Below are 56722 nucleotides of genomic sequence, written 5' to 3' on the forward strand. Positions count from 1 at the left end.
ACCCGGGCTCGGCATCGAGGTTGACCGCGACGCCATCGAAAAGGCTCATGCGCTGTACAAGAGCCACGGGCTCGGCGCACGCGACGACGCCGTCGCAATGCAGTATCTGATCCCCGGCTGGACCTTCGACGACAAGCGTCCCTGTCTCGTGCGATGACGGGGGCGATCGGTTAGATTGTCCGAGCAATCGCGCAAAGTCTGGAGAACAACATGAACGCGATCCTCAAGAATTTCATCGCCGGCGAGTGGGTCGACGGCAGCGGGGTCACCCGCAACATCAACCCCTCGAACACCAACGACGTCGTCGGCGAATATGCCAAGGCCGACAAGGCGCAGACCGAGAAGGCGATCGCCGCCGCCAAGGCCGCCTTCCCGGCCTGGTCGCGCTCGACCCCGCAGGAGCGCTATGACGCGCTGAACAAGATCTCGGCGGAGATCCTGTCGCGCAAGGAAGAGCTCGGCCGCCTGCTGGCGCGCGAGGAAGGCAAGACCCTGCCGGAGGGCATCGGCGAGGTCGCCCGTGCCGGCCAGATCTTTGCGTTCTTTGCCGGCGAGGCGCTGCGCCTGACCGGCGAGAAGGGCGCCTCGGTCCGTCCGGGTCTCGACGTCGAGATCACCCGCGAGGCCGTCGGCGTCGTCGGCATGATCACGCCCTGGAATTTCCCGATCGCGATCCCCGCCTGGAAGATCGCGCCCGCGCTCTGCTACGGCAACACGGTGGTGTTCAAGCCGGCCGAGCTGGTGCCCGGCTCCGCGCATGCGCTGTCCGAGATCATCGCCCGCTCCGGCCTTCCCGCCGGCGTGTTCAATCTCGTCGTCGGCTCCGGCTCGGTGGTCGGCCAGACCTTGCTCGAACACCCGGACGTCGCCGCCATCTCCTTCACCGGCTCGGTCGGGACGGGGCGCAAGATCGCGCAGGCCTGCGTGCTGTCGAACCCGATGAAGAAGTTCCAGCTCGAAATGGGCGGCAAGAATCCGCTCGTCGTGCTCGACGATGCCGACGTCAAGGTCGCGGTCGAAGCCGCCGCCAACGGCGCCTATTTCTCCACCGGTCAGCGCTGCACGGCCTCCTCGCGCCTGATCGTCACCGAAGGCATTCACGACAAGTTCGTTGAAGCGCTGACGGAACGTCTGAAGGGCCTCGTCGTCGACGACGCCGTCAAGCAGGGTACCCATATCGGCCCGGTGGTCGACGGCAATCAGCTCGAGCAGGACCAGCGCTATCTCAAGATCGGCCAGGACGAAGGCGCCAAGCTGACCTGGGGCGGCGAGCTTCTGAACCGCGAGACCCCCGGCTTCTACATGCAGCCGGCGCTGTTCACCGAGGCCACCAACACCATGCGCATTGCCCGCGAGGAGATCTTCGGACCGGTCGCCTGCGTCATCCGCGCCAAGAACTACGACGAGGCGCTGGCGATCTCGAACGACACCGAGTTCGGCCTCGCCGCCGGCGTCTGCACCACCAGCCTGAAATACGCCTCGCACTTCAAGCGCAACAGCGAGGCCGGCATGGTGATGGTCAACCTGCCGACCGCCGGCGTCGACTACCACGTCCCGTTCGGCGGCCGCAAGGGCTCGAGCTACGGCGCCCGCGAGCAGGGCTCCTACGCGCGCGAGTTCTACACCACGGTGAAGACGGCCTACACCTTCCCGGTGTGAGCCCTCATCATTGCGAGCGAATGAGATCGCGGCAGAGGCGGTCTGCTCCCTCTCCCCGTTCTTACGGGGAGAGGGCTGGGGTGAGGGGCAGCCGCACGGACAGTCTCCGCGGCGAGCCCCCCTCACCCGGATCGCTTCTCCGATGCAATCCGACCTCTCCCTGCGGGAGAGGTGAAGAGAGAGCTGTAGGGTAGGCAAAGGCGCGACAGCGCCGTGCCCACCAACAGTCGACCAAGACGAAAGGCGGTGGGCACGCTTCGCTTTGCCCACCCTACGGAGCACAACGGAGCCAGCATGAACCAGCAGGTCGTGAACCAGGAGCCCCGCACCATCAAGCTCAACGCGCGCGACAACGTCGCGATCGTGGTGAACGATTTCGGCCTGCCTGCCGGCACCAAGCTGCCCGACGGCCTGACGCTGAGGAGCTTCGTCCCGCAGGGCCACAAGACCGCCCTGGTCGACATCGCGCAAGGCGCGCCGATCGTCCGCTACGGCGAGATCATCGGCACTGCGAAGTCGCCGATCGGAGCCGGCGAATGGGTCGACGAGGCCCGCATCGACATGCCGGAGGCTCCTGCCCTCGACAAGCTGGAGATTTCGACCGCCGTCCCGGCGCCGCTGCCGCCGCTCGACGGCTACACCTTCGAAGGCTATCGCAATCGCGACGGCTCGGTCGGCACCCGCAACGTGCTCGGCATCTCGACCTCGGTCCAATGCGTCAAGGGTACGCTCGAATTCGCGACCAAGCGCATCAAGAGCGAGCTGCTGCCGAAGTACCCAAATGTCGATGACGTCGTCGCGCTCACCCATGCCTATGGCTGCGGCGTCGCGATCACGGCGCCAGATGCCGTGGTGCCGATCCGCACCTTGCAGAACCTCGCACTGAACCCGAATTTTGGCGGCGAGATCCTGGTCGTCGGCCTCGGCTGCGAGAAGCTCGCGCCGGAGCGGCTGCTGCCGGAGGGCACGGAGGACTCCATCGTCCGCATGCAGGACGAAGCCTTCGACGGCTTCGGCGCCATTGTCGATGCCATCATGACCCAGGCCGACCGTCGCCTCGCCGAGCTCAACAAGCGCACGCGCGAGACCTGTCCGGCGTCCGATCTGGTCATCGGCCTGCAATGCGGCGGCAGCGACGCGTTCTCCGGCGTGACCGCCAATCCCGCCGTCGGCTTTGCAGCGGACCTGCTGGTGCGCGCCGGCGCGACCGTGATGTTCTCGGAAGTCACGGAAGTCCGCGATGCCATCCAGCTGCTCACCCGCCGCGCCATCAACGAGGAGGTCGGCCGCGCGCTGATCCGCGAGATGGACTGGTACGACGCGTATCTGGCGCGCGGCGGCGCCGATCGCAGCGCCAACACGACGCCCGGCAACAAGAAGGGCGGGCTCGCCAACATCGTCGAGAAGTCGCTCGGCTCGATCGTGAAGTCCGGCTCCGGCCCCATCCATGGCGTGCTGGCGCCGGGCGAGAAGGCCAAGCAGAAGGGCATGCTGTTTGCGGCGACGCCGGCAAGCGACTTCATCTGCGGCACCTTGCAGCTCGCCTCCGGCATGACCCTCCAGGTCTTCACCACCGGCCGCGGCACGCCCTACGGCCTTGCCGCCGCCCCAGTCATCAAGGTCGCGACCCGCAGCGAGCTGGCGCGGCGCTGGAAGGACCTGATCGACTTCGATGCCGGCCGCATCGCCACCGGCGAGATGACCATCGAGGAGACCGGCTGGGAGCTGTTCAAGCTGATCCTCGACGTCGCCTCCGGCCGCACCAAGCCATGGTCGGACCGCTGGGGCATCCACAACGATCTGACGCTGTTCAATCCGGCTCCGGTGACCTGAGGGAGCAACATCGCTCATCCTGATATGGCGATGATTTCGCTCAGACCTGTCCCCGTCATTGCGAGCAGAGCGAAGCAATCCAGAGTCCCGCCCACTATTCTGGATTGCTTCGCTTCGCTCGCAATGACGCGTATGTTGAAGCGACGAGTCTGGATCACGCAGGCCGGGAGGGAAAATCAGATGTCGAGCTTCAGCCGCTTTGCCGTCCTTGCGGTCACCGCCCTCCTTCTCTCCGCCACCCCCTCCCGCGCCGACGACTCCATCCCCGGCGTTCCCCGCGAGCTGCTCGAGGACATCGCGACCGGCAGCCGCATCCTCGCCGATCTCGGCGTCGTCGACGCCTTCGGCCATGTCAGCGCGCGGCATCCCACCAATCCGCACCACTTCCTGATGGCACGCTCGATCGCGCCGGCGCAGGTCACAGCCAACGACATCATGGAGTTCGACGAGAACGGCGAACCGGTCGATGCGAAGAACCGTGCGGTGTTCCTCGAACGCTTCATCCATGCCGAGATCTACAAGGCCCGTCCGGACGTCAACGCCGTCGTGCACACCCATTCGCCGGGCGTCGTGCCGTTCAGCGTCAGCCATACACCCTTGAAGCCGCTGTATCACAACGCCGCCTTCCTCGGCGACGGCGCGCCGGTGTGGGACATCGGCAAGGAGTTCGGCGCCACCGACATGCTGGTGCGCAATAATGCGATCGGCAAATCGCTCGCATCCGCGCTCGGCGACAAGTCCGTGGTGCTGATGCGCGGCCATGGCGACGTCACCGTCGGTCCTGCGGTCAAGGCCGCCGTGTTCCGCGCCTATTACACCGACGTGAATGCGAAGCTGCAGGCGCAGGCACTCGGGCTCGGCTCCGAGGTGACGTATCTCAGCGCCGAGGAGGCTGCCAAGGCCGATGGCGTCAACATGGTGATCATGGATCGTGCCTGGGCGCTTTGGAAGCAGAAGGTGCAGTCGGCGAAGTAGTCCTGGAGGTTGAAGATCATTTCACCGCAGCGGTGCCCCGGAATCCTGTGACGCGTTGGGCCACGACGTGACAATGTCATCGGTTTCTCCCTGTCGTTGTCGTGTTGGGCCGTTGTTCCGGCCGTATCGATCCCATGGGGCTTGCGTCCCGGAACTTTCCATTGCTTTTGCGGTATCGAACGACCACCGGCGCGGTTCAGCGTCGGGCTCTGCACGGGTGCGATCGGAGGTGCACAGCGCTGCTTCCGACCTCTTTTTGCCGCAAAGCTGACACATCGCTTGACCTCTCGCGCCGTCCCGATTCCTCCAGGCTCTCCCCGCGGATGCCCCTGCATTTTCCTCGCCTCGCCGTCCTTGCGCTCGCGCTCTCCCTGGGGACGCCATGTCTGGCTCAGCAGCCGATGCCGGTGGCGAGCGCGCCGGAGGACCGGCCCGACATCGATCTCTATGCGCTGATGTCCGGCACCTGCCGCACCGCGAAGGTCGATGGCCGCGAATATTCGTGCAAGACGGTGGCGTTCTTTCACAGCGAGAAGGGACGCGCTCATTTCACCGTCGCGCTCGACGATCCCGCTGACGAGAATCACATCATCGCGTTCTCCGGCGTCAATGGCCGCAGGTCGATTCAGAACGTCTACGAATTGCCGATCGACCGCATGCTGCTGAACTCCAAGCATCGTCCGAAGGTCGATGGCATTCCGGTGCCGGCCACGAAGAGCTCGGCCGGCGTGTGCCGTCAGGTCGGCAATTTCGCGATGCTCAAGGTCACCAGCGTGACCTGCTCCGCCAAGGACGACAGCGGCCGCGCCTATGAGCTGGTGTTCGTCTCCGACGGCACGCCCATCACCTTGCGCCGGGTGCGCCAGACGATGACGAACGCCGAGCACAATCCCTATGAATAAGCGCGTAGCGATTGCGGCGACCGCGCGCATCCGCGTCGCCTGACGCGCATCTGCTCCAATCCGCATCTCGAACAGCCATGAACATGAGGGCGCGTTAACATGAGGGCGCGTTCTCGCGGCAGATGATGCCCGAGGCTTACGATCCATCTCGCCCCTTCGAAGTGCAAAGGGCGCAGGGAATGCCGGGTGAAGGCCCCACCCATGGCCCGCCTGCGAAAAAAATGCAGGCGGCAGGTACCACAGGCAAAGCCGTACACTCCGGCATTCCCTGCGCGATGGTCTTCACGCTTATACGCAGTCTCCCTGGTGCGCCGGGCTTGTTGGCCACCATGGCGCAATGCGCTTGCGCGCATTGCGCTGGACACCAGCGTCGGGGTGTCAGGACCCTGCGACTTCACGTCCGCAGCCTCGCCGTTCGTCCATGCATCCAAAGACACGTTGCGGCTTGATCGCGGCCATCGCATCCCCGCCTCGCGTGTCGTGACGATCGCGCGCAACGCCCCTCTGCGGTGAGGCGGGATGCGCAACCAAAGCATGATTTTCGAAAAAACGAAAGCGGAAAATGCGAGCGCGCGACCAGGCATCGAGAGGCCGTTGAACGGATTGAACAAAATTACGACGGCTTGTTGCGCGCAACCGCTGGCGGCGGCCTCTGCACAGGCGCGCAGACGTTCAGAGCGGGGCTGATTTGCCCGACGTGCCGGCTCGGCCACACCCGTAACATCGACAAGCGACGCTCAGCGCGGGCGCGCAGCCGCGCCCAGGAGATCCTGTGCAGCGCGCCCGAGCCGCCTGGCGGCGTCGGCGAGATCCTTCGCCGCAAAGCCCGAATAGCCCAGGATGAAACCGTCAGGCCCGCGCTGCACGATCCGCGCATCCGACAACAGCCGGCACTCGATGCCGGCGCGGTCGCGGATCAGTTTCGCCGTGCCCTTCGGTGTTGCGGGCGGCAAGGTCGCCAGCAGATGCAATCCTTGCGAGGGCGCGGCCAGTTGCAGGCTGCCTTTGCCGTGCCTGGCCAGCGCTTCGGCGACGACATCGCGCGCCTGGCGGTAGCGCGGGCGCATCCGCCGCATGTGGGCCGCGAGCACGCCGTCGGCCATCAGGTCGGCCAGCGCGTCCTGCATGAAGGCCGGGGGAAACCGGTCCTGCGCCGCGCGCGCCGCGACCACCCGCGCGACCAGCGCCGGCGGCACCACGAGATAGCCGAGCCGCAGTCCCGCGAACAGCGTCTTGCCGAAGGTGCCGAGATAGATCACGCGCTCGCCGCCGATGCCGGCCAACGCCGTCAGCGGCGGGCCGGCAAAGCGGTACTCGCTGTCGTAGTCGTCCTCGAAGATGTAGGCGTCCGCCCTGCGCGCCCAGTCGAGCAGCGCGATGCGCCGCGCCATGCTCATCGCAACGCCGGTCGGAAACTGATGTGATGGCGTCACGTAGGCGGCCTTGGCCGCGCCGTACGCCGTCTCGCCCGCGCTCACCATGAGGCCTTCGTCATCGACGGGCACCGGGACCAGCTTCGCACCGGCCGTGCTCAACGTGTGGCGCGAGGCGACGTAGCCGGGGTCCTCGAACCAGACGGGATCGCCCGGTGCCAGCAGCGCGTCGATGCACAGCCGCAGGCCGTGCTGGGTGCCGCTCACGATCAGGATGCAGCTCGGGTCGCAGCGGACGCCGCGATTGGCCGCAAGATAGTGCGCAACCTCGGTGCGCAGATGCAGGCTGCCGCGCGGATCGCCATAGCCGAGCTCATCCGGCGCGGCGTGGGCGATGCGGCGCCGGCTGGCCGCGGCGAGCCGCCGCAACAGCACGGGATCGACCAGCGTGCAGCCGAGCGCGAACGGCCGGCGCGGCGGAATGCGGATGTCCAGCTCGGCCACCGGCGCGGCGACCTGCGGCGCCGGCAGCCGTGCCGCGACATAGGTGCCGGCGCCGTGGCGCGCCTCGACCAGGCCATCTGACAGCAGCGCTTCATAGGCTGCGACGATCGCGTTGCGGCGGACGCCGAGCTGCTCGGCGAGCCCGCGCGTCGAGGGCAGACGAAGACCCGGGGCGAGCAGGCCATCGACGATGCCGGTGCGCAGCGCGCCATGCACCTGCTGCGACTGGCTGCGGATGCTGCGGTCGAGCCGGATCGGCAGCGCCAGCACGTCGTCGCGGCGCCGCGAAGTGGTTGATTGCTTTCGCATCGAAGTGGAACTCCCGGCAACCACTTTGCCATGGCATGACGTCGGCGGAAACAGGAGACTGACGATGTCCGAGCAACAGATGCCGAGCTATGCCGTCGACGACACCAACCGGGTCAAGCGGCGGCATCAGCGCGCCCACTACGATCATGCGACGGTCCATGCCGTGCTCGACTCCGCAACGCTGTGCCACGTGTCCTATGTCATCGACGGCCAGCCCTATTGCACGCCGACGCTGTTCTGGCGCGAGGGAACGACGCTGTATTGGCACGGCTCGAGCGCGAGCCGCATGCTGCGCAACCAGTCGGAAGGACAGCCGGCCTGTCTCACCGTCACCCATCTCGACGCGCTGGTGCTGGCGCGCAGCGCCTTCCACCATTCCGCCGACTACCGCTCGGTGATGGCGTTCGGCCATGCCCGGCTGATCGAGGATCAGGCGGAGAAGGAGCGCGCGCTGGTGATGATGGTCGACCGCCTGTTTCCCGGCCGCACGGCGAGCCTGCGCCAGACCACTGAGCAGGAGCTCAAGGCGACATCGGTTATCACCATGGAAATCGAGAAGGCATCGGCGAAGATCCGCGCCGCCGGCGTCATCGATGACGAGGAAGATTATGCGCTGCCGATCTATGCCGAGCGCATTCCGGTCCACACCCTGATCGGCTCGCCGGAGCCCGATGGCCGATTGCTAGAGGGCGTCACCCGTCCCGCAACGCTGTCAGGTTTCAGCTCTGGGCGGCGGCTGGATGAGGCGCTGACGGAGGCGTATGCAGCGAGCTATCCGGCGGGTAGTTAAGATAACGGAAGTGTAGGGTGGGCAAAGGCGCGTCCCAGCGCCGCGCTTGTTGCTGGCTAGCGATCGCGCCGTGCCCACCCTACGGCCCGATCAGACCAGTCAGGGCTACGCTGCCCAATGAAGTGCCCTCTCCCCTTGTGGGAGAGGGCATCGGCGGCCTATCCGCATGCGCGTTTGGGTGAGGGGTTCTCTCAACGAACGATGCTCGTGGACAAATACCCCTCACCCAACCGTGATTGGAGCACCGTCCAAGATGCCCTCTCCCACAAGGGGAGAGGGCACATTCACGAGCACCGCGTGCCAAGCGTTACGACTACGCTTCAACGCGGCTTACCGCTCGATCATCCTGTTCCATCGCGTATTCCATTCGGGGCGCTTGGCGTTGATGACGTCCCAGTCGAGCGTGATCGCGCTCTTCATGTAGGTATGAAACGTCGCGAGCTTCTGCTCGGCTGCCGGGGTGGTCGCCTTCGCGGTCGTGTTGGACGGCACGATGTTGCCGGCCGCCAGCGCCTTGGATTGTGCCTCCGGTGACAACAAATAAGCCGCCAGCTTCTGTGCCAGCTCGGCTTCGGAGTTGTTGGCGATGACGCATTCGGCGACCATCAGCACGACCGAGCCCTCCTTCGGCTGCGCATACTCGACCGCGATGCCCTTCTCCTTCAAGGTCGATACCGCGGTCGGCGTCAGCGGGAAGATCGCCGCTTCGCCGGTCTGCGCCATCTCGGAGATCTTGGCCGAGTTCGGGATGTATTCGAGCACGTTCTTGCCGATCGAATCGGCGAACGCCTTGAAGCCCGGCTCGACATTGGCCTCGCTGCCGCCGTTGATGCGGTTGAACATCAGGAAGGCGTGCAGGCCGAAGGTCGAGACCGAGGCCGACTGGAACACGACCTTGTCCTTGAATTTCGGATCGGCGAGATCGAGCCACGAGCTCGGCGCCGCCCAGCCTTGCTCGTCGAACAGCTTCTTGTTGTAGGCTAAGCCTGTCATGCCGATGTCGATGCCGGCGGCGATGTCGTCCTTGAGCCGTGCGAACGGCTCGAGCTGCGCCAGGCCGTCGCTCGGCTTCAGCTTTTCGCACAGGCCGAGGCCGGCGGCGCGGATCATCACGCCGTCGTCGAGAAACATCACATGCATCTGCGGCTTGTCCTTGGCCGCAATCGCCTTGGCGAGAATCTCCGAGGAGGTGCCGGGCACCACGACGATCTTGACGTCGTTCGCCTTCTCGAAGTCCGGAAACACGGCCTGCGTATAGGTGCGCTCGAAATTGCCGCCGTTCATGCCGACATAGAGCGTCTTGGTTTCAGCATGCGCGGCTGATGTGGCGAGCATCAGCGCGAGGGCTGGGCCGAGCGCGGCGCGAGCATCGATCATGGCGAGGTCTCCTTCGATCCTGTCGTCATTGCTGCTTGAGATGCATCGCCCGGCTGCGATGCGGGTGGGAAACGTGTGATCGCGAAGGCGCCGATCGGCGTCGAGGTCTCGCCGTCGCGCACCAGCTCGGCCAGGACCTCGCCGACACCCGGCGCGATCTGGAAACCGGCGCCGGAGAAGCCGAAGGCGTGGATCAGGCCCGGCGTCGTCGCGCTCGGCCCGATCACCGGATTGCGGTCGGGCATCGTTGCCTCGGTGCCGCTCCAGAACCGGATCGCCTGGGCGTGGCGCAGTGGACCGAACAGCCCGCTCGCCCGCTGCATGATGGCGAGCACGCCGTCGCTGCGGGGACGCGAAAAATCGGAGTCGGCGAGCGGCGCAGCGCGCTCGCCGCCGACGACGACGTTGCCGCGGGCAACCTGCCGCGCGTAGATGCCGCCGCCCTCGATGCCGATGTTGACGCCGAGAAACGGATCGAGCGGCTCGGTCACGATCATCGAGGGATAGGTGCGCTCCAGCGGCACCGGCTCGCCGAATGCGGCGGCAAAGCCGTCGGCCCATGCGCCGGCGCTGTTGACGACGGTGCGCGCCTTGATGGCGACGTCGCCGGCTTCCAGCGCAAACCCCTCGAACGTCCTGGTGGCGCCCGTGACCTCCGTGGTCTCCAGCACCTCGGCACCGGCGCGACGCGCCGCTGCGGCGAAGGCGGTGGCGACCAGCCGCGGATTGGCGTGGCCGTCGCCGGGACAGAACGAGCCGCCGACGACGTCGCCGCTGATGCCGAAGCGCTCGCGTAGCTGGTTATGACCAACCAGCTCGAGACCGAGTCCGAACGGGGCGACATCGGCGGCGTAGCGTTCCAGGCTCGCCATGTCCTCAGCGCAGCGCGCGAGCTTGAGATGGCCGGAGCGCACGAACTCGCCGTCGATGCCGATCAGCGCCTCGAGCCGCGGCCAGATCGCGTGGGATCGCTGCGACAGCGGCAGTTGCTCGAACGGGCGTCCCTGCCGGCGCACGCCGCCGTAGTTCACGCCGCTCGCCTGCGCGCCACAAAAACCCTTGTCGAGCAGCGTGACGGAGAGGCCCATGCCGCGCAAGGCGAGCGCGGCGGAGCTGCCGACCAGCCCGCCGCCGATGATCGCGACATCGCTGTCAATGCGCCGGGTCATGCTGCCTCTCGTCGACCGACAGGCCGGCCGCCAGCGGGATCGGCTTGATCGGCGCCTGCGCGCGCAGCCGGCCGACAGCGTCGATGTCGCGGCGCGTCTGCCCAGCCAACAGCTCCGCGGCGGCCGCGCCGCACATCCGGCCCTGGCAGCGGCCCATGCCGATGCGCGTCACCGCCTTCAGGCGATTGATCTCGGTCAGCGAGAAATCGCTGATCGCGCGCCGCGCCTCGCCGGCATCGATCTCCTCGCAGCGGCACAGCAGCGTGTCATCGGCGATGTCGCCTACCCAATGCGACGGATAGGGAAACGCGGCCTCCAGCCCGTCGCGCAGGCGATCGATCGTCGCAAGCCTGCGCTCGAGCGCGGCAACCCGCCCGGCATCATGCGGCAGGCCGCGATCCTCCAGCAATGCGAGCGCAACGCGCTCGCCGGCGGCTTCGGCGGCATCAGCCCCGGCGATGCGGGCGCCGTCGCCGGCAAGGTACACGCCCGCGACGCTGCTGCGGCCACTGGCGTCGCGCACCGGCAGATGCGCCCGGTCGCGCGCATCAAAGCGGAAGGCGCAGCCGGCGAGATCGGCCGCCTGGGTTTCCGAGCGCAGATTGAGGCCGTAGCCGACGCCGTCGCAGGCGATCGCGTGCTCCCGCCCGCCGGCGTGAAAGGCGATGCAGGCCACCCTGCCCTCGCCCTCGATCCGCACCCGGGACACGCCGAACCGCACGCGCGTGCCGCGCAGCGTCAATTCCGCGGCCATGCGCACCCCACGCAGCACGATGCCGGGGGCCAGCGGCAGCGCGCGCAGCAGATTGAGCTTCGCCGACAACGGCGCCACGTCGAGCACGGCGGCGACGTCGACACCGGCCTTCATGTACTGCCACGCCACCAGATAGAGCAGCGGGCCGGAGCCGGCGAACACCACGCGCCGGCCGATCGCGCAGCCCTGCGCCTTCAGCGCGACCTGCGCGCCGCCGAGCGTGAACACGCCGGGCAAGGTCCAGCCGGGGATCGGCAGCACGCGATCGGCGGCGCCGGTCGCGAGGATCAGTCCATCATAACTGATGCGATGGCTGATGCCGTCGCGGAGAATGTCGGCCGCGCCGTCGCGCAGATTCCATAGCAGCGCATTCGGCCGGTAGTCGATCGCAGGGCCGAGCGCCGCGAAATCGCGATGCAGTCGCACGGCCTTCGCCGCCTCCGAGCCGTAGCGCGCGGTGGCATCCCGACCATCAGGACAGAGCGGCTGGCGATAGATCTGGCCGCCGCAGGCGTGGCCTTCGTCGATCACGACCGGCCGCAGGCCGGCGGCGACCAATGTCGTCGCGGCGCGGATGCCGGCCGGGCCGGCGCCGACGATCAGGGGCGGCGCGCGCTCAGCCATGGCTGCGTCCCCGCTGCGTGACGATGTGCATGCCCGCGGCGAGTTCCGTCGTGCAGGCGCGCAGCCGCTCGCCGCTCGCGAGCTGCACCCAGCAATCCTGGCAGGCGCCCATCTGGCAGAAGCCGGCCCGCGGCGCGGCGGAAAACTCGCTGTGGCGCAGCCGTTCGACATGACAGAGTACCGCCGTCAGCACGGTGTCGCCGGCGCGGCCGTCGCAGGGCACGCCATCGATCGTGAAGGAGATGACGGCGCTGTCGTTGCGGACGAGGCGATGCAGCAGCGGCATGGTGTCAGCCCTGTCCGACGAGGATCTTGTCGAGACCGAAGATGCGGTCGAGCAGCAGCATCGCCGCCGCCGTCACCGCGATCATCAGCGCCGACACCGCGGCCATCATCGGATCGATCGATTCGGTCGCGTACATGTACATGCGCACCGGCAGGGTGACGGTGGCGGGCGAGGTGATGAAGATCGACATCGTGAGCTCGTCGAAGGAGTTGATGAAGGCAAGCAGCCAGCCGCCGGTGATGCCAGGCAGGATCATCGGCACGGTGATCCTGCGGAACACGATCCAGCCGGAGGCGCCGAGCGTGACCGCCGCCTGCTCGGCGCTGCGGTCGAGGCCCGACAGTGCCGCCAGCACCAGCCGGAGCACATAGGGCGTGACCACGACGATGTGGCCGGCCGTCAGCCAGACCAGGCTGCCGGTGGCGCCGATCAGCGCGAACAGCCGGAGCAGCGCGACGCCAAGCACGAGATGCGGGATCATCAAAGGCGACAGGAACAACGCGTTGAGCGCCGCGCGGCCGCGGAAATCGTAGCGATCGAGCGCGAGGCCGGCGGCGACCGCGAGCACGACCGCGATCGTCGCGGCTGTCGCCGCCACCCACAGGCTGTTCAAAAAGGAGGCGACGAAATCCGGATGCGCGAACACGGCCGCGAACCAGCGCAGCGAGACCTGCGTCGTCGGCAAGGTCAGGGTGTTGGCCGGCGTGAACGCGACGAGGCCGATCACGATCAGCGGCGCCAGCACGAAGCCGACGACGAGCGCATGAAAGACCAGGGCGATCGGACCGTTGTGGCGCATGCCGCTCACCCCAACATCCGTTTCGCGCGCGCTTCGACGGCGCGCTGATAGGCCAGCATGATGACGAGGTTGATGACCAGCACCAGGATCGCGATGGCCGCGCCGAGCGGCCAGTTCAGCTCGTGCATGTATTCGTCGTACACCAGCGTGGCCGCCATCTTCAGCCGGCGTCCGCCGAGCAGCGCGGGAATCGCGAAAGCCGACGCGGACAGGCCGAACACGACCAGGCTGCCCGACAGCAGCCCCATCGTCACCTGCGGCAGCACCACGCGGCGCAGCGCCGTGAAGCGCGAGGCACCGAGCGTCCAGGCCGCGGCCTCGACCATCGGATCGAGCTTCTGCAGCGAGGTCCAGACCGGGATGACCATGAACGGCAGCATCACATGCACCAGCGCGATGACGATCGCGGTCTCGGTGTAGAGGATCCTCACGGTGCCGAGACCGAGCGCGCGGAACGCCTCGTTCACCAGCCCGGTGGGACCGAGCAGCATGCTCCAGCCGAAGGCGCGCACCACGACCGAGACCAGCAGCGGGCCGATGATCGCGAGCAGGAACACCGAGCGCCAGGGCTCGCGCATGCGCGCCAGGATGTAGGCCTCGGGCGCGCCGATCATTGCGCAGATCAAGGTCGTGAGCGCGGCGAGCCGCAGCGTGCGCCAGAAGATATTGAGGAAGTAGCTGTCGGACAGGATCGCCGCGTAGTGCGCCAGCGTGGTCTCGTCCTTGACGCCGGTCGCGGCGTCATAGACGTGGAACGACAGCGCCAGTGTCAGCACGAGCGGCACGACCACCAACGCGGTGAACAGCAGCGCGCCCGGCGCCGCCAGCAGCCATGGTGTCGTCGCGCGGGTGCTCATGCCGGTGGCGCTCCGTCAGGCTTCGACGCGCGCGCAGCGGCGCTGCTCCAGGCGAGGCCGACCTGATCGCCCTCACGCGCCGGCTCCTCGCCGGCATTGGGCAGGGAGACGCCGATCAATCCGGCCGGCGTCTCCACGGTGAAGAACCAGGTGCTGCCGAGGAAGAACCGCGCCTGGATGCGACCGTCGAGCACGCCGGCGCCAGGCGAGGTGAGACTGATCTTCTCCGGCCGGATCGCCAGCATGGCGGCTGCGCCGTCGGCGAGACCCGCAGCCTCGCACGGCAGCACGCGCCCGCCGATCTCGACGCCACCATCGCGCCAGATGCCGGACAGCCGGTTCATCTTGCCGACGAACGAGGAGATGAAGGGTGTCGCGGGACGTTCGTACAATCGATAGGGCGCATCGACTTGCATGATGCGGCCCTGCTCCATCACCACGACGCGGTCGCTCATCGACAGCGCCTCGCCCTGGTCATGGGTCACCATGATCGTGGTGGTGCCGACGCGCTGCTGGATGCCGCGCAGCTCGAACTGCATCTCCTCGCGCAGCTTGGCGTCGAGGTTCGACAAGGGCTCGTCGAGCAGCAGCACCGGCGGATCGATGACGAGCGCGCGCGCCACCGCGACGCGCTGACGCTGGCCGCCGGAGAGCTGGCGCGGATAGCGGTCGGCGAGCGATGCGAGCTGCACCAGCGCCAGCACCTGGCTCACGCGCACGTCGCGCTCGGCCCTGGCGACCTTGCGCATCTCCAATCCGAAAGAGACGTTCTGCGCCACCGTCATGTGCGGAAACAGCGCGTAGCTCTGGAACACGATGCCGAGGCCGCGGCGGTCCGGCTTCTCATTGGTGATGTCGCGACCGTCGAGCGTGATCCGGCCCGAGGTCGGCTCGACCAGGCCGGCGATCATCTGGAGCGTCGTGGTCTTGCCGCAGCCGGAGGGGCCGAGCAGCGAGATGAACTCGCCCTTGGCGACGCTGAGGCTGACATCGCTGACCGCAGCGATATCGCCGTAGCGCCTGGTGAGACCGTCCAGCGTCAGGAAACCCATGCGTCCTCGCGCGGGAAGCTCCCTTCGCCATCAGCAGGGATTGCCGCCCTGGGGCTCTTTCATGCCGGCGGGCCATGCAGACGGTCAATCATGAATTCCGATATCCTGAATTTATCTATCTGGAATTCTAATATATGAAATCTATACGACAGATTTGCCTCCAACATTCATCACTTCAGATGACGACAGCCGACAGCGATTCGTCCTCCAGCCTTCGCCGGGCCCTGAAGCTGCTGCGCATCCTCGCCGAGGGCGACCCCGACGGGTTGCGGCTGAAGGACATCGCGGAGGCCGCGGGCTGCAGCCAGCCGACCGCGCATCGCATGCTGCAGGATCTCGCCGCCGAAGGTTTCGCCGAACAGGCGGCCGGCAAGCGCTATCGCCTGGCGCTCGACTTCTACGTGCTCGCCGCACGCGCGGGCCAGGCCAGCGGCCTACGCGAGGCGGCGCGGCCGGCGCTGCTGCGGCTGTCGGCAACCTTGAGCGACACGATCTTCCTGCTGGTGCGCAACGGCTTTGACGCGGTCTGCCTCGACCGCGTCGAAGGACCGTTTCCGATCCGCTCCTTCACCGGCGACATCGGCGGCAAGGTGCCGCTCGGGCTGGGCCAGGGCAGCCTCGCGATTCTCGCCAACCTGCCCGAGGACGAGCAGGAGGCGGTGATCCGCTTCAACATCCCGCGCCTGCTCGATCGCGGTTTCCTGGACGAGGCCTCGCTGCGCAGCGCGCTGGCACAGGCCCGCGCCCAAGGATGGGTCAACACCAGCACCGGTCTCATTCCCGGCATGGCCGGCGTCGGCGTGCCCGTGCTCGACGCGCAGGGCCGCGCCGTCGCGGCGCTCAGTGTCGGCACGCTGGCGGAGCGGCTGAACGCCGACCGGCTGCCGCATGTCGTGAAGATCCTGCAAGGCGAGGCGAAGGCGCTGGCCGGCAAGCTCAACCCGTTCGATGTCGCCTTGCGCTATCCGTCGCGCAGTTTGAGCACGATCGGGGGAAGCTGAGCACGCGACGGTCGAGGCCTCATGGTTCGAGAAGCGCCGCGCGCGGCGCTCCTCACCATGAGAGTCAATATCTCGCCGCGCGTGTTCGAACCGTTATGTCACCCACTCGGCGCGAATGCCACGCGGCGCGTCCCTGCTCTCGGGCTCGCGCCAAGAGAAGCTGAACATGCCTATTGGCTCGACCTGTTCGAGCTCAACTCGGACGATGTCGCGCGCGATCACGACGATGAACGGCGCCGGCGGTTTCTCGGCCGTCAATTGCCGCGGCGGCGAGAACACCGTCCCGACGCTTTCCACCAGCAGCGGCCGCGGCGCCTCGTGAACCTTCACGAGGCCCTTGATGCGCAGCAGCCGCTCGCCGAGCCGGCCCGCGACATTGTCGAGCCAGCCGGCGAGGTCGGCATAGGCAATCTCAGCCGGCGGGCGGACGAGGCAGAGCGCGAGACGCGGATGCGCGGCGGACAGATCGGGCGCGACCTCGCGCAGCGGCAGCGATGTTGCCAGCGGCGCGAATGCGGCCGTCACGATGGCCACGCGATTTGCGCTGGCAATCGCCTCGGCCACGGGATTGAGCTGCGCGATCGCAACCTGCGCTCCGGCAAGCGCGTCAAGCGCGAGATCGGCCTTGGTCGCGACGATGCGATGCGCCGCCGCCCATTGCGCGGCAGCTTCCTCGAATGTCGCGACGCCGAGCCCGCGTGTGAGATCGTAGGTCACGACGACGGCGACGCGCATACGGTGCTCGGCGAGCGTCGCGAGCTGGCGCAGCACCGGGCCGGGCATTGACAGGCCCGAGGTCTCCAGGATGATCCGCCGCAACGGCGGCAGCCCATCCGGCCGCGGCGCCATGATCAGGCGATCGATGGTGAAGGCGAGATCGCTGCCGACCTGACAGCACACGCAGCCGTTCGACAGCATCGCCATCGGCACGTCGTCGCCGCTCTCGCGCAGCAGCACGCCGTCGAGCCCGACCTCGCCGGCCTCGTTGACGATCACGGCCGTATCCGACGCCGTCTCCGCGGTGAGCACGTCGCGCAGCAGCGACGTCTTGCCGGAGCCGAGGAAGCCGGTCAGGACGAAGAAGTCGATGCTAGAGGCGCTCATGGCGCCGCGGCGTCCTTGGTGGCGTACTTCTCCGGCACGTCGCTTTCCCAGCTCGCCTTCACCAGATCGCGGACGTCGGCGAGCAACTCTTCGGTGTCGTAGATAATGCCGTCCTTGATCGTGAATTTGAGGCCGCGATGCCACTCGACCGCGTTGGTCGCATCGTTGAAGCGCATCGCGCCGGTGCCGTAGAGCAGCTTGAAGTCGGTCAGCGGATTGTGGTCGTGCACCAGCAGGTCGGCGCGCATGCCGACGTCGACCGTGCCGATCTCATTCTCCAGGCCGCACAGCGCAGCACCCTGCGACGTCGCCGAGCGGATCACCTCCAGCGGATGGAAGCCGGCCTCCTGCAGCAGCTCGAGCTCGCGGACATAGCCGAAGCCGAAGATCTGGTAGATGAAGCCGGAATCCGAGCCGGTGCAGACGCGGCCGCCGCGGTTCTTGTATTCGTTGATGAACGCCATCCAGAGCCGGTAGTTCTCCTTCCACTCGATCTCGTTCTGGGTCGACCAGCGATACCAGTACGAGCCGTGGCCGCCGCGCTGCGGAGTGAAGTAGTCCCACATCGACTTCCAGGTATACTCCTTGTGCCAATACGCCTGGCGCGCCCGCATCAGGTCGCGGTTGGCGTCGTAGATCGTGAACGTCGGCACGAAGGTGAAGCCGATCTCCAGGAACTGCTCCAGCACCTCGTTCCACTTGGCCGAGCCGGGCTCGGCGCCCTGCCGGAACATCTGTCCGGACACCGAGAAGCGGAAATATTCGTCGGTGTAGTTGTAATCGAGCGGGAAGTTCTGGATGACGCGATCCTCGAACAGCGCCTCCGGCAGGCCGTAGTAATGCTCGGCGCTGGTGAGGCCCCATTTGGCCGTGGTCAGCGCGTTCATGCGCGACACCGCCATCTGGGCGTGGTGGCAGCCGGTGCGCAGGCCGATCTTTTTGCACTCGTCGAGCGCGGCTTCCATGATCGCAGGCGGCGCGCCGAAGAACTTGATGCCGTCGGCGCCGCGCTCCTTGACGGCACGCAGCCAGCTCCGCCCCTGCTCCGGCGTATAGATCGTCTTGACCATGTCGTTGACGGCCGGAAAGTACGCATAGGCCAGCAGCCGCGGCGAGGCGATGCCGTTGTTCTCCGCGCGCTGCTTCTGGTCGAGCATCCAGGACAGGCCGTTCATCGAGCCCATCTCGCGCACCGTGGTGACGCCGTGCGCCAGCCAGAGCTTGTAGACGTAGTCGACCGGCGGCACCCAGCCGTTGGCGGAATGATAGGCGACGCCGGCATGGGCGTGGCAGTCGACGAAGCCCGGCGTCACCCATTTGCCGCGGCAGTCGATCTCGTGATCGGCCGGCTCGCCGGCGTTGCCGGCATAGCCGTAGCCCACGACCTTCTTGATGCTGACGATCCGGCCGTTCTCGACGATGATGTCGACCGGCCCGATCGGCGGCGCGCCGGTGCCGTCGATCACGGTGGCGCTGCGCAGCGCCAGCCGCTTGAACGGCCCGATGCCGCGATCGCGGCTCGTTGCCTTCGGCACGATCGGCGCGGCGCCCTTGTTCCTGATGAAGGCGAGCTCATCGCCGGGCAGTGTCGTGGCTTGGTCGGTCATAGCGACAATTCCTTTGATCCAATTAGTAAACCAAGCGCACAGTGCGTTCCCTCTCCCCGTTCTTACGGGGAGAGGGTTGGGGTGAGGGGCAGACGCACGGGTGGTGTTTGTGGTGAGACCTGTACCCCCTCACCCGGATGGCATCTGACGATGCCATCCGACCTCTCCCCGCAAGCGGGGCGAGGTTACACCGCGCGCGCGATGAAGTTCTCGCGCCACACATTCCACGCCTATCCCGTCCTGTACCGCCGCGCGAATGCCACGCTGCCGAACACCGTGAACGCCATGGTCACCGCCAGCAGCATGAAGGCGAGTGCGGCGCCCATCGGCCAGTTGTTGCCGCGCACGAACTGGTCATACACCGCAGGCGCCATCATCTTGAATCGCGGGCCGCCGAGAAGCACCGCCGTTGCATAGGTGTTCATGCACAAAACGAACACCAGAATCGAGCCGGCGGCGACGCCGGGGCCGGACAGCGGCAGGATGACCCGCCAGAACACCCGCGCGCCGGAGGCGCCGAGATTGGCGGCGGCATATTCGAGATCGCGCGGAATGCTCTCGATCACCGCCGACAGCGTCAGGATCATGTAGGGCAGCACCACCGCGATGATGCCGATGATCACCGCCTTGGTCGTGTACATGATCTCCAGCGGCGTCGAGATCAGGCCGAGCTTCAGCAGGCTGGTGTTGACGAGGCCGTCGCGTGCGAACAGCGCCATCCAGCCCGCCGAGCGCACGACGTTGCCGACCAGCAGCGGGAACAGGGTCGCGATCACGACCAGGCTCTTCCAGCGGCTCTCCATGCGGCCGAGCCAATAGGCCGCCGGGAAGGCGAGAATCAGCGTGAGCAGAGTGCACAGCAGTGCGATGCCGAGCGTCGCGAGGATGATCTGCTGATAATATGGATCGGTCGCGGCCTTGATGTAGTTGTCCGGCGACAGCGCCTGCATCATCAACTGGGTCGGGCTGAACTGGTTGAGCGATATCCGGAACATCAGGATCATCGGCCCTACCAGCAGCGCCAGGACCAGGAGACAGGCAGGGACGACCAGCAGCGCCATCGCGCGAGCTCCGATTGCGAAGGTGTCGGCTGTTCAGCCGCGGCCCCTGCGGCGAGGCCGCAGGGAGCGCATCATCCAAGGCCTACGCCTTGAACTCCTTGTTCCAGAAGTCGAGCGTGCGCTGCGAGCGCCCGGCGGCATAGGCGTAGTCCGGCTTCAGCAGCCGCGCGCGCTCGGCCTCGGTGAGGCTGACCTGCTTCGCGAGATCCTCCGGCAAAGGCGCGTCGGTGACGGTCGGGACGTAGCCCATCTTGTCCGCGAAGCCACCCTGCGCCTTGGCATCCAGCATCGCGTCGAGATAGGCGAAGCCGCCGGCCTTGTTCTTGGCGTTCTTCGGCACCGAGGCCTGGAACACGATGGCCGGCGTGCCCTCCTTCGGCACGACATGGGCGAGCGGAATGCCGGACTTCTTCCACATGAAGCCACGGGCGAGCCACATCGTGGTCAGCCATACCTCCTCCGACTTCAGCGCTGCCGCCAGCGCCTCGTTCGACGGATAGATCTTTACGTCGAGCGAGCGCCATTCCATCAGCTTCTTCTCGGCCGGATCGAGATTGCTGACTCCGCCGCCGCCGGCCAGCGCCGCCGCCAGCGTGTTGTTGGGATAGAGGATGTCGGCGAGACCGATCTTGCCGCGCCATTTCGGATCCCAGAGATCGGCGAAGGATTGCGGCGGCGTCTTCACCTGGTTGGTGTTGTAGAGGATCACCTGCGCCGAATAGATATGCGGAATCGCGATCTCGCTTCGAAGCTCCGGGAACACCTTGTCGAGCCGCTTCACCTGGGCGGCATCGACCTTCTCGAACACGTCGGACTGCGACACGATGTAGGCGTCGTTGTCGGACAGGCAGGCGACGTCCATCGAGCCGCGCCGGCTCTGCCGCTCGGCCAGCAGCTTGGTCTTGCGCGGATCGGCGTTGGCGACGTCCTGCACGATCTCGAAGCCCTTCGGCGTCATGATCGGCTTGTCGATGATGTCAGAGAGCAACTGGCCGTAGTCGCCGCCCCAGGTGCCGACCACGACCTGTCCGCCTTCGGCGCGGGCGGTCGGCATACCGGAGGCCAGCGCGGCCATGCCGGCGCTGGCGGAGAGAAAATGACGTCGCGAAATCATGGCAGAACCTCTCGCTGTGGATGGGATGCGTTACGAAGATGTCTGAGGCACGAGACGCGGGACCTTGCGGTCCCATTGCAGCGACACCGGATCATCGGGCCTGAGCGCCGCCAGCGGCTCGCCGGCGTCGGGCGTCGGGCTGATCGCGACCAGCGTCTCATCACCGAGTGCCACCACATATTCGGTCTGCGCGCCCATATAGGTGATCGCCTGCAGGCGGCCGCGCACCTCGCCGGACTCGCCGGGCGCGATGACAATCCGTTCCGGACGCAGCGCGAAGGCGTCGGCATTGTCGCGCTCGCCGCTGCTGACATCGACCGGCAGCAGCAGGCCGCCGCTGGTGCGGAACTGGCGCTCATTCGCACGCCGGCCCGCCACGATGTTGCAGCGGCCGACGAAGTCCGCCACGAACGCATCCTTCGGCGAGTCGTAGAGCTCCTGCGGCGTGCCGATCTGGCGCACGCGGCCGCCCTCCATCACCACGAGGCGGTCGGCCATGGTCAGCGCCTCCTCGCGGTCATGCGTCACCATCAGGGTCGTCAGGCCGAGCCGCTGCTGCAGCGCGCGGATCTCGAGCCGCACCTCGGCGCGCAGCTTGGCATCGAGATTCGACAGGGGCTCGTCGAGCAGGAAGATGCGCGGATTGATCACCAGCGCGCGCGCCAGCGCCACGCGCTGCTGCTGTCCGCCGGACAATTGCCGCGGCAGCCGGTCGGCGAGATGCGACAGCCGCACCAGCTTCAGCGCCTCCGCAATTTTCGTCTTGCGTTCGGCCGTACCGAGGCCGCGCATCTCCAGGCCGAAGCCGACATTGTCGGCCGCGCTCATGTGCGGAAACAGCGCATAGGACTGGAACACCATGCCGGTGGCGCGCTTGTAGGCCGGCAGATGCGTGACGTCCTCGCGGTCGAACAGCACGCGGCCACTGGTCGGCGGCAGGAAGCCGGCGACCATGCGCAAGGTCGTGGTCTTGCCGCAGCCGGACGGGCCGAGCAGCGCGACCAGTTCGCCCTCATTGACGGCAAGATCGAGCCCTTCCACGCCGATCGACGTGCCAAAGCGCTTGGTCAGCTTCTCCAATGTGAGCTGCGCCATCACACCACCCGCGACAGTTTGACGAAGCGGTCGGTGATCACCATCAGCAGCCCGACCAGCGCGATCTGCACGGTGGCGACGGCAGCGAGCGTCGGATCGATGCGGAATTCGAGATAGTTCAGCATGGCAACGGGAAGTGTGATCCGTCCGGGCCCGACCAGCAGCATCGACAGATCGAGATTCTCGAAACTCTGGATGAAGGAGAACATCGCAGCCGCCACGATGCCGGAGCGCATCATCGGCAGGGTGATGCGGCGGAACACCTTGAACGGGCTGGCGCCGAGATTGGCGGCGGCCTCCTCGGCGGCACGGTCGAGTCCCTGCAGGCTGGCCACGACGAGCCGCACGGTCCAGGGAATCGCGAGCAGGGTATGCGCGGCGACGAGGCCTTCGGTGGTCGCCTTGATGTCGCGGTCGAGCAGATCCTCCGCCAGCACGTAGAGCATGTAGAGGCCGGAGCCGGCGACCACGCCGGGCACGGCGAGCGGCGCCAGCAGGAACGAGCTCAGCGCCTGGCGGCCGCGGAACTCGCCGCGCACGATGGCGAGCGCCGCCGCAGTGCCCAAGGGCACGCCGATCGCGGTCGCGAGCAGCGCGACCTGGAAGCTGGTGATAAGGCCGCGCAGGAATTCCGGCTTGCTCAGCGCGTTCGCATACCATTTCAGCGATAGCGCCGGTGGCGGAAAGCTCACGATCTCCTGCGCGAAGAAGCTGGTCACCACGATCATGATCACGGGCGCGAAGATGGTGGCGTAGGCGACGACGATCAGTGTCCGCACTGCGAATTGGCCGAGTGATGGTTGTCCCGTAAAACGGAACAGCATTGCAGACACCTCAACAAACAAAGGAGCACGTTGTGCGGCGGCATCGTAGTTGGCGGCTCCGCCGCCGCCAAGCCCGTGACGCGGGTTATCGCAATGCACATACGCATGGGCGAGACGATGCCGATCCTGACGGGTGACGTGGCGGCAGCGCCATCTTGGCGCTAGCGTCCCGCGTCTCTGCCGCGTCGCCGACACGGCGGACTTTTGACTTTCGGAATTTTCGAGGACAGAGCTGGCTCACTCGCCGCGCGCGCGACGGTCCGTCGCAGCGGCGCGGTTTTGGGCAATGCGTGCTCAATTCTTGCACCGGCACGATCCAATATTTTGTGCGTCCACGGACAAGTCAGCCGCGCGGGCGCGCACCTAAGCTTCGCCCCGAGCTTGGACCGGGGCGACGGCACCAATGCACCGCCGGACCAGCGCGACATCATCGTTCGAAGGAGCTGGCAACATGCAGACGAGGCTATTCACTGGGGCGCGGCGCGCGTGGCTTGCCGCGCTCGGCGCCATCATCGCGGCGGGACTTCTCGCGCCGATCGACGCTCAAGCGGCGACGCCCACGGGCTGCGCGGCGCTGAAGGAGAAATATCCGGACTGGAAGGGCAAGACGCTGGTCAATGCCATCAACCCGCACACGCCGGGCTACGAGTCGATCGACCCGAAGGATCCGAGCAAATATGTCGGCTTCGACATCGATCTGGGCGAGGCCATCGGCGACTGCCTCGGCTTCAAGCTGACCTACAAGCCGGTGACCTTCGCAGCGCTTCTGACGACGCTGGCGAGCGGCCAGGCCGACATCGTGATCTCCGACATCTACGCCACCAAGGAGCGCGCCAAGGCCGCCGACTTCATCACCTACTCCAAGGTGTTCGACGGCGTGCTGGTCGCCAAGGGCAATCCGAAGGGCATCAACGGCATCAACATGTCGATGTGCGGCGCGGCCGCGGCCGAGAACACCGGCTATGTCGAGGTGCCGCTGATCCAGGATCTCGCGCCGAAATGCAAGGAAGCCGGCAAGCCCGAGCCGACGATCCAGCTCTATGACAACAACGCCAACTGCATCCAGGCCATCCTCGCCGGCCGCGCCGATACCTATGTCAACGACGTCAACACGGTCGACCAGGCGGTGAAGGCCTATCCGGACAAGCTCGAGAAGGCGATCGCCGTCACCATCCCCTATTCGGTCGGCATCGCCGTGCCCAAGGACAAGCCGAAATTCCGCGATGCCGTGCTCGCCGCCCTGATCGAGGTGCAGAAGGAAGGCATCCACCAGGAGCTCCTGAAGAAGTGGCAGCTCGACCCGGCCAATTTCAAGGAGCCGGACATCCTGACGGCGGACTAACAGGCGCGGCTTCGAAAGCGAAGCTGCTGCCGCGGAGACGGTGCGCTCCCCTCCCCCTTGCGGGGAGGGGTCGGGGGTGGGGGTCGACACGGGCACGGGACAGTCTTTCCTGGGTACCCCCCTCCCCAACCCTCCCCCACAAGGGGGGAGGGAGCGCAGCACCGCAGCTGTGACACCTTGCCTCACAGCGACAGCTTCAAGCAGCAAGCGGCTGCTGAATTTCGATCAAACGCTGAGCTTCGCGACTGCTGACCATCTGAGTTCCGATACCGCGCAACAACGCACGCAGACTTCGTAGGGTGGGCAAAGCGCAGCGTGCCCACCTTCTTTCTTCCTTTCTTCCTTCTCTCGAACCACCGCGGTGGGCACGGTGCTTTGCGCCTTTGCCCACCCTACGTAGCCAGGCCGCCCCCTCATGTCCCTCTTCCTGCATTATCTCAGCATGCCGTATCTGCTGCAGGGCATCGAGCTGACCCTGCAGGTCACCGCGCTCGGCCTGATCGGCGGTCTCATTCTCGGCCTCGTGCTCGCGGCGATGCAGCTCAGCCGGTTCTGGCTGCTGGCCGCGATCGCGCGCGGCTACACCGTGATCTTCCGCGGCACGCCGCTGATCCTGCAGATGGTGTTCGCCTACGACGCGCTGCCGCATATCGGCATCAAGTTGCCGGCGGTGCTGGCGGCGGGCCTCGCGCTCGCCTGCAACGAGGCGCCGTTCATCGCCGAGATGCTGCGCTCCGGCGTGCTCGGCGTCGATCGCGGCCAGCTCCTGGCCGGCCAGGCGCTGGGCATGACACCCGGCGTCCTGATGCGCCGGATCATCGCGCCGCAGGCGATCCGCACCATGATTCCCGCGTTCGGCAACGAGGCGGTGAGCGCGCTGAAGAACTCCTCGCTCGCCTCCGTCATCGCCGTGCAGGAGCTGACCCTGCGCTCGACGCAGCTCGCGTCCTCCACCTTCGACTTCTTCTCGATCTTCTTCGCCTCGGGTCTCATCTATCTCGTGCTGACCGGCGCGATCAGCGTCATCCAGCTTGCGCTCGAATGGCTGCTCGATCTCGACCGCACGGCGAAGCAGCGCAAGCTGGCGGACTACCTTGCGCTATTGTTACCTCGGCGCCGCGCCGACTTCGCGACGAAGCTGGAGCTCGCGGAGAAGACAGCCCCGGCCATCGAGGCCGCGCCGCCCGAGCCCGCCGAGCTGAAGGAGACGCCGCCGCTCGCCTTGTCGATCGAAGACCGGGCCCGGCGTGCCGCAACGATCGCCCGCAACAACGTCGCCGTCGAGGTCACGGATCTGCGCAAGGCCTATGACGGCAACAAGGTGCTGGACGGCCTCGATCTCACCGTACGCATCGGCGAGGTGATCGCGCTGCTCGGGCCGTCCGGCTCCGGCAAGAGCACCCTGCTCCGCTGCATCAATCATCTGGAGAACTGGGACGCCGGCAACATCCGCGTCGGCGGCCGCAAGCTCGGTTTCGACGACCGGGGACGCAAGCTGACGCCGCGCGCCATCGCCAACGAGCGCGCCAATGTCGGCGTCGGCATGGTGTTCCAGCAGTTCAATCTGTTCGCGCATCTCACGGCCAAGGAGAATATCGCCGGTCCCTTGCGCTGGGTGCATGGGCTCGGCCGCTTCGAAGCGGAGCGTCGCGCCCTTGAGCTGCTCGACCGTGTCGGCCTGTCGCATCGCGCCGATGCGCTGCCGCGGCATCTCTCCGGCGGCCAGCAGCAGCGCGTCGCGATCGCCCGCGCGCTGGCGCCGAATCCGAGCGTGCTGCTGCTGGACGAGCCGACCTCCGCGCTCGATCCGGAGCTGGTCAACGAGGTGCTGGAGGTGATCCGCCGTCTCGCCATCGACGACGGCCTCACGATGATCATCTCGACGCACCAGATCCGCTTCGCCGACGAGGTCGCCGACCGCGTCGCCTTCCTCAATGGCGGCGTCATCCTCGAGGAAGGCCCCGCACACGAGGTGCTGACCAACCCACGCCATCCGCTGACCGCGCGCTTCCTCTCGGTGATGGAGGCCGAGCGGCCGAAGGACGCGGTGGCATGAGTTCATCCTTCACGTTAGGAGCGAGCGCTTGCGTGCGGCCATCCTTCGAGACGCCCGCCTGCAGCGGCCTCCTCAGGATGAGGTCCGTGGGTGAGGTGGCCTCGCTTCCGACCCTCATGGTGAGGAGGCGCGCAGCGCCGTCTCCGGACGATGCCTCCGGCATCGCCTTGAGAACCATGAGGCCCGCCCTCGAATTCACCGCACGACAATCTCGATCTCTGAGCAAAGAGGCCCTCGCATGAAACACCATCTGCTGCCGGTGTCCAACAAGACCGTCCATTGGGGCTATTTCTCCAAGGTGGTGACGCCCGCGCTCACCCTGCGCTCCGGCGAGCGCGCCACGATCGAGACGCTGACGCATCACGCCAATGACGACTATGAGCGCATGATCAAGGACGATCCCGGCGCGGAAAGCGTGTTCAAGTGGACGAAAGAGCACAAGGCCGTGGCGCGGCGCGGCTCCGGTCCGACCGAGGGCCCGTTCATCCGCGGCTCCGGTGAAGGCATCGGCGTGCATCTGCTGACCGGACCGGTGGCGGTCGAAGGCGCCGAGCCCGGCGACGTGCTCGAGGTGCGCATCCTCGACATAAGGCCGCGGCCGAGCCGATGCGGCTGCCATGCCGGCAAGTGCTTCGGCTCCAACGCCGCCGCCAATTGGGGCTTCCACTATCACGACCTGATCGAGGAGCCGAAACCGCGAGAGGTCATCACCATCTTCGAGCTGGACACCGCGGGCGAGCCGTTCGCCAAGGCGGTCTACAACTACGTCTGGACGCCGCAGACCGATCCCGACGGCATCGTGCACCCGACCATCGACTATCCCGGCGTGCCGGTCGACCACGCCACGATCAAGAAGCGCGAGAACATCCTGCCCAATGTGAAGGTGCCGGCACGGCTGCATTTCGGCACGATGGGGCTCGCGCCATCGGAGGCCGACTATGTCTCCTCGATCCCCCCGAGCTACACCGGCGGCAACATCGACGACTGGCGTATCGGCAAGGGCGCGCGGATGTACTATCCGGTCGCCGTACCCGGCGCCTATTTCTCGGTCGGCGATCCCCATGCCGCGCAGGGCGACAGCGAACTCGGCGGCACCGCGATCGAGACCTCGCTCACCGGCGATTTCGAGTTCATCCTGCACAAGAAGAGCGACCTCGGCGGCACGCAGCTCGAGGGCCTGACGCATCCGCTGCTGGAGACCGACCAGGCGTGGTCGGTCTACGGCTTCACCTATCCGAACTATCTCGCCGAGCTCGGCGCCAATGCGCAGACCGAGATCGCCAACCACTCCAGTCTCGACCGCGCCATGCGCGACGCCTTCCGCAAGCTTCGCCGCTTCCTGATGACGGTGCACCACCTCAGCGAGGACGAGGCGATCTCGCTGATGTCGGTCGGCGCCGACTTCGGCGTCACCCAGGTGGTCGACGCCAATTGGGGCGTGCATGGCACGATCCGGAAGAACGTGTTCCGGTGTGAGTGATTTTGCGAAACGTATAGCCAGCTCCCGCCCCGCGGATGGTGCGCTCCCTCCCCCCTTGTGGGGGAGGGTTGGGGAGAGGGGTGCCCCGGGGCGAGACCGCCGTTGTGGGCCCCCCTCCCCTAACCCCTCCCCACAAGGGGGAGGGGAACCGATCGCGCCTGTGGCACGAGCACCGATCCAAATGAGTGGAGGAATAGCGAACTGAACAACACCGATACACGGCAGGTCATGAAGCTCATCTGGCACGGGGGTTGCTTAGAATTCCCCGACCCGGGGCGTGCCATGAGTTTTCGTCCGTTCACCAGCGAATCCTATGCCGAGGGCGAGCGTCCGGAGGCGTGGCGCGACGTGCTGAATGCGGTCGGGCTACAGCCCGCAGCGAAGACACCATTTTATGATGGTCATGCCACCGCCTCGCATCGCCAAGCGCCGGGCATCGCTCTTTCGCGGCTGTCGGCGGGCGCGCAGGCGATCACTGCGGTTCCGCAGGCCCATGCGGATCTGCCGATCGCCCTGCTCGCGATCGAGGACGGCGCCCTGCTCCGCTGCAGCGACGGCCATCGCATCGTCCCCGCGGGACATCTGATGCTGTTGCCGCGCGCCGGCGACTGGAGCATCGCGTTCCAGCGCGGTCTGCGCGCCATCGTGCTGTCGGTGACGGCGGACGCTCTGCATGGCCGCATCAGCGGCAGGCTGAAATTGGCCCAAGCCCAGGTGATCGCGCCGAGCGGCCTAGCCGACGTGGTCTGCCGCACCATCGAGGCCACCGCACGCGCGCTCGACACCCTGAGCGATGCCGAATGGAGCACGGTTGCGCAGAGCATGGTCGATCTGCTGCTCACACTCGCCCATCAACAAGCCGCGCCGGCGGCGGAGGCCGGCAGCAGCGCGACGCAGGCCGCGATCCTGCACCGGCTCTGCCAGACCATCGAGCGGCGGCTCGACGATGCCGAGCTGACGCCGGCGCGGGTGGCCCAGGCCGAAGGCATTTCCGAGCGCTATCTGCAAAAGCTGTTCGAGAGCGCCGGCGACAATTTCAGCCACTACGTCAAAGAACGGCGGCTGCAACGGGCCTGGACCGACCTGTCCAATCCGGCCGAAGCCAACCATTCGATCTCGGAGATCGCCTATCGCTACGGCTTCGCCGATTCAGCGCATTTCAGCCGCAGCTTCCGCGCCCGCTTCGGCCTGTCGCCGCGCGAATTCCGGCAGCAGAAGGCCGAGCAGGCGGTGACGGCGGCGGCCCCGCGCGGCCAGCGCGGATGGCCGCAGGACGCGCTGGCGCAGCAGCGCGCCTGCGAGAGGCCGGCGTCGGCCAGGAGCGATGTCGCCCTGCCCGCGCCGGCCAACGACCAGGACGCGCAGCGGCATCACCATCATCTGGCGGTGTCGGCCGAGCGCGTGCATTGGGGCTATTTCAGCCGCTCGCTGCCGCCGCAGATCGAAATCGCGTCCGGCGACACGATCACGGTGGAGACGCTGACCCAGCATGCCTCGGATGATCCGGAGCTGATGATCGCAGGCGACGCGGCTGCGCTCAGCGTGTTCGGCTGGACCAAGGCGAAGAAGAACGTCGACCGCCGCGGCGCCGGCCCGATGGACGCCAGTGTGTTCGGCCGCGGCGCCGGCGAAGGCTTCGGCGTGCACATCTGCACTGGTCCGGTGGCGATCAAGGACGCACAGCCCGGCGACGTGCTCGAGGTGCGCATCCTCGACATCGTGCCGCGGCCAAGCCGCAACCCGAAACATGCAGGCCGCGTGTTCGGCTCCAGCGTCGCGGCGTGGTGGGGCTATCACTACAACGAGCTGATCGCCGCGCCGGCGCCGCGCGAGGCGGTGACGATCTACGAGATCTTCGCCGATGCGCCCGAGCCGCATGCCCGCGCGCTGTATTCCTACCGCTGGGAGCCGCAGACCGATCCCAACGGGATCGTGCACACAACCTACGACTATCCCGGCGTGCCGGTCGCCCCCGACAGCATCAAGCGCCGCCACGGCGTGCTCGACAACATCCGCATTCCCTTGCGGCCGCATTTCGGCGTCATCGCGGTGGCGCCGCGCGAGGCCGATTTCGTCGATTCGATTCCGCCCTCCTATTTCGGCGGCAATCTCGACAATTGGCGGCTCGGCAGGGGATCGACGGTGTATCTGCCGGTCGCGGTGCCCGGCGCGCTGCTGTCCGTCGGCGATCCCCACGCCACCCAGGGCGACGGGGAGCTCGGCGGCACCGCGATCGAATGCTCGATGACCGGCACGTTCCAGGTGATCCTGCACAAGAAGGCGCAGCTCGCGGGGCAGCCGTTCGCCGATCTCTCCTACCCGCTGATCGAAACCGCGACCGACTGGGTGCTGACCGGCTTCAGCCATCCGAACTATCTCGCCGAGTTCGGTGCGCAGGGCCAGAGCGAGGTCTACGCGACCTCCTCGCTCGACCTCGCGATGAAGGACGCGTTCCGCAAGATGCGCCGCTTCCTGATGCACATCAAAGGCCTCAGCGAGGACGAGGCGGTCGCGCTAATGTCCGCCGCGGTGGATTTCGGCGTGACGCAGGTGGTCGACGGCAATTGGGGCGTGCACGCGATCCTGAGCAAGCGGCTGTTCGAGGATGAACGCTGACGTTCATTGCGCCCCAACGCCATCCCAGATCTTCGTCATTGCGAGCGAGCGAAGCAATCCAGGGCGTCACGTGCTGCCCTGGATTGCTTCGTCGCTTCGCTCCTCGCAATGACGACCATTGCTGTCGCTACCACGAAGCCCAACAACAAAGGACCATCCCTATGCAGTTCCACATGATCTCCGGCGCGACCAGGCCGGTGGCCCCCTTCAGCCACGCCGTCGAGACCGACGGCTTCGTGTTTGTCACCGGCCAGATGCCGGACTCGCCGGAGGCGCCGGGCGTGCTGCCGGAGGGGATCGTGGATCAGACGAAGGCGGTGATGCAGAACTTGAAGTACATCCTCCAAGGTCTCAACCTCGGCCTCGAACATATTGTGATGTCTCGGATTTACCTGACCGAGTTCAAGCGGGATTACGCGGCGATGAATGAAACCTACCGTTCATTCTTCCCGCCGGACCGGCTGCCGGCCCGCACCTGCGTCGGCGTCACCGGCTTGGCCTATGACGCGCTGATCGAGATCGATCTGGTCTGCCGAAGACCATAGTACCCATTGGTAAACATCTCCTCAACGCGAGGCCCCGTCATTCGATCCGGGCTGGGGAGCGTCCCGCTGTCGCCGATTGCGCGCCGACGCCGGCCGGTGTCAATTCGCCGGGCCATCAGGCGGGATCGTGGGGAGTGCCATGCCGTATCAGTTTTCCAATCGTCAGCAGATCCGCAAGCCGGCGGTGAGCAGCAAGGGCGGCATCGTCGCGGCACAGTCGCGGCGCGCCGCCGAGATCGGGGCCGAGGTGCTGGCCGCGGGCGGCGACTGCGTCGATGCCGTGGTCGCGACCGGCTTTGCGCTCGGCGTGCTCGAGCCGTGGATGAGCGGCCTCGGCGGCGGCGGCGCGATGGTGCTGTACCGCGCCAGGGACAACCATGTCGAAGTGATCGACTACGGCATGCGCGCGCCCGACAGCCTCGATGTCGCCGACTATCCGCTGGCCAATGACGGCAGCGTCGCGGCCGACATCTTCCCATGGCCCCGCGTCAAGGACGACCGCAATCTGCACGGCCCCGGCGCGATCGCGGTGCCCGGCGTCGTGGCCGGCATGGAGGCGGCGCATCGCCGTTACGCGCGGCTGCCATGGGCGGATCTGGTCACGCCGAGCGTGAAGCTCGCCGCCGAGGGCCTGCTGGTGGACTGGTGGACCACCGTGATGATCTCGAGCTGCGCCGCCGACCTGCGCCGCTATCCCGGCAGCGCCGCGGCCTATCTGAAGGATGGCCTGCCGCCGAATCCGCAATGGGGCGCCAAGGCGGTGACGCGGCTGCCGCAGGAGCAGTTGAAGGCGACGCTGGCCCATCTTGCCAGCGCCGGCGCGCGCGACTTCTACCGCGGCGACATCGCCCGCTCGCTGACCCGCGACATCCAGGCCGCCGGTGGCGCGCTTTCGGTGGATGACCTCGCCGCGTTCGAGGCGCATGTCCGAGAGCCGCTGCGCATTCCCTATCGCGGCGGCGCGGTGTTCGCGACGCCGGAGCTCACCGCCGGCCCGACGCTGGCTCACGCGCTGCGGCTGATGCAGGCGAGCGTAACGGCTTCGGGCAAGGCGCCGGATGCCGGCGCCTTCATCGCCTATGCCGAGGCGGTGCAGGCCGCCTATCGCGAGCGGCTCAACGACATGGGCGACGCGGCGGGCAAGCGCGCGATCGGCGCCGAATATCTGGCACCGGCCTGCACCACGCACTATTCGGTGGTCGATCGCGACGGCAACATGGCGGCGGTGACGCAGACCCTGCTGTCCGGGTTCGGCTCGAAATTCCAGGCACCGCAGAGCGGCATCATGATGAACAACGGCATCATGTGGTTCGACCCGACGCCGGGCACGACGAATTCGCTGGCGCCCGGCAAGCGCTGTCTCACCAACTACACGCCGGTGGTGGCGCAGGCCGCCGACGGCCGCCGCCTCGCATTGGGCGCCTCCGGCGGCCGCCGCATCCTGCCCGCGGTGGCGCAGATGCTGTCCTTCGTGATGGACTACGGCATGGACCTCGATGCCGCGATCCACCAGCCGCGCATCGATGCCAGCGAAGGCGACGTGGTCGGCGCCGACACCCGGCTGCCGGCGGAGGTGATGGACGCGCTGACGGCGAAGTTCGAGACCGTGCCGGCGCCGGTGCAGACCATGCCGATGAAGTTCGCCTGCCCCAGCGTCGTGCTGCGCCAGGGCGACGCGAACAGCGGCGCGACGGAAATCTTCCATACCTGGGGCGATGCGGTCGCGGAGAGCTGATCGAATGCGAGACACCGGCTGAACGGCAGTCCGCTCTCTCCGTTCTGCCGAGGCCGCGACGAATACCGCGACCCTACACAGGAGCGGTCTCCGACATCCCATGACGGGGCACAGAATTCACGGCCCATCCATCTAGCAACTCTTGAAATTGACCGCTGTGGTGTTGGCGCCGCAGACCAGAACCGCGACGCGCTCGGACGGACCCGCACGGTAGGCACCGGATAGCAGCGCGGCGAAGGCCGCGGCGCCGCCCGGCTCAGTTACGACGCGCAACGTCATCCACAACGCGCGCTGCGCCGCCCTTATGTCGTCGTCGCTGACGATGATCACCTCCGCCGCCGCGAACCGCTGCACGATCGGAAACACGCGCGCGCCGATCTGGCGCGGCGCAAGACTGTCGGCAGCGACGCCACCGGCGGGCGCGTCGACGGGGTGTCCGGCCGCCAGCGCGTCGCGCAGGGTCGGCGCGCCGTCCGACTCCACCGGCACGACCTTGACGCGTCCCTCGTACCACGCGGCGATGCCGCCGATCAGCCCGCCGCCGCCGACCGCCACCAGCAGCGTGTCGATATCATCTGCGTCGCGCTCCACCTCCAGCCCCACCGAGCCCTGCCCCAGCATGGTCTCGGGCTGATCAAACGCATGAATCGGCAAGGCGTCGCTCTCGGCGACATGTCGCTCGCTCGCCGCCAGCGCGTCGGCATAGCGTTCCCCGCCGATGTGGATCTCCGCGCCGAGGCGCTTGATGAGGTCGATCTTCGACGGCGAGGCGATGCTCGGCACGAAGATCGCTGCTCTCAGGCCAAGACGTTGCGCCGCCAGCGCCACCGCAACACCATGGTTGCCGCCGGACGCCGCGACCACCCGGCACATCGCGGGTCAGGAGATTGGCGAACGCCCCGCGCGCCTTGAACGAGCCGCCATGCTGCATGAATTCGAGCTTCAGTCGCAATGGGGAAGACGGCAGGCCGAAATCGCCACCATCGACCGTTATCATCGGCGTGCGCCGGACGTAAGGCCGGATCAGCTCATAGGTGGCCGCGATCTGCTGCCGGGTTACCGCTGTCGATATGTCTGACATGCCGCACCTCGTTCCGATCGGCATGCCTTGACATAAATTAGCTAATTGGCAAAGTACCAAAATGGCGCCCGACCGCGTGTTCCGTGCACTGGCCAACGACAAGCGGCTGCAGATCCTGGAGTGGCTGCGCGATCCGACGCGGCATTTTCCGCCACAGAACGATGGCGACCTCGTCAAGGACGGGGTCTGCGGGCTATTCATTGCCGAAAAGCTCGGCGTCTCCGCGCCGACACTGAGCGAGCACATGCGCGTGCTGGTGGCCGCCGGCCTCGTCAAGGCCAAGCGCGCCAAGGGCTGGACGTTCTACAAGCGCGACGAGCAGGGATTGAAGGCGGCGCGACGGCTGCTCAGCGACGCGCTATAGGAATTATGCGAACCTTGGCGGGCAACGGGAATTGCGGCGAAGCGCGCCGAAGCATCATCCTGTCCACGACGACGGCGCAGCGATTTCTGCGAGGAAAGCTCGCCATGCGCGAAAGGGAGGCGGCGACGGCGTCCTCCTTGATCTTGTCGCTGTCGCTGCGATCGACCCGCTGCACCTCGACTCAGCACCAATCCGGTCGAGGCGTCGATTGGCCCTAGAAGTGCTTCGCGCGCCCTGGCCCTATGCGGCGCAGCCGTCGGGTCGCAAGCGAAGCCCGTTCGGCACAGATCCGAGCTATGGCTGCACGCCCGCTCCCGTCAGCCTCTCGGCGAGAAACGTGGTCAGCTCCCCCACCGTGCGGGAGTTGCTGCGGCCGCGCGCATAGGCGAGCTCGACGGTCGGCAAGCGCGGCAGACCGAGATCCTGCCGGATGATGCGCAACGGCGGCTGCACCAGGGCGCGCGCAAGGACGGTGATTCCCAGCCCCTCGAGCGTCGCCGCCTTGAGGCACTCGAAGCTCGGACTGACGAAGCTGAGATGCCAACGCCGGTCGTTCTGCTTCAGCGACGACATGGCGAAACGCCGATACGTGCAGCCGTCCGGGAAGAGGACGAGAGGGATCGACGCATCGTCGGGCGTGTAGTTCGGCCCGCAGACCCAGACCAATTGCTCTGTCAGCACCGAGGTGCCGGTTCGAGCCCCGGCCTCCTGCTTGAAGAAGGCGAGGTCGAATTCGCCGCGGGCGCTCCGCTTCATCAGGCTTTCCGACTGATTGGCTTCGACCTCGATGCCCACCATCGGATTCCTGGTCTTGAACCGCGCGAGCCACGTGGTGAAGTCGCGGCCAAAAAAGTCGAGCGGAACCCCCAGACGAACGAAACCGAGGAGGACATCCTCGCACATCGAGGCATAGGCCTCGTCATTGAGCTGGAGAATACGCCGCGCGTATTGGACGAAGCGGTCACCCTCGGGGGTCAGCTCCAGAACGCGGCCCTTGCGCCGCGTCAACAATGGCTTGCCCACCTGCAATTCCAGCTTGGACATCTGTTGGCTGATCGTCGACTGCGATCGCCCGACGGACTCTGCGGCCCGCGAGAAGCTCATCGTGTCCGCGATCACGAGAAACGATCTGAGGCAGTCGATATCGAAGTTCACGACAGTCCCCGCTATCGAAAAAGACGATACCAACATCGTCATAATTCACTTTGTCGGTCGGAACACACTTCGTAAAGACCAGAGTTGCGGCATGGGATGCCGGAACTCGCGTCAAGTCCCTGACGCGACGCAACGGGACTGCATTGCGGTCCCTTGCCGCACTTCGCGTACAAAACCGCTCCGACACAAGGACCATCCCCGTGGCGATCAGCACCGTCGTCTTCGACGCCTACGGCACCCTCTACGACATTCAATCGGTGGCGTCGGTCACCGAGCAGGCTTTCCCGGGTCGTGGCGACATGATCACGCAGATCTGGCGGATGAAGCAGCTCGAATACACCTGGCTGCGCTCGCTGATGCGGCGCTACGAGGATTTCGAGGCGGTGACGCGCCAATCCCTGGTCTATACGCTCCGGGTCCTCGGCCTTGGCTACGAAGAAGCGCTGCTCGAGGTGATCATGGACAAATACGTCCACCTCGATCCCTACCCGGACACGCTGTCCACCCTGGAGCGTCTCCACGGCCGCAAGCTGGCGATTCTTTCGAATGGTGCGCCAGCAATGCTGAACGCGCTCGTGCGCAACACCGGACTCGATCGTTTTCTCGACAAGACCATCAGCGTCGACAGCAGAGCGATGTTCAAGCCGAGTCCCGAGGCCTATTCCCTGATCGAGTCCGAGCTCGGAGCCGCGCCCGCCGAAGTCCTGTTCGTGTCCTCGAATCCGTGGGACGCGATCGGTGCCAAGGCTGCCGGGCTGACCGTGGCATGGATCGAGAGGGTCACGCCCGAAGCGATGGCCGCAGCCTGTGAAAGCTGCGCGCTCGTTGCGCCGCTGACGATGTTCAAGGCGATGCGGATGCAGATGGACGAGCTCGGGCTCGCGCCCGATCACCGGGTCCGGGGACTGTTCGATCTGCCTGGGCTGCTGCCACCCACTGCCAGGCCGTAGATCCCCTCAGATCCCGCGCCGCATCCGACGAGCACCTGCTGTCAGGACGACGTCATCCTTCACTGGTAGCACGCCTCCAGTGCGGAAGCCGCCCGGTACAACGTCGACTCGTCGAGGTGGCGCGCGACCAGCATCGCGCCGATCGGACGGCCGTCCGCCGTCTTCCCAACCGGAACGGAGATCGCGGGATGCCCGGTGAGGCAGGTCGGCGCGGTGTTGCCGACCATCTCGAAGGCGCGGCCGATGATCTCCTCCCGCGACGCCCCGGCGGACGGCAGCCGGGTCGCCGCCATCGGCGTGGTCGGCATCAGAAGCAGATCGGCCTGTTCGAGCGCGCGATCATAATCTCCCGTGAGCAGGCGGTTGAGGTTCTGTGCCTTGCCGTAGTAGCGGCCGCGATTGCGCGACGACATATAGTGGCCGGTCAGGATGCCGAGCTTCAGCGTCTCGGACAATTCTCCGGCCCGATCGCGCCAGCGCGCGTGGGCATCGAGCAGGCTCTCCAGAAACACGCCCTTCATGTTGGTGCCATAGGCGTTGCTGCGCATCATCAGATCGGTGGCGCCTTCGAGAAAGATCGGCGTCCAGATTGCAGCCCCGGCGGCATGCAGCGGCACTGCGACCTCACGGACGTCGGCCCCCTTGGCGGCGAGACGACCGGCCGCCTCGCGCACGCGGTCGTCCACCTCGGTCTCGGCGCCGGCCGTGCCGAACCCTTCGGGCACCACGCCGATGCGCAAGCCGGCCACGCCTTGCCGCAGCGCCTGCGTATAGGGCTGTGACGAGGCACCGCGCTGCCGCGGATCGAGCCCGTCCGGCCCTGCCATCACCTCGAGCATCAATGCGTTGTCGGCCACGGTGCGGGTGATCGGGCCGGCGTGATCGACCGTCAATTCGACCGCGAAGATGCCCGTATAGGGCACGAGGCCGTGCGTCGGCTTCAGGCCGACGGCACCACAATAGGACGCGGGGATGCGGATCGAGCCCCCCTGGTCGCCGCCGGTGGCCATGTCGACGATGTTGGCCATGACCAGGGCGGTGGATCCTGAAGACGATCCACCGGCATTGTAGCCGGGCACGACCGGATTCTCGACGACCCCATTGGCTGAGGTGTGACTGCCGCCGGAGGCGCAGTAGTATTCGCAGACGGCCTTGCCCAGAATATCCGCGCCGGCGTCCAAGAGGCGCGTGACGATGGTCGCATCGATCTCCGGGACGTAGCCCTCGAGGATGGTCGCACCATTCATCATGGGAAGGCCGGCGACGCAGACATTGTCCTTGATGGCGACGCGCTTGCCCTTGAGCTTGCCGTCCGCGGCGCCCTGGATGTGCGCGGTGACGGCCCAGGCGCCGAACGGATTGTCCTCCGGCAGCGGGCGTGTTCCTGAGGGCCTCGGATATTTGACCTCGGGCAGCGGCGCCGCCATCTCGTCGACGAGATCGTACGCGTCGAGCTGCCCCTGCATCAGCGCAAGGAACGACAGCGCATTGGCATCATCGAGATCGAGGCCGATCTCGCGCGCGGCCTGTTGCAGCTCGGTAGCAGTCGGACGTCGGACTGGCATCAAGGCCTCTCGATCGCGGTGCGACCACGTCCACGCGCAACGGAGCAAGGTGGACGAGGTCGACGTTCAACACGCGAAAGAGTAGCCAGCCGCCGAGGTGTTCCAAAATGAGTTATGTCGATAGCCGTAATTTGCTTTGACGATTAAGCGTGGCCGCGACCTCGAACCCACGCGGGAGCTGCCTACATCTCCAGCAGCGCCTTCACCAGCCCGCTCTCCGCATCAGCCAGATCGTCGATCACGTCGAAATGGTGCCGGTCCGGCGCCTCGACATAGGCGGTCGTAGCACCCAAGCCGATCCAGATGTTTGCGAGCAATTGCGCCTGACGGCGGAATTCGTTGCGCTCGGCGCCGCCGACCCAGGCGGTGACCTTGACGCCGTCGATCGGCGCGAGCAGCGCCGGGCTCTCGCGCAGCGCCGTGGCGTCGTCGATATGTAGCGTGTCGTTCATCACGGTCCGCTGCAGCGGGCGCAGATCGTGCAGGCCGGAGAGCGAGACCACGCTGGTGATGCGCGCCTGTCGCTCCGGCGACAGCGGGGCGCCGCGGCAGATCATGCGGGTGACGAGATGGCCGCCGGCGGAATGGCCGGTCAGCGCCACGGGACCGGCAACCTCGTCCATCGCCTTCGCGACCGCCTGCGCGACATCGCCCGAAATGTCGGCGATGCCGACCTCGGGACACAGCCGGTAGGACGGCATCGCCACGGCAAAGCCGCGCGCGATTGGACCTTGCGCGAGATGCGACCAGAAGCTCTTGTCGAGGCGCATCCAGTAGCCGCCATGCACGAACACGACGAGCCCCTTTGGCGTGCCCTCAGGCAGGAACAGGTCGAGGCGCTGGCGCTCATGTGCGCCAAAGGCAATGTCGAGCCTGGCGCGGCCCTGCCCGGCCAACGCCGTTCGATACGCCTCGGCCGGCGCGACCCACAGGCCGGGCCAGCGCTCGCCGCCGGCGATGTTCGGGCCGTTGGCGTAGGCGTTGTCCCAGTCCTTGACGGCATACAGCATGATAATCTCCTGATCGAATGAGCGCGCGATGGCTCAGAGGCCGGTGCGCAGCTTCCAGAGTTCGGGGAACAGCACGATCTCCAGCATCTTGCGCAGATAGTTGACGCCTGACGTGCCGCCGGTGCCGGTCTTGAAGCCGATGATGCGCTCCACCGTGGTGACGTGATTGAAGCGCCACCGGCGGAAATAGTCCTCGAAGTCGACCAGCTTCTCGGCGAGCTCATACAGCTCCCAATGCCGCTGCGGATCGCGATAGACGCTGGTCCAGGCGGCCGCGACCTCCGGGCTCTCGGCGCGGGTGCCGCGCCAGTCGGTGCGCTGCCCGTCGACGCCGATGAAGAAGCCGCGCCGTGCCAAGAGCCGCAGTGCTTCGTCATACAGGCTGGGCTTCGCCAGGATCGCCTCCAGCTCGGCGGTCAGCTCCGGATGATGCGCATGCGGGCGCAGCATCGCCAGATTGCGGTTGCCGAGCAGGAATTCGATCGAGCGATACTGGAACGACTGGAAGCCGGAGGACTCGCCGAGCTTGTCGCGGAACAGCGTGTACTCGCTCGGCGTCATCGTGCGCAGCACGTCCCAGGCGCCGTTGAGCTGCTCGAAGATGCGCGACACTCTTGTCAGCATCTTGAACGCCGGCTGCACGTCGTCCCGGGCGATCGCCGCCATGGCGGCCTTGATCTCGTGGATCGCGAGCTTCATCCACAATTCCGAGGTCTGGTGCTGGATGATGAACAGGAGCTCGTCGTGCGCCGACGACAGCGGCGCCTGCGCATCGAGCAGGCGATCCAGCATCAGATAGTCGCCATAGGACATCCGTCCCTTGAAGTTCATCCGCGCCCCCTCGGTGGCGGGATCGTAGGGCGCGCTGCTCACGTCACGAGCTCCTTCTGGCGATACTCGGGCTTGTCCCACAGCTTGTCGGCAAGCACCTCTTCGAGAATGTCGACGGCGCCGCGCACCTCGCTCTCGCCGATGTAGAGCGGCGTGAAGCCGAAGCGCAGCGCGTCGGGCGCGCGGAAATCGCCGATCACGCCGCGCGCGATCAGCGCCCGCATGATCGCATAGCCGTCCGGATGGCGGAACGACACCTGGCTGCCGCGGCGCGACGCATCGCGCGGCGAGGCCAGTGTCAGCGACGGACAGCGCCTCTCGACCTCGGCGATGAACAATTCCGACAGCGCGATGGAGGCTTTGCGCACGTCCTGCATCGACACGCCGTCCCAGGCGTCGAGCGCGGCATCCAGCGCGGCCAATGCGATGATCGGCGGCGTGCCGATGCGCATCCGCTCGATGCCACCGCCGGGGCGATAATCGAGATCGAAGGCGAACGGCGCCTCGTGGCCCATCCAGCCGGACAGCGCCGGCGGCGCGATGTCTGCGTAACGCGGCGCGACATAGATGAAGGCCGGCGCGCCGGGACCGCCATTGAGATATTTGTAGGTGCAGCCGACCGCAAAGTCGGCCTCCGCGCCGGCGAGATCGACCGGCACCGCGCCGGCGGAATGCGCGAGGTCCCATACCGTGAGCGCGCCGGCCGCGTGCGCCTTTGCCGTCAGCACCTTCATGTCGTGCATGCGGCCGGTGCGGTAGTCGACCTCTGTCAGCATCAGCACCGCGACGCTGTCGTCGATCGCAGCCTCGACCTGCTCCGGCTCGACCACCTTCAAGGTGGCGCGGTCGCCGAGCATGCGGACCAGGCCCTGCGCCATGTAGAGATCGGACGGAAAATTGCCGCTGTCGGACAGGATCACGCGACGGCCCGGATTGAGCGACAGCGCCGCGGCCAGCGCCTGATACACCTTGATCGAGAGCGTATCGCCCATCACGACCGTGCCGGGCGCGGCCCCGATCAGCCGCGCGATACGGTCGCCGACGCGGCGCGGCTGCACCATCCATCCCGCGCTATTCCAGCCGCGGATCAGCTCCCGTCCCCACTCAGCCTCGATCATCCGGGCAACGCGGGCGGGCACGGCGGACGGCAGCGCGCCGAGCGAATTGCCGTCGAGATAGATGACCCCGTCAGGGATCGTGAAGAGCGATCGAGTCGTGGAAAAATCGGTCATGCGGCTCCTGCTTCGTTCACGGCCTGAATGCATGATTCGCGCCGGATCAGGCCAGATCAAGCCGATCCCATCGCGACCGGCACCGCGCGGGCCGCATGGCTCGCGAAGACGTGACGATGGCGACACAATCCAGCCGGTCGATCGCCGCCGGCCCGCGACATTGACGCGCGACGGCAGGCTTGTCACGCGCGGTCCATGGCGCATGATGGATCGACCCGACCTGCCGATGGAGGACATGACATGCGCATTCTGATGCCGCTCGTCCTGCTGCTGTCACTGTTGGCCCACCCCGCCGCCGCGGCGGACGCCAGCGCGGCGCAGAGCGTCATTCGCGCCCAGGAACAGGCCCTGGCGCGCGACGACGGCGCGACCGCCTATGCCCAGGCCGCGCCGGAAATCCAGGCGCTGTTTCCGAGCGCCGAGATCTTCATGAGCATGGTCAAGAGCGGCTACCCGCCGGTCTATCGCCATCGCAGCTTCGAATTCGGCGCCGCGCAGGTCGAGGACGGCAGCGTCGCGCAGCGCGTCCACATCGTCGATGCCGAAGGCGAGGCGTGGGAGGCGCTCTACACGCTGCAGACCCAGCCCGACGGCAGCCTCAGGATCACCGGCTGCTCGCTGTTGAAGACGGGCCAGTCGGTCTAGCGCGAAGCGGTTCAGGTCACGCCGAACCGCTTCTTGAACTGCGCGACATTGATGAGGCCGCGGCCGTGGCGGCCGTCGCCGATCTTGACGTCGCCATGATACGCCTCGACCGAAAAGCGGATGACGCGGCGCTCGACCTCGATCACCTCGGCGACGGTGCGGATGGTCGCGCCAACCGGCGAGGCCGCGAGATGGCGGACATTGACCTCGGTCCCGACCGTGACCCAGCCCTGTGGCAGCACCGGGTTGATGGCGTCCCCCGACGTCATCTCCATCTCCAGGATCATCATCGGCGTCGCATAGACCATGGGCATATGCGGAACAAAGTGCCCCACGGTGCGCTCCGGCGGCACCACGAGCAGGCGCTCGGCGCGCATGCCCGGCTTGATGATCTCACGTGCGTCCATGGTGGCTCCAAGGTCAGATGTCGTCCCGGACAAGCTGCGACGCGCGTCAGTGCGGCGTAGTGCCGATCCGGGACCCATACGCCGCGGCGGTCGTGATGAGCAAAAGGCCAACGACCAGCATGCCTCAAACCGCTTCCTGGGGCTGTGGTCCCTGGGCCGCGCGCAATTGCGCGCCGAGCAGGGACGACAGCAGCGCCTACTTCTTCTGCTCGGCCAGGCGTTCGACGAAGGTCTTGCCGCCCTTCATCTTGTGCGTCAACGGCGCCTCGTTGATCTGGATCACCACCGCTTCCGGATCGACGCCGAGATGCGTCACCAGGGCCTTGGTGATGTCACGCATCATGTTGGCCTTCTGCTCGTCGGTGCGGCCGGCGGCCATGCTCACTGTGATCTCGGGCATTCGTTGCTCCCTGTTAGTTAGTCCTGTCCCAAGCCTGTCATTGCCGGGCTTGCCCCGGCAATCCATCATTCTGAAATGAAAGGCCGTCGTGAAGCGATGGATGCGCGGGTCAAGCCCGCGCATGTCGGGTCTTGTTACCCCCAGCTCACGTCGTGGCGCGCGAGCACCTCGCGGACACCGGCGACGAGTTCGTCCTCCTTAGCTGAGAACTGCGCCGGGCGGCTCTCGCGCCATTCCTGGTTGGAGGCGATCGCGGCCGCCGCCTTGGCGCCCTCGATCAGGTCCTTGATCTGCACCTCGCCGCGCGCCTTCTCGTCCGAGCCCTGGATGATCACGCAGGGTGCGTTGCGGCGGTCGGCATATTTGAGCTGGTTGCCCATGTTCTTGGGATTGCCGAGATAGAGCTCGGCGCGGATGCCGTGATTGCGCAAGGTCGACACCATCTTCTGATAGTCGGCGACGCGGTCGCGGTCGAAGACCGTGACGACGACGGGGCCGAAAGCCGGCCGCGTGTCGAGCTTGCCGAGCAGGGTCAGCGCCGCCTGCAGCCGCGACACGCCGATCGAAAACCCGGTCGCCGGCACCGGCTCGCCGCGGAAGCGCGAGACCAGGCCGTCGTAACGACCACCGCCGCCGACCGAGCCGAAGCGCACGGGGCGGCCCTTCTCGTCCTTGGTCTCGAGCAGGAGTTCGACTTCGTAGACAGGGCCGGTGTAGTATTCGAGACCGCGGACGACGGAGGGTTCGACGCGGACGCGGCTGTAACCGTAACCGGCCGCGCTGCACAGCCTGGCGATCTCGGTCAGCTCGTTGACGCCTTCCACATAGGCCGGCGAGGACATGAACAGCTTCTGCTGCGCAACGCTCGCCAGGACCTCGGCGTTGAACTGCAGATCCTGCTCCTCACCTTGAATTTGCGGCTCCGCGATCTTCATCTCGAAGAAGGCCAGCAGGGAGTCGATCTGACTTTCAGTCAGGCCCGCGCCCTTGGTGAAATCACCCTTGCCGACTTCGCCGCCGTCCCAGCGGCCCTCGCCGAGCAGCTTCTTGATCTCTGAAATCGGAAACTTGTCGGCCTTGTCGATTGCCCTGAGCACCGTCAGCCGACGGCCCGCGTGCTCATCACCGCCGATGCCGATCGCCTCCATCACGCCGTCGAGCACCTTGCGGTTGTTGACTTTCACGACATACGAGCCGCGCGGAATCCCCAGCCCCTCCATCGTTTCCGCCGCCATCATGCACATCTCGGCGTCGGCCGCCGGCGAGCCGGAGCCGACGGTGTCGGCGTCGAACTGCATGAACTGGCGGAAGCGGCCGGGGCCGGGCTTCTCGTTGCGGAAGACGTAGCCGGCGCGATAGCTGCGATACGGCTTGGGCAGCGCATCGAAATTCTCGGCGACGTAGCGCGCCAGCGGCGCGGTGAGGTCGTAGCGCAGCGAGATCCACTGCTCATCGTCGTCCTGGAACGAGAACACGCCCTCGTTCGGACGATCCTGGTCGGGCAGGAACTTGCCGAGCGCGTCGGTGTATTCGAATGCCGGCGTCTCCACCGGCTCAAAGCCGTAGCGCTCGTAGACGGCGCGGATCTTCTCGACCATCTCGCGCGTCGCGGCGATCGCCGCGGGGCCGCGATCCTCGAGCCCGCGCGGCAGCCGCGCCTTCAGCTTCTGGGGTTTCTTGGGTTTGTCGGACATCTGGGACCGGAACGTAGGGTGGGCAAAGCGCAGCGTGCCCACCATGGCTGACATCGCAGACAGTGGGCCCGGCCCGCTTGCGCGGTCCTTTGCCCACCCTACGGGATGGAATGCGTTGCCGGGTTGGTAGCAGCCGCGACCGCGTGCGGCAACCCGCAGGGGCGTCGTGCACCTGCGCCTATGACAGTGAGAGCTGAGCTCCCTCAGCCCATGCGGTGCGCCCCCTCCCCGCAAGGGGGAGGGGAGCAGACCGTCATCGTGGCTGGGCTGTGCGCAAAATCTGGCAGCCCAAGCGCGCCCTGCCCTACTTCACGTCCCTGATCCAGTTGTGCGGATCCGGGCTGCGGCCGTACTGGATGTCGACGAGCTGCTTGCGCAGGCCCATGGCGACCGGGCCGGCGTCGCCGCCGTTGATCAGGACGTCGCCGCTCGCCGAGCAGACCTTGCCGATCGGCGAGATCACCGCGGCGGTGCCGCAGGCGAACGCCTCCTTCAGCCTGCCGCTCTTGGCATCCGCGCGCCACTGGTCGATCGCATACGCCTCCTCGCGCACCTCGCGGCCGGCATCGCGCGCCAGCGCGATCAGGGAGTCGCGGGTGATGCCCGGCAGGATGGTGCCGAGCGGCGGCGTCGACAGCGAGCCGTCGTCGAACACGAAGAACACGTTCATGCCGCCGAGCTCCTCGACATAGCGGCGCTCGATCGCATCCAGGAACACCACCTGGTCGCAGCCATGCTGGATCGCCTCGGCCTGCGCCTTGAGGCTCGCCGCGTAATTGCCGCCGCACTTCACGCCGCCGGTGCCGCCGACGGCGGCGCGGGTGTAGTTCTCCGAGACCCAGATCGAGACCGGCGCCGGGCCGCCCTTGAAATAGGAGCCGACCGGCGAGGCGATGACGGCGAAGATGTACTCCGCCGACGGCTTCACGCCGAGGAACACCTCGCTGGCGATCATGAACGGGCGCAGATAGAGGCTGCCCTCGCCGCCCGGGATCCAGGCGCGATCGATTTGAACCAGCCGCTCGACCGCCTCGATGAAGACCTCCGGCGGCAGCTGCGCCATCGCCATGCGCTCGGCCGAATTCCAGAACCGCTTGGCATTGGCGTCGGGGCGGAACAGGTTCACGCCGCCGTCGTCGCGCTTGTAGGCCTTGAGCCCCTCGAAGATCTCCTGCGCATAGTGCAGGACGGCCGCCGCCGGATCGAGCGGGAAGTTGGCGCGGGATTCGATCCGCGCGCTGTGCCAGCCCTTGTCCTGGCTGTACTGGACCACGGCCATGTGATCGGTGAACACCCGGCCGAAGCCCGGGTTGGCGAGCCTGGCAGCACGCTCCTGGTCGGAGGTCGGGTTCGTCGTCGGCTTGATGTCGAATGTCAAAGTCATGTCCTTGCTTCCCCCGCTCTGATCGCCATTCGCGAGTTCTGGCGCCGACCCGTCCGATCGGGCCAGTCGGCGTCTTGAATTTCGGACCTGCCGCGACCGGCCTGTCGGCCGGTCCCCGGGCAAGCATGCCACCACAGGACATGCTTTTGCGCCCGGCGGAAGTCCAGTATGGTTTGCCGAAATGCCGCTCGACATCACACGGTTGTTCGATACGTCGCCCAAGGATGCCCGTCGGGGTTGCCTACGGCCCGTTCAGACACGCCTGGAGACCATCGCCCGCCGATGAAACGATCAAAAATTTCGTAGCGGGCGATTGTTTTGTAACATTGAACCGCAGAAACGTCAATATGGCTGACATAAATTTCTCGTCTCCGACGTTGAGCCCCGAGCTGCGCGCGGCCGAGCCGTCCGCAGGCGCCGGCGAGCCGCTGCGCTGGGACATCATCGAGCTCCTGTTCTTCGCGTATCGCGACTTCGTCGGCGATGCCGACCACGAGCTCGAAGCGTTCGGCTTCGGCCGCGCGCATCACCGCGTGATGCATTTCGTCACACGCTATCCCGGCCTCAAGGTCGCCGACCTGCTCGACGTTCTCCGCATTACGAAGCAGTCGCTCGGCCGCGTGCTCAAGCAGCTGCTCGACGAAGGCTACATCGTGCAGAAGACCGGCAACAACGACCGCCGCCAGCGCCTTCTTTTCGCCACGCCGAAGGGCGAGGCGCTGGTCGCCAGACTCGCCGGGCTGCAGACGCGGCGCATCGATCGCGCGCTGGAGCAGATCGGGCCTGCTGGCGCCGAGAAGGTCCGGCAGTTCCTGCGCGCGATGATCGATCGCGACGATCCGGACAAGGTGCTGGAAGCCATCTTCAAGACGCCTGTCGCCGCCGCCAAGGAGTGACCGTGACGATCGCTGCCATCGCCCCGCACCATCAGCAGACGCCGGCCGACGACGCACCGCATCTCCTGCTCGTCGACGACGACCGCCGCATCCGCGATCTCCTCTCGCGCTTCTTGCGCGGCGAGGGCTATCGCGTCACCACGGCGGCGAGCGCAAGCGATGCCCGCGCCAAGCTCACCGGGCTGCATTTCGATCTGCTGATCCTCGACGTGATGATGCCCGGCGAAAGCGGCTTCGACCTCGCCCGCTTCATCCGCACGCAATCCTCGGTGCCGATCGTGATGCTGACCGCGCGGACCGAGCCGGAGAGCCGCATCGAGGGACTGCAGCTCGGCGCCGACGACTACGTCGCAAAGCCGTTCGAACCAAGAGAGCTCGCGCTGCGCATCGGCAACATCCTCAAGCGGGCTGCGCCGCCGCCGGCGGAAGAGGTCGTCGAGCAGATCGGATTCGGCCCGTTCGTCTATCATCTGGCGCGCGGCGAGCTGAAGCAGGGCGAAGAAATCGTCCACCTCACCGACCGCGAGCGCGAGATGCTGCGCATCCTTGCCAATGCCCGCGGCGAGACAGTCCCGCGCGGCGCGCTGACCGGCAACGGCACCGTCAACGAGCGCGCCGTCGACGTCCAGATCAACCGCCTGCGCCGCAAGCTGGAGAGCGATCCGGCCAACCCGCTGTTCCTGCAGGCCGTGCGCGGCATCGGCTATCGGCTGATGGTGACGGGGTGAGATGAGAGTTCCGGACAATCGCTCCGAGACGTGTGCGTTTGCTCTCTCAGCGTCCTTGCGAGCGAAACGAAGCAATCCAGAGTCCCGCGATGACGCTGGATTGCTTCGCTTCGCTCGCAATGACGGCAGCGCCACCCGTGAGAGCAGATCCGCATGACCACGCTCGACACCGGCCTCACCCTCATCCGTACCGCCTCCCGCCGCGTGTCGCGCGCCAACAGCATCGTCGGCAACGCCTTCAAGGGCTGGATGCCGACCGGCCTGTATGCGCGCGCGCTGCTGATCATGATCGTGCCGATGGTGATCCTGCAGACGGTGGTCGCCGGCGTGTTCATGGAGCGGCACTGGAACACGGTGACGCGACGCCTCTCCGCCGCCGTGGTGCAGGACGTCGCTGCACTGATCGACATCTACAAGGGCTATCCGCAGGACAAGGACCGCACCATGCTGCGCCGGATCGCGCAGCAGCGGCTCAACCTCGTGGTCGACTTCCTGCCGGCCGGCGACATGCCGCCGCCCGGACCGAAGCCGTTCTTCAACCTGCTCGACCAGTCGCTGTCGAGCCAGATCGGCCGCCAGATCAGCCGTCCGTTCTGGATCGACACCGTCGGCCGCTCCAACCTGGTCGAGATCCGCATCGCGCTCGATGACGCCGTGATGCGCGTGTTCGCGCAGCGCGGCGCGGCCTATGCGTCGAACACCGACATCTTCCTGTTCTGGATGGTCGGGACGTCGTCGATCCTGCTGATCGTCTCGGTGCTGTTCCTGCGCAACCAGATCAAGCCGATCCTGCGCCTTGCCGATGCGGCCGAGAGTTTCGGCAAGGGCCGCGAGGTGCCGAACTTCCGGCCGCGCGGCGCGCGGGAGGTGCGACGCGCGGCGCATGCCTTCCTGGAGATGAAGGCGCGCATCGAGCGCACCCTCGAGCAGCGCACCGCGATGCTCGCCGGCGTCAGCCACGACCTGCGCACCATCCTGACGCGCTTCAAGCTGGAGCTGGCGCTGCTCGGCGACAGCCCCGAGATCGACGCCATGCGCAAGGATGTCGACGAGATGTCGCACATGCTGGAGGATTATCTGGCGTTCGCGCGCGGCGACAATGGCGAGATCGCGCAGCCGACCGACATCTCCAACGCGCTCGAGGAGCTGCGCAGCGACGCCGAGCGCAACGGCCATTCCGCCACGGTATCGTTCCACGGGCTGCCGGTGGTGACCGTGAAGCCGCAGGCGCTGAAGCGCTGCCTCGGCAATCTCGTCTCCAACGCCGCCCGCCATGCCGACGCGATCGCCATCACCGGCCATCGCGACCACCGCTATCTCACCATCACCGTCGACGACGACGGCCCCGGCATTCCCGCCGACATGCGCGAGGAGGTGTTCAAGCCGTTCCTGCGCCTGGACGACGCGCGCAACCAGGACGAAGGCGGCACCGGCCTAGGCCTTGCCATCGCGCGCGACATCGCGCGCTCGCACGGCGGCGACATCACGCTGGGTGACAGCCCGATGGGCGGCCTGCGCGCGAGCGTGCGGATCCCGGTGTAGATCGACGGTTCAGCTCATTCCTGCGCGATCACCGCGTCGAGCCACGCGCAGTTCAGCGGCGGAACGCGCGGGTCCGGCACGCGAACGCCGCGTGCAGCCGCGGAGAGGCGCATATCGCGCATGCGCTTGCGCGGCTCATCCGGCAAATACAAGCGCTCGTGTCCCCACAATGACGGACCATCGAAGGTCTCGTGCGGCCGCCAGGTCGCGGGATCGATCACCCGGCCGCCCCAGCCATATTCGATGAAGAAGCCGGAGGGCGTGTTGACGTAGAACGAGGTCATGTGGTCGTTGGTGTGACGTCCCAGCGTGTAGGCCACGCGCCCGTCCTCGAGCTGCGCCAGATCGTAGCCCTGGCCGACGTCGTCGAGACTGCCGAGCTCCACCATGAAATGATGCAATGTGCGGCGGCCGGAGCCGACCATCGCGAAGCTGTGGTGGCGGCCATTGACGTGGAAGAAATACAGCTTGTACGGCGTCAGGCCGAAATCGGACACCTGGAAGCCGAGCAGGTCGCGATAGAACGCCAGCAGCGGCTCGACCTCCTCGACGTTGAGCACGACATGTCCCATGCCGAGCGGCCCGGTGCGAAAGCCGGAGATCGGACGTCCCGGCCGGAACGGATCGGCGGCGACGGCCGCCCCCCAGAACACCTCGATCGTGTTGCCGGCGGGATCCTGAAAGCAGATCAGCTCGGTGACATGACGCTCGTCGGCCAGCGCCTGCGAACCACGGGCGACCTTCACGCCATTGTTCTCGACACGGCCGACGAGGCGCGCGAGCGCGGCGGCGTCGCCGACCTCCCAGCCCATGACGGCAAGCCCGTCATCACCGCTGCCATCGACGATCAGCCGCTGCTTGCGGTCGTCCATCCGATAGGCCTGCATCCCGGCGGCGCGATCGATGCGCTGCATTCCCAGGAGCTCGGTTGCCATCCGTCCCCACTGCTCCGCCTGGGACGACTTGATGCCGATGTAGCCGAGCGCCGTGATCTCCATCCTGTTTTCTCCCGAAAGGCGCGGGCCGAATTTCGTATCAGCTCCGCGCGGTCCTGCAGTAGACTGCCGCCCCTGCATCCGGCTCGCGTTCTCAAGACGCTATCGGCGGACGGAAACGAAGACCAGGGAGGATTTTCCAAGTGTCCAAGCAACGGACGCGATCTCCGCAAGCCCGTCCTGCGGAGGGTGTCCGCGCCTTCAAGCGGGGCCTCGACGTGCTGCGTGCGGTCAATCGGTCCGGCGGCATTCGCGCCGGCGACGTCGCCCGCCAGCTCGACCTGCCGCGGCCCACGGTCTATCGCCTGCTCGAAACACTCGAGGAACTCGGCTATGTCGCGCGCAGCGCCAGCGACGACCGCTTCCGGGTGACGCGCCACGCGCTGAGCCTCGGCGACGGCTATGATCCCGGCATCGTCATCTGCCAGGCCGCCGCGCCCTATCTCGCCGAACTCAGCCGCACCCTGGTCTGGCCGGTCGACCTGTCGACCTACGAGAACGGCGCGATGGTCATCCAGGAGACCACGCATGCGCGCAGCCCGCTCTCGATCGACCGCAGCATGATCGGCAGGCGCCTGCCGATGCTGCAGACCTCGGCCGGCCGCGCTTATCTGGCGGCCTGCCCGCCTGCGGAGCGCGACCTCATCATCCGCCACCTGCGGCGCATCGAGAATGCCGAGGACGTTCCTTTCCTGTCGCCCGAGCGGCTGCAGCGCATGATGAATGAAACGGCCCAGCGCGGTTACGCGATCCGCGACGAGGGCGAATTCAATCCGAAGACGTCGTCGATCGCGGTGCCGATCGTGCGGGACGACATCGTGTTCGGCTGCATCTCGATCATCTGGATCCGCTCCGCCATGACCCTGGAGGAGGCGGTCGCGCAGTACGCGGCGCCGCTGCGCGACACCGCAGCCGCCATTCCCGTCCAGCCTTGAGCGTCCGCTGGGCGGACAGTTCGTGACCGCGCCTTGAAGGTGCGAGGCGGTTGCGGAACAGATGCGACCATGAGCAACATGGCCGCACACTCCGGAAGCTTCGAGGTCGTCATCGTCGGCCGCGGGCCCGTCGGCTCGACGCTCGCCAACCTGCTCGGCCTGTGCGGCATCCGCACCCTGGTCCTGGAGCGCGAAGCCAAGGCTTATCACTTGCCGCGCGCAGTGCATTTCGATGACGAATGCATGCGCGTGTTCCAGACCATCGGTCTCGCCGACGCCATCCTGCCCCACATCACTTTAAGTCCCGGGATGCGCTTCGTCGATGCGGAGGGACGGTTGCTGCTGGACTGGCCGCGCCCCAGCGCGCCGACAGCGATGGGCTGGAATCTGAGCTACCGCTTTCACCAGCCCGATCTCGAAGCCGTGCTCAACAATGGACTCGAGCGCTGGCCTCATGTCGAGCTGCGCACGCGCTGTGATGTCTTCGCGCTCGAGCAGGACCAGGACGGCGCCCGCGTCCGCTACGAGGACCTCGCCAATGGCCGGCTGGTCGACATCTCCTGTGCCTATGTGGTCGGCTGCGACGGGGCACGCTCACTCGTGCGACGCTTCATCGGCTCGGCGCTGGACGATCTCGGCTTTCACGAACGCTGGCTGGTCTGCGACGTGCTGCTCAAAGAGGAACGGCCGGACCTCGGCGATTTCAGCGTCCAGCACTGCAACAAGCAGCGTCCCGCGACCTACATTCGCGGCACCGGCAACCGCCGACGCTGGGAAATTACGGTTCAGCCTGACGAAGACGCCGCCGAGATCACGCGGCCGGCGCGCGTGTGGGAGCTGCTCTCGCCCTGGCTCCGGCCCGCTGAGGCCGAGATCGAACGCGCCGCTGTCTACACCTTCCACTCAGCGGTGGCGCAGCAATGGCGCAGCGGACGGTTGCTGCTCGCAGGCGATTCCGCGCATCAGACCCCGCCCTTCCTCGGCCAGGGCATGTGTGCCGGCATTCGCGACGCCGCCAACCTCGCCTGGAAGCTGGCTCACGTGATTGCCGGAAAGGCAACGCCTGATCTTCTCGACACCTATCAGAGCGAGCGCGCCCCGCATGTGCGCGAGTTCATCGAGCTCGCGATCCGGCTGGGCGGACTCATCAATACCAAGGCGGTCGAGGCGGCGCTCGCGACCGGCACGGCACAGGGCGACGGCCAGCTCAAGCTCGACGTGCAGAAGCCGCTGCTCGGCCCGGGCCTGGCCTGCGGCGAACGCAGCATGACGGGACGGCTGGCGCCACAATTCCGCAGCCGCGATCACGGCCTCAGCGACGACCGTGTCGGCTATCGCTTCGCGCTGTTGTGCCGCTCAAGACTCGGTGCCGCAGTGATCGCGCAGCATCATGCCCGCCTCACGGAAGCTGACGTCGCCGTCATCTGCGGCGAGGACGCTGGCGGCCTCGACGGCTGGCTCGATCAGCACGGCTTCGACGCCGTGCTGGTGCGCCCTGACCGCTACATCCTGGGTGCCGTCCGCACGGGCGAAGATCCCGCGGCGCTGTTGTCAGGCCTCGCCTTCCTCGCACCGCTGCCGAGCGCGGCCTGAGCGTTTCCGTTCTTCTTGAGAGGGTTCACGTATGAAGCTGGTTTCCTTTGTCATCGACGGTCGCCCCGGCTACGGCGCGGTGAAGGGCGACGGTGTCGTCGACCTCGGCCGACGGCTGTCGTCGAAGAGCCTGCGTGCGCTGCTCGAGGCGGATGCGCTTCGCGACGCCGCCGCGCTGCTCGCCTCCGAACAGCCCGACTATCCGCTCGCTGCGATCGCCTTCGCGCCCGTCATTCCCGATCCCGGCAAGATCATCTGCGTGGGACTGAACTATCGCGACCACGTCGCCGAGACCGGACGAACGGTCACCGAGAAGCCCGCGCTGTTCGCGCGCTTTGCGACCAGCCAGGTCGGCCATCTGCAGCCGATCGTTCGCCCTGATGTCTCCGATCATTTCGACTACGAGGGCGAGCTCGCGCTCGTGATCGGGACAGCCGGCCGGCATGTCCGGCGCGAGGACGCGCTCACGCACATCGCCGGCTATTCCTGCTACAATGAAGGCAGCATCCGCGACTGGCAGCGCCATACGTCGCAATTCCTGTCGGGCAAGACCTTCGACCAGTCCGGCGCGTTCGGCCCCTGGCTCGTCACCGCCGACGAAATTCCCGACCCGTCCAGGCTGACGCTGCAGACCCGCCTCAATGGCGAGACCGTGCAGCGGACCACCACGGACCTGCTCATCACCGACGTGCCTGATCTGATCGTCTATTGCTCGGAGATCATGACCTTGCTGCCGGGCGACGTGATCGTCACCGGCACGCCGGGAGGCGTCGGCTTCAAGCGCACCCCGCCACTGTTCATGAAGCCCGGCGATACGGTCGAGGTCGAGATCTCGGGCATCGGCGTACTGCGCAATCCCGTGGCCGCCGAACCGGCGGCCTGACGTCTCCGCCTCGCGGAACCGCGCGGCGCACCAACCAAACACGACATAACAAACAAAGTCGTTGAATCCGGGGAGGATCATCATGTCGCGACGTCTCACAGCGGGCATCGCCGCGCTGTTGCTGCTTGCAGGCTCATCCGCGCAGGCGGACATCAAAGGGAAAGCCATCCGGATTGGCGTGCTCACCGACATGACCGGCATCTTTGCGACCGCGATGGGGCCCGGCTCGGTGGAAGCGGCACGGATGGCCGCAGAGGAATTCGGCGGCAACATCAACGGCAGGCCGATCGAGATCCTTCAGGCGGACCACCAGAACAAGCCGGATATCGCGGTCGCGATCGCCCGGCGCTGGTTCGAACAGGACGGCGTGCAGGCGATCGCGGACGGCGGCAGCTCCGGCGCGGCGCTCGGCGTCCAGGAGCTGGTGCGCAGCAACGGCAGGATCTTCCTCGTCTCGGGGGCCGGCGCCAACCAGCTCACCGACGAGGCGTGCGCGCCGACCTCGGTGCAATGGACGCACGACGCCTATTCGACCGCCACCGCCGTCGTCTCGGGCATCATGCAGACCAGCAAGGAGCCGTGGTTCTTCATCACCGGCGACTATGCGTTCGGCCATTCGGTCGAGGCGACCGCGCGCGCCCGCATCGCCGAGCTCGGCGGCACGGTCGCCGGCAGCGTCAAGGCGCAGCTCGGCACGCCGGATTACGGCTCGTTCCTGTTGCAGGCCCAGGCCTCCGGCGCCAAGATCCTGGCGCTCAACGTCGCCGGCGACAATGCCACCGCCATCAAGCAGGCCGAGGAATTCGGGCTTGCGGCGCAGGGGATCAAGATCGTGCCGATGTCGTTCCAGAACGTCGACATCGAAGCCATCGGCCTCAAGGCGACGCAGGGCGATCTCATCGTCACCAGCTTCTTCGAGGACGCCTCCCCCGCCGCGCGCCGCTTCTCCGACGCGTTCTACGCGCGCCGCAAGGCGATGCCGTCACAGATCCAGGCCGGGGTTTATTCGGCCGTGCGGCACTATCTGCAGGCGGTGAAGGATGCGGACAGCGACGACGGCGCAACGGTGATGGCGAAGATGAAATCCACACCGGTCTCGGACGCCTATGCGGACCACGGTCAGATCCGCGACGACCAGCGCATGGTGCACGACCTGTACCTCGTCCAGGTCAAGACTCCCGCCGAATCGAAGGGCCCCTGGGACTTCGTCAAGCTGGTGACGAAGATCGCCCCCGATCAGGCGTTTCGTCCGCTCGACCGCAGCAAGTGCGGCCTGGTCGGCAAGTGAGCACATGAGCGACTACACATGATTCCGGACGATCAGCACGCCGTCATCATCACCGCCGCGGGCGGCCCGGAGGTCCTGTCAGAGCGACAGGACTGGCCGGTCCCGCGGCTCGGCCCCGACGACGTCCTGATCGAGGTCGCCGCCGCCGGCATCAACCGTCACGACTGCAACCAGCGCGCTGCCGGGCCATCGCGGGAGCCCAATCCCATACCGGGATTGGAAGCCTCGGGGCGCATCGTGGCCTGCGGCGCCGACGTTTCCCCGGAACGGCTGGGTCAAGCGGTGATGGCGCTGACCGACGGCGGCTCCTACGCGCAATACGTCGCCACCGATCAGCATCTTGCGCTGGACCTGCCGAGCAGCCTCGACTGGATCCAGGGCGCCGCCCTGCCCGAGGCGCTGTTCACGACCTGGTTCAACTTCTTCGAGCTGATGCGCATGGCGCCCGGCGAGACCACCCTGATTCACGGCGGCAGCAGCGGCGTCGGCACGATCGCGATCCAGCTGCTGCGCGCGCTGGGACATCCCGTCATGGCCACCGCCGGCACCGCGGAGAAGCGCGCCCTGGCACTCAGGCTCGGCTGCAGCGCCGTGTTCGACTATGCCGATCCCGATCTCGCCGAGCAGATCCGCGCGGCGACGGGGACGCGCGGGGTCGACTGCATCCTCGACACCTCCGCCGGCGCTCACATCGCCCAGGACCTTGCGGCGCTCGCGATGGGCGGACGGATCGCCCAGCTCTCGGCTGGACAGGGCAAGGAGCTGGCGGTGCCGCTGCGCAGCCTGATGGTGCGCCGGGCCAGCATCACCGGCGCGTTCCTGCGGTCGACGTCGCTCGATCTCAAGCGGCGCATCGCGACCGAGCTGCGGCAGCGGATCTGGCCTCTTCTCGGAACGGCCATTCGGCCGCACATCGACAGCACCTATCGCCTGTCCGAGGCGGCCGCTGCGCATGCCCGCATGGAGACGGGCCGGCACATCGGGAAGATCGTGCTTTGCGTCCGCGAATGAGCGACGATCCACGTCGCTGCGCCCATCACGCGCAACGAGCGCCCGCCTACTGCTTCACGCCCGGGATCAGGGCCTTCAGCTTGGCCATGTCCTTGACGTTCATCTTCATGCCGCCGGGCATCACGATGTCCCCGGGCTTCTGGTCGGGCTTGCAGGCGCCGAGCCACTTGGCCTCGATCGTCATCGCGGTGTCCTTCACCCCGGTGCCGGCGGCGCCGCCCGTGACGCGCGACATCGTCTTCACCGTATAGGCCGAGTTGAAATCGCCGGTGATGTCGGCATGCGACGTCGTATTGATGCCGCCGAAATTGCAGACCGAATCGGAGACGTAGCCGGTCGCGGTTTTCTGGATGTCCTGCTTGGAGCAGACCTGCTGCGCCATCGGAGAGGCGAAGTTGTTCATCTCCTTGTCGGTGGCCGCGTCGGTGCAGTGCTGTATCGTCGCCTCCGGCAGCTGACCGCCGGATCTGATCATCTTCAGCTCCCACAGGCCGGCCTTGCGCACCGGCAGGTCGACGGCCCGAGCCTCATGGCTCGCGGTCACGCCCAGGAGGCAGCAGGCCAACAGCCCGATTGCGATGCGTGTGCAGGTCATGTGCCCCCGTTCCGGCTCGTTGATCGATGCCAGAGCGAATGCCGCCAAAAGATGGCAATTAGGAGAACGGCAGTTGATGGAAGGTCAGTAGAGCGTCCGCAGCGGCCGCTGCGCCGAGCCGTACGGTACCCAGCGGCAGGAGAACGAGACGTAGCCGCCGTAGCGCGCATCGACGGCGCCGAACTTCGCGACCTTGCCGTAGGAGGCGCAGTGGTCGACCGCGAGCTGGCGCGCATCCGTGGTCTGGGCCAGCTGATAGGCGATGATGCCGCCGGTGTCATTGCCCTTGAAGGGCGGCACCACGTCGGCCTGGGCGGACGCGGCAACCAGAACCATCCCAGCGGCCACGAGGCCTGCAGTCTTCACGAATCCGGCCATCAGCGTCCGCATTGCATTCTCCTCGATCTGGCCTGCCATTCTAAAGGTCCCGTGCGGTCAAGAAAAGAACACCGGCCCCGGGTTAACAGGACTAATCGTGGAGTGTTGCCGCGTTGCACTTGACCTCCTGTGGCCACCGCGGCACGGTCCACGCTCCCGGATCAGCCTTGCGGACGGCCCATGCGCGACTTCAGCTCAGCTTTCAAGACGTTCGGTGCCGCATGCGGCGCGCTGCTCGCGGTCGCGACCGCGCCGGCCCAGGCGGCCAACCCGCTCGAGATGAACTTCTGGCTGTCCGGCCCGAAATATGACGGCCG

The 56722-nt window shown here is 66.8% G+C and carries 51 protein-coding genes and 1 pseudogene (2 of these 52 running past the window's edge); 25 read left to right on the forward strand and 27 right to left on the reverse strand.

Translation table 11 applies throughout. The features are described from left to right. The 5 genes from gudD to ACQR1X_RS23060 form a co-directional block, all read left to right on the forward strand. Window positions 1-157 carry the final stretch of a glucarate dehydratase gene (gudD, locus tag ACQR1X_RS23040; protein WP_434899628.1) on the forward strand. 1199 nt of this gene lie to the left of the window's left edge, so the window shows 157 of its 1356 coding nt (coding positions 1200-1356); its start codon lies beyond the left edge, outside the window; the stop codon is at window positions 155-157. A 53-nt stretch (window positions 158-210) separates the two neighbouring features. Then, window positions 211-1659 (forward strand): aldehyde dehydrogenase family protein, encoded by a 1449-nt coding sequence (locus ACQR1X_RS23045; RefSeq protein WP_434899629.1) that lies wholly within the window; start codon window positions 211-213, stop codon window positions 1657-1659. Window positions 1660-1953: 294 nt separating this feature from the next. Next, window positions 1954-3492: a galactarate dehydratase gene (gene garD / locus ACQR1X_RS23050; protein WP_434899630.1), complete on the forward strand. Its 1539-nt coding sequence runs from the start codon at window positions 1954-1956 to the stop codon at window positions 3490-3492. 180 nt (window positions 3493-3672) lie between these two features. After that, on the forward strand, window positions 3673-4467 hold the full coding sequence (locus ACQR1X_RS23055; RefSeq protein ID WP_434899631.1) for a class II aldolase/adducin family protein: 795 nt from the start codon (window positions 3673-3675) through the stop codon (window positions 4465-4467). Between the two features lie 323 nt (window positions 4468-4790). Continuing rightward, window positions 4791-5369, forward strand: a complete 579-nt coding sequence (locus tag ACQR1X_RS23060) for a hypothetical protein (protein WP_434899632.1) — start codon at window positions 4791-4793, stop codon at window positions 5367-5369. Between the two features lie 737 nt (window positions 5370-6106). Here ACQR1X_RS23060 and ACQR1X_RS23065 read toward each other — a convergent pair. After that, a complete protein-coding gene (locus tag ACQR1X_RS23065; RefSeq protein WP_434899633.1) occupies window positions 6107-7555 on the reverse strand; it encodes a PLP-dependent aminotransferase family protein in 1449 nt (482 codons plus the stop codon). A 64-nt stretch (window positions 7556-7619) separates the two neighbouring features. Between ACQR1X_RS23065 and ACQR1X_RS23070 the strand changes: the two genes are divergently transcribed. Beyond that, window positions 7620-8345, forward strand: coding sequence for a pyridoxamine 5'-phosphate oxidase family protein (locus ACQR1X_RS23070; RefSeq protein ID WP_316183167.1), 726 nt, complete (start codon window positions 7620-7622; stop codon window positions 8343-8345). A 330-nt stretch (window positions 8346-8675) separates the two neighbouring features. On the opposite strand, the gene ACQR1X_RS23075 is transcribed toward ACQR1X_RS23070, so the two are convergent. The 7 genes from ACQR1X_RS23075 to ACQR1X_RS23105 are packed head-to-tail and all read right to left on the reverse strand — an operon-like array spanning window position 8676 to window position 15263. Continuing rightward, window positions 8676-9722: an ABC transporter substrate-binding protein gene (locus tag ACQR1X_RS23075; RefSeq protein WP_434899634.1), complete on the reverse strand. Its 1047-nt coding sequence runs from the start codon at window positions 9720-9722 to the stop codon at window positions 8676-8678. After that, on the reverse strand, window positions 9719-10891 hold the full coding sequence (locus ACQR1X_RS23080) for an NAD(P)/FAD-dependent oxidoreductase (protein ID WP_434899635.1): 1173 nt from the start codon (window positions 10889-10891) through the stop codon (window positions 9719-9721). Before ACQR1X_RS23080 ends, ACQR1X_RS23075 begins: the two co-directional genes overlap by 4 nt. Then, entirely contained in the window at window positions 10875-12269 is a 1395-nt protein-coding gene (locus ACQR1X_RS23085) for an FAD-dependent oxidoreductase (RefSeq protein ID WP_434899636.1), read from the reverse strand. Before ACQR1X_RS23085 ends, ACQR1X_RS23080 begins: the two co-directional genes overlap by 17 nt. Next, window positions 12262-12555, reverse strand: a complete 294-nt coding sequence (locus ACQR1X_RS23090) for a (2Fe-2S)-binding protein (protein WP_316236880.1) — start codon at window positions 12553-12555, stop codon at window positions 12262-12264. Before ACQR1X_RS23090 ends, ACQR1X_RS23085 begins: the two co-directional genes overlap by 8 nt. Before the next feature lie 4 nt (window positions 12556-12559). Then, window positions 12560-13354 carry an ABC transporter permease gene (locus ACQR1X_RS23095; RefSeq protein ID WP_434899637.1) on the reverse strand — a complete coding sequence of 265 codons (795 nt, stop codon included), beginning with the start codon at window positions 13352-13354 and terminating at the stop codon, window positions 12560-12562. A gap of 5 nt (window positions 13355-13359) precedes the next feature. After that, window positions 13360-14211, reverse strand: coding sequence for an ABC transporter permease (locus ACQR1X_RS23100; RefSeq protein WP_434899638.1), 852 nt, complete (start codon window positions 14209-14211; stop codon window positions 13360-13362). Continuing rightward, window positions 14208-15263, reverse strand: a complete 1056-nt coding sequence (locus ACQR1X_RS23105; RefSeq protein ID WP_434899639.1) for an ABC transporter ATP-binding protein — start codon at window positions 15261-15263, stop codon at window positions 14208-14210. Before ACQR1X_RS23105 ends, ACQR1X_RS23100 begins: the two co-directional genes overlap by 4 nt. 179 nt (window positions 15264-15442) lie before the next feature. Here ACQR1X_RS23105 and ACQR1X_RS23110 point away from each other — a divergent pair, with 179 nt between their 5' ends. After that, the gene (locus ACQR1X_RS23110) at window positions 15443-16264 is read left to right on the forward strand and encodes an IclR family transcriptional regulator (RefSeq protein WP_434899640.1); all 822 of its coding nucleotides are present in this window, start codon (window positions 15443-15445) and stop codon (window positions 16262-16264) included. A gap of 93 nt (window positions 16265-16357) precedes the next feature. On the opposite strand, the gene ACQR1X_RS23115 is transcribed toward ACQR1X_RS23110, so the two are convergent. The 6 genes from ACQR1X_RS23115 to ACQR1X_RS23140 all read right to left on the reverse strand — a co-directional run bounded on the left by ACQR1X_RS23115 (window position 16358) and on the right by ACQR1X_RS23140 (window position 23069). After that, window positions 16358-17368 (reverse strand): CobW family GTP-binding protein, encoded by a 1011-nt coding sequence (locus ACQR1X_RS23115; RefSeq protein ID WP_434899641.1) that lies wholly within the window; start codon window positions 17366-17368, stop codon window positions 16358-16360. Then, window positions 17365-18975: an amidohydrolase family protein gene (locus ACQR1X_RS23120; RefSeq protein ID WP_434899642.1), complete on the reverse strand. Its 1611-nt coding sequence runs from the start codon at window positions 18973-18975 to the stop codon at window positions 17365-17367. The genes ACQR1X_RS23115 and ACQR1X_RS23120 overlap by 4 nt, the downstream gene beginning before the upstream one ends. A gap of 230 nt (window positions 18976-19205) precedes the next feature. After that, complete coding sequence (locus ACQR1X_RS23125; protein ID WP_315801990.1) at window positions 19206-20036, reverse strand: ABC transporter permease; 831 nt, start codon at window positions 20034-20036, stop codon at window positions 19206-19208. An 82-nt stretch (window positions 20037-20118) separates the two neighbouring features. Beyond that, window positions 20119-21150 (reverse strand): ABC transporter substrate-binding protein, encoded by a 1032-nt coding sequence (locus tag ACQR1X_RS23130; protein WP_315801989.1) that lies wholly within the window; start codon window positions 21148-21150, stop codon window positions 20119-20121. 30 nt (window positions 21151-21180) lie between these two features. Then, window positions 21181-22245 carry an ABC transporter ATP-binding protein gene (locus ACQR1X_RS23135; protein WP_315801988.1) on the reverse strand — a complete coding sequence of 355 codons (1065 nt, stop codon included), beginning with the start codon at window positions 22243-22245 and terminating at the stop codon, window positions 21181-21183. Continuing rightward, complete coding sequence (locus ACQR1X_RS23140) at window positions 22245-23069, reverse strand: ABC transporter permease (RefSeq protein ID WP_434845699.1); 825 nt, start codon at window positions 23067-23069, stop codon at window positions 22245-22247. Before ACQR1X_RS23140 ends, ACQR1X_RS23135 begins: the two co-directional genes overlap by 1 nt. Window positions 23070-23520: 451 nt before the next feature. On the opposite strand from ACQR1X_RS23140, the gene ACQR1X_RS23145 reads away from it, so the two are divergent. From ACQR1X_RS23145 to ACQR1X_RS23170, 6 genes are all read left to right on the forward strand, one after another. Then, complete coding sequence (locus ACQR1X_RS23145) at window positions 23521-24411, forward strand: ABC transporter substrate-binding protein (protein ID WP_316217092.1); 891 nt, start codon at window positions 23521-23523, stop codon at window positions 24409-24411. 415 nt (window positions 24412-24826) lie between these two features. Next, the gene (locus tag ACQR1X_RS23150; RefSeq protein WP_434873245.1) at window positions 24827-26467 is read left to right on the forward strand and encodes an amino acid ABC transporter permease/ATP-binding protein; all 1641 of its coding nucleotides are present in this window, start codon (window positions 24827-24829) and stop codon (window positions 26465-26467) included. 238 nt (window positions 26468-26705) lie between these two features. Beyond that, window positions 26706-27947, forward strand: a complete 1242-nt coding sequence (locus ACQR1X_RS23155; protein WP_315801984.1) for an acetamidase/formamidase family protein — start codon at window positions 26706-26708, stop codon at window positions 27945-27947. 282 nt (window positions 27948-28229) lie between these two features. Continuing rightward, on the forward strand, window positions 28230-30563 hold the full coding sequence (locus tag ACQR1X_RS23160) for an acetamidase/formamidase family protein (protein WP_434899643.1): 2334 nt from the start codon (window positions 28230-28232) through the stop codon (window positions 30561-30563). Between the two features lie 161 nt (window positions 30564-30724). Next, on the forward strand, window positions 30725-31108 hold the full coding sequence (locus ACQR1X_RS23165) for a RidA family protein (protein WP_315801983.1): 384 nt from the start codon (window positions 30725-30727) through the stop codon (window positions 31106-31108). Window positions 31109-31247: 139 nt separating this feature from the next. Beyond that, the gene (locus ACQR1X_RS23170; RefSeq protein ID WP_434899644.1) at window positions 31248-32843 is read left to right on the forward strand and encodes a gamma-glutamyltransferase family protein; all 1596 of its coding nucleotides are present in this window, start codon (window positions 31248-31250) and stop codon (window positions 32841-32843) included. 132 nt (window positions 32844-32975) lie between these two features. Here ACQR1X_RS23170 and ACQR1X_RS23175 read toward each other — a convergent pair. After that, window positions 32976-33924: pseudogene (locus tag ACQR1X_RS23175) on the reverse strand (threonine/serine dehydratase). 61 nt (window positions 33925-33985) lie between these two features. Here ACQR1X_RS23175 and ACQR1X_RS23180 point away from each other — a divergent pair. Continuing rightward, window positions 33986-34288 carry an ArsR/SmtB family transcription factor gene (locus tag ACQR1X_RS23180; protein WP_315801980.1) on the forward strand — a complete coding sequence of 101 codons (303 nt, stop codon included), beginning with the start codon at window positions 33986-33988 and terminating at the stop codon, window positions 34286-34288. Window positions 34289-34582: 294 nt separating this feature from the next. Here ACQR1X_RS23180 and ACQR1X_RS23185 read toward each other — a convergent pair whose 3' ends face one another. Then, entirely contained in the window at window positions 34583-35485 is a 903-nt protein-coding gene (locus tag ACQR1X_RS23185; RefSeq protein WP_434899645.1) for a LysR substrate-binding domain-containing protein, read from the reverse strand. Window positions 35486-35643: 158 nt separating this feature from the next. On the opposite strand from ACQR1X_RS23185, the gene ACQR1X_RS23190 reads away from it, so the two are divergent. After that, window positions 35644-36393 (forward strand): haloacid dehalogenase type II, encoded by a 750-nt coding sequence (locus ACQR1X_RS23190; RefSeq protein ID WP_316217097.1) that lies wholly within the window; start codon window positions 35644-35646, stop codon window positions 36391-36393. Window positions 36394-36452: 59 nt separating this feature from the next. Here the strand turns inward: ACQR1X_RS23190 and ACQR1X_RS23195 are convergent, their stop codons facing one another. From ACQR1X_RS23195 to kynU, 4 genes are all read right to left on the reverse strand, one after another. Then, window positions 36453-37958, reverse strand: a complete 1506-nt coding sequence (locus ACQR1X_RS23195; RefSeq protein WP_316217098.1) for an amidase — start codon at window positions 37956-37958, stop codon at window positions 36453-36455. Between the two features lie 182 nt (window positions 37959-38140). Next, window positions 38141-38968: an alpha/beta hydrolase gene (locus tag ACQR1X_RS23200; protein WP_434899646.1), complete on the reverse strand. Its 828-nt coding sequence runs from the start codon at window positions 38966-38968 to the stop codon at window positions 38141-38143. A 33-nt stretch (window positions 38969-39001) separates the two neighbouring features. Next, window positions 39002-39841, reverse strand: a complete 840-nt coding sequence (gene kynA, locus ACQR1X_RS23205; RefSeq protein ID WP_316183188.1) for a tryptophan 2,3-dioxygenase — start codon at window positions 39839-39841, stop codon at window positions 39002-39004. After that, entirely contained in the window at window positions 39838-41031 is a 1194-nt protein-coding gene (gene kynU / locus ACQR1X_RS23210) for a kynureninase (protein WP_316183189.1), read from the reverse strand. Before kynU ends, kynA begins: the two co-directional genes overlap by 4 nt. Before the next feature lie 240 nt (window positions 41032-41271). On the opposite strand from kynU, the gene ACQR1X_RS23215 reads away from it, so the two are divergent. Further along, entirely contained in the window at window positions 41272-41676 is a 405-nt protein-coding gene (locus ACQR1X_RS23215) for a DUF4864 domain-containing protein (protein ID WP_434899647.1), read from the forward strand. Window positions 41677-41687: 11 nt separating this feature from the next. On the opposite strand, the gene ACQR1X_RS23220 is transcribed toward ACQR1X_RS23215, so the two are convergent. The 4 genes from ACQR1X_RS23220 to ACQR1X_RS23235 all read right to left on the reverse strand — a co-directional run bounded on the left by ACQR1X_RS23220 (window position 41688) and on the right by ACQR1X_RS23235 (window position 45561). Continuing rightward, a complete protein-coding gene (locus ACQR1X_RS23220; RefSeq protein ID WP_434899648.1) occupies window positions 41688-42083 on the reverse strand; it encodes a thioesterase family protein in 396 nt (131 codons plus the stop codon). 196 nt (window positions 42084-42279) lie between these two features. Beyond that, the gene (locus ACQR1X_RS23225; RefSeq protein ID WP_434899649.1) at window positions 42280-42606 is read right to left on the reverse strand and encodes a tautomerase family protein; all 327 of its coding nucleotides are present in this window, start codon (window positions 42604-42606) and stop codon (window positions 42280-42282) included. 11 nt (window positions 42607-42617) lie between these two features. Then, a complete protein-coding gene (gene hisS / locus ACQR1X_RS23230) occupies window positions 42618-44222 on the reverse strand; it encodes a histidine--tRNA ligase (RefSeq protein ID WP_434899650.1) in 1605 nt (534 codons plus the stop codon). A gap of 259 nt (window positions 44223-44481) precedes the next feature. Then, entirely contained in the window at window positions 44482-45561 is a 1080-nt protein-coding gene (locus ACQR1X_RS23235) for a branched-chain amino acid aminotransferase (RefSeq protein ID WP_434899651.1), read from the reverse strand. Window positions 45562-45908: 347 nt separating this feature from the next. Here ACQR1X_RS23235 and ACQR1X_RS23240 point away from each other — a divergent pair, with 347 nt between their 5' ends. From ACQR1X_RS23240 to ACQR1X_RS23250, 3 genes are all read left to right on the forward strand, one after another. Then, window positions 45909-46457: a MarR family winged helix-turn-helix transcriptional regulator gene (locus ACQR1X_RS23240; protein WP_434863880.1), complete on the forward strand. Its 549-nt coding sequence runs from the start codon at window positions 45909-45911 to the stop codon at window positions 46455-46457. Then, window positions 46454-47185 carry a response regulator gene (locus ACQR1X_RS23245; protein ID WP_434863879.1) on the forward strand — a complete coding sequence of 244 codons (732 nt, stop codon included), beginning with the start codon at window positions 46454-46456 and terminating at the stop codon, window positions 47183-47185. Before ACQR1X_RS23240 ends, ACQR1X_RS23245 begins: the two co-directional genes overlap by 4 nt. Before the next feature lie 153 nt (window positions 47186-47338). Beyond that, window positions 47339-48727 (forward strand): ATP-binding protein, encoded by a 1389-nt coding sequence (locus tag ACQR1X_RS23250; protein WP_316183195.1) that lies wholly within the window; start codon window positions 47339-47341, stop codon window positions 48725-48727. Between the two features lie 14 nt (window positions 48728-48741). Here the strand turns inward: ACQR1X_RS23250 and ACQR1X_RS23255 are convergent, their stop codons facing one another. After that, window positions 48742-49725: a VOC family protein gene (locus ACQR1X_RS23255; protein WP_434899652.1), complete on the reverse strand. Its 984-nt coding sequence runs from the start codon at window positions 49723-49725 to the stop codon at window positions 48742-48744. Between the two features lie 140 nt (window positions 49726-49865). On the opposite strand from ACQR1X_RS23255, the gene ACQR1X_RS23260 reads away from it, so the two are divergent. From ACQR1X_RS23260 to ACQR1X_RS23280, 5 genes are all read left to right on the forward strand, one after another. Further along, complete coding sequence (locus tag ACQR1X_RS23260; protein WP_434863877.1) at window positions 49866-50657, forward strand: DNA-binding transcriptional regulator; 792 nt, start codon at window positions 49866-49868, stop codon at window positions 50655-50657. 69 nt (window positions 50658-50726) lie between these two features. After that, on the forward strand, window positions 50727-52250 hold the full coding sequence (locus ACQR1X_RS23265) for a bifunctional 3-(3-hydroxy-phenyl)propionate/3-hydroxycinnamic acid hydroxylase (RefSeq protein ID WP_434899653.1): 1524 nt from the start codon (window positions 50727-50729) through the stop codon (window positions 52248-52250). A gap of 31 nt (window positions 52251-52281) precedes the next feature. Beyond that, window positions 52282-53133 (forward strand): fumarylacetoacetate hydrolase family protein, encoded by an 852-nt coding sequence (locus ACQR1X_RS23270; protein WP_434899654.1) that lies wholly within the window; start codon window positions 52282-52284, stop codon window positions 53131-53133. 82 nt (window positions 53134-53215) lie between these two features. Beyond that, complete coding sequence (locus ACQR1X_RS23275) at window positions 53216-54421, forward strand: ABC transporter substrate-binding protein (RefSeq protein ID WP_434899655.1); 1206 nt, start codon at window positions 53216-53218, stop codon at window positions 54419-54421. Window positions 54422-54439: 18 nt separating this feature from the next. Beyond that, complete coding sequence (locus ACQR1X_RS23280; RefSeq protein WP_434899656.1) at window positions 54440-55432, forward strand: NAD(P)H-quinone oxidoreductase; 993 nt, start codon at window positions 54440-54442, stop codon at window positions 55430-55432. Between the two features lie 46 nt (window positions 55433-55478). On the opposite strand, the gene ACQR1X_RS23285 is transcribed toward ACQR1X_RS23280, so the two are convergent. Then, entirely contained in the window at window positions 55479-56027 is a 549-nt protein-coding gene (locus ACQR1X_RS23285) for a DUF3617 domain-containing protein (protein ID WP_315801960.1), read from the reverse strand. A gap of 84 nt (window positions 56028-56111) precedes the next feature. Next, a complete protein-coding gene (locus tag ACQR1X_RS23290) occupies window positions 56112-56417 on the reverse strand; it encodes a hypothetical protein (protein WP_316236974.1) in 306 nt (101 codons plus the stop codon). A 168-nt stretch (window positions 56418-56585) separates the two neighbouring features. On the opposite strand from ACQR1X_RS23290, the gene ACQR1X_RS23295 reads away from it, so the two are divergent. Beyond that, a protein-coding gene (locus ACQR1X_RS23295; protein WP_315801959.1) for a hypothetical protein crosses the window boundary here: on the forward strand, window positions 56586-56722 show its 5' end (the start). It continues 322 nt past the right edge of the window; 137 of the gene's 459 nt are visible here — the first part of the coding sequence; its start codon is at window positions 56586-56588; its stop codon lies beyond the right edge, outside the window.

It is taken from the genome of Bradyrhizobium sp. HKCCYLRH3073, from assembly GCF_051167995.1.
Taxonomy (GTDB): domain Bacteria; phylum Pseudomonadota; class Alphaproteobacteria; order Rhizobiales; family Xanthobacteraceae; genus Bradyrhizobium.

Coding starts and splice junctions, on each gene's coding strand:
- ACQR1X_RS23080 (WP_434899635.1), bottom strand. CDS start 10,891: ATGACCCGGCGCATTGACAGCGATGTCGCGATCATCGGCGGCGGGCTG.
- ACQR1X_RS23130 (WP_315801989.1), bottom strand. CDS start 21,150: ATGATTTCGCGACGTCATTTTCTCTCCGCCAGCGCCGGCATGGCCGCG.
- ACQR1X_RS23180 (WP_315801980.1), top strand. CDS start 33,986: ATGGCGCCCGACCGCGTGTTCCGTGCACTGGCCAACGACAAGCGGCTG.
- ACQR1X_RS23220 (WP_434899648.1), bottom strand. CDS start 42,083: ATGGACGCACGTGAGATCATCAAGCCGGGCATGCGCGCCGAGCGCCTG.
- ACQR1X_RS23145 (WP_316217092.1), top strand. CDS start 23,521: ATGCAGACGAGGCTATTCACTGGGGCGCGGCGCGCGTGGCTTGCCGCG.
- ACQR1X_RS23125 (WP_315801990.1), bottom strand. CDS start 20,036: ATGGCGCTGCTGGTCGTCCCTGCCTGTCTCCTGGTCCTGGCGCTGCTG.
- ACQR1X_RS23240 (WP_434863880.1), top strand. CDS start 45,909: ATGGCTGACATAAATTTCTCGTCTCCGACGTTGAGCCCCGAGCTGCGC.
- ACQR1X_RS23075 (WP_434899634.1), bottom strand. CDS start 9,722: ATGATCGATGCTCGCGCCGCGCTCGGCCCAGCCCTCGCGCTGATGCTC.
- ACQR1X_RS23060 (WP_434899632.1), top strand. CDS start 4,791: ATGCCCCTGCATTTTCCTCGCCTCGCCGTCCTTGCGCTCGCGCTCTCC.
- ACQR1X_RS23165 (WP_315801983.1), top strand. CDS start 30,725: ATGCAGTTCCACATGATCTCCGGCGCGACCAGGCCGGTGGCCCCCTTC.
- ACQR1X_RS23100 (WP_434899638.1), bottom strand. CDS start 14,211: ATGAGCACCCGCGCGACGACACCATGGCTGCTGGCGGCGCCGGGCGCG.
- ACQR1X_RS23155 (WP_315801984.1), top strand. CDS start 26,706: ATGAAACACCATCTGCTGCCGGTGTCCAACAAGACCGTCCATTGGGGC.
- ACQR1X_RS23065 (WP_434899633.1), bottom strand. CDS start 7,555: ATGCGAAAGCAATCAACCACTTCGCGGCGCCGCGACGACGTGCTGGCG.
- ACQR1X_RS23200 (WP_434899646.1), bottom strand. CDS start 38,968: ATGCTGTATGCCGTCAAGGACTGGGACAACGCCTACGCCAACGGCCCG.
- ACQR1X_RS23235 (WP_434899651.1), bottom strand. CDS start 45,561: ATGACTTTGACATTCGACATCAAGCCGACGACGAACCCGACCTCCGAC.
- ACQR1X_RS23270 (WP_434899654.1), top strand. CDS start 52,282: ATGAAGCTGGTTTCCTTTGTCATCGACGGTCGCCCCGGCTACGGCGCG.
- ACQR1X_RS23285 (WP_315801960.1), bottom strand. CDS start 56,027: ATGACCTGCACACGCATCGCAATCGGGCTGTTGGCCTGCTGCCTCCTG.
- ACQR1X_RS23055 (WP_434899631.1), top strand. CDS start 3,673: ATGTCGAGCTTCAGCCGCTTTGCCGTCCTTGCGGTCACCGCCCTCCTT.
- ACQR1X_RS23250 (WP_316183195.1), top strand. CDS start 47,339: ATGACCACGCTCGACACCGGCCTCACCCTCATCCGTACCGCCTCCCGC.
- ACQR1X_RS23275 (WP_434899655.1), top strand. CDS start 53,216: ATGTCGCGACGTCTCACAGCGGGCATCGCCGCGCTGTTGCTGCTTGCA.
- ACQR1X_RS23215 (WP_434899647.1), top strand. CDS start 41,272: ATGCGCATTCTGATGCCGCTCGTCCTGCTGCTGTCACTGTTGGCCCAC.
- ACQR1X_RS23135 (WP_315801988.1), bottom strand. CDS start 22,245: ATGGCGCAGCTCACATTGGAGAAGCTGACCAAGCGCTTTGGCACGTCG.
- kynU (WP_316183189.1), bottom strand. CDS start 41,031: ATGACCGATTTTTCCACGACTCGATCGCTCTTCACGATCCCTGACGGG.
- ACQR1X_RS23120 (WP_434899642.1), bottom strand. CDS start 18,975: ATGACCGACCAAGCCACGACACTGCCCGGCGATGAGCTCGCCTTCATC.
- ACQR1X_RS23170 (WP_434899644.1), top strand. CDS start 31,248: ATGCCGTATCAGTTTTCCAATCGTCAGCAGATCCGCAAGCCGGCGGTG.
- ACQR1X_RS23085 (WP_434899636.1), bottom strand. CDS start 12,269: ATGGCTGAGCGCGCGCCGCCCCTGATCGTCGGCGCCGGCCCGGCCGGC.
- ACQR1X_RS23280 (WP_434899656.1), top strand. CDS start 54,440: ATGATTCCGGACGATCAGCACGCCGTCATCATCACCGCCGCGGGCGGC.
- ACQR1X_RS23095 (WP_434899637.1), bottom strand. CDS start 13,354: ATGCGCCACAACGGTCCGATCGCCCTGGTCTTTCATGCGCTCGTCGTC.
- hisS (WP_434899650.1), bottom strand. CDS start 44,222: ATGGTGGGCACGCTGCGCTTTGCCCACCCTACGTTCCGGTCCCAGATG.
- ACQR1X_RS23265 (WP_434899653.1), top strand. CDS start 50,727: ATGAGCAACATGGCCGCACACTCCGGAAGCTTCGAGGTCGTCATCGTC.
- ACQR1X_RS23090 (WP_316236880.1), bottom strand. CDS start 12,555: ATGCCGCTGCTGCATCGCCTCGTCCGCAACGACAGCGCCGTCATCTCC.
- ACQR1X_RS23150 (WP_434873245.1), top strand. CDS start 24,827: ATGTCCCTCTTCCTGCATTATCTCAGCATGCCGTATCTGCTGCAGGGC.
- ACQR1X_RS23185 (WP_434899645.1), bottom strand. CDS start 35,485: ATGACGATGTTGGTATCGTCTTTTTCGATAGCGGGGACTGTCGTGAAC.
- ACQR1X_RS23110 (WP_434899640.1), top strand. CDS start 15,443: ATGACGACAGCCGACAGCGATTCGTCCTCCAGCCTTCGCCGGGCCCTG.
- ACQR1X_RS23225 (WP_434899649.1), bottom strand. CDS start 42,606: ATGCGCGGGCTTGACCCGCGCATCCATCGCTTCACGACGGCCTTTCAT.
- ACQR1X_RS23290 (WP_316236974.1), bottom strand. CDS start 56,417: ATGCGGACGCTGATGGCCGGATTCGTGAAGACTGCAGGCCTCGTGGCC.
- ACQR1X_RS23045 (WP_434899629.1), top strand. CDS start 211: ATGAACGCGATCCTCAAGAATTTCATCGCCGGCGAGTGGGTCGACGGC.
- garD (WP_434899630.1), top strand. CDS start 1,954: ATGAACCAGCAGGTCGTGAACCAGGAGCCCCGCACCATCAAGCTCAAC.
- ACQR1X_RS23195 (WP_316217098.1), bottom strand. CDS start 37,958: ATGCCAGTCCGACGTCCGACTGCTACCGAGCTGCAACAGGCCGCGCGC.
- ACQR1X_RS23255 (WP_434899652.1), bottom strand. CDS start 49,725: ATGGAGATCACGGCGCTCGGCTACATCGGCATCAAGTCGTCCCAGGCG.
- ACQR1X_RS23105 (WP_434899639.1), bottom strand. CDS start 15,263: ATGGGTTTCCTGACGCTGGACGGTCTCACCAGGCGCTACGGCGATATC.
- ACQR1X_RS23140 (WP_434845699.1), bottom strand. CDS start 23,069: ATGCTGTTCCGTTTTACGGGACAACCATCACTCGGCCAATTCGCAGTG.
- ACQR1X_RS23070 (WP_316183167.1), top strand. CDS start 7,620: ATGTCCGAGCAACAGATGCCGAGCTATGCCGTCGACGACACCAACCGG.
- ACQR1X_RS23160 (WP_434899643.1), top strand. CDS start 28,230: ATGAGTTTTCGTCCGTTCACCAGCGAATCCTATGCCGAGGGCGAGCGT.
- ACQR1X_RS23115 (WP_434899641.1), bottom strand. CDS start 17,368: ATGAGCGCCTCTAGCATCGACTTCTTCGTCCTGACCGGCTTCCTCGGC.